Raw genomic sequence first — 42,717 nt, 5'->3', positions numbered from 1 at the left:
CCGTACGGGAACTCCGCGGACGAGCTGAGCTGGAACAGGCACAGCTGCCCGATCTGCATCCCCGGCCAGAGCTTGATCGGCCGACAAGATCCGAAGGAGACGGCCTAGTTGAGACCCTCGGCGAGGGCCTTCTCGGTGGCGGCGCGGACGGCGGCCTCGGTGTCGCCCGTGAGCGGGAAGCGGGGCGGGCGGGTGGCGCCGCCGGGGCGGCCGGCCAGGTCCATGGAGAGCTTGATGGCCTGGACGAACTCGGTCTTGGAGTCCCAGCGGAGCAGGGAGTGCAGGGACTTGTAGAGCGGCAGCGCGGTGTCGAGGTCGCCGGCGACGGCGGCCCGGTAGAGGGTGGCGCAGGACTGCGGCAGGGCGTTGGGGTAGCCGGCGATCCAGCCGACCGCGCCGGCGAGGGCGAGTTCGAGGAGGACGTCGTCGGCGCCGATCAGCAGGTCCAGGCCGGGGGCGAGCTCGGCGATCTCGTAGGCGCGGCGCACGTCCCCGCTGAACTCCTTGACGGCGACGATCGATCCGTCGGCGTGCAGGCGGGCGAGGAGCGCCGGGGTCAGGTCCACCTTGGTGTCGATGGGGTTGTTGTACGCGACGACGGGCAGTCCGGCCGCGGCCACGTCGGCGTAGTGGGCGCGGACGGCGTCCTCGTCGGCCCGGAAGGCGTTCGGGGGTAGCAGGAGGACGGATCCGGCGCCGGCCTCGGCGGCCTGGTCCGCCCAGCGGCGGGCTTCGGCGCTGCCGTAGGCGGCGACGCCGGGCATGACCCGGCGTCCGTCGCCGGCGGCCTCGACGGCGGTGCGGACGACGCGGGCCCGCTCCTCGTCGGTCAGGGTCTGGTACTCGCCGAGGGAGCCGTTGGGAACCACGCCGTCGCAGCCGTTGGCGATGAGCCAGGCGACGTGTTCGGCGTACGCGTCGTGGTCGACGCTGAGGTCCTCGCGCAGGGGGAGGGCGGTGGCGACCATGATGCCGTGCCAGGGCCGGCTGCGGGTGTCGCTGCGGGGCGCGGGGGTGGGCGCGTGGTTCATGTGGTGACTCCCTAGTGTGGTGTGTGACATTTTACTAGCGCGTACGAGGCGGCCACAAGGGCCGGGACGGTCCGGATCAGTGCCCGGCGGGCGGTGGTGGGACGCCGGGCCCCTCGGCGGGGGGCGGCACGCAGGACGCCGGTCCGGCCGGGCGGAGTTCGGCGAGCCGCCCCAGCGTGACCGGGCAGGACAGCGGGCGCCGGTCCGCGGCCGGCTCCTCCCCGGCGAGCGCGGCGACGGCCGGGCCGCACATCCGGCCCTGGCACCAGCCCATGCCCGCCCGGGTGAGCAGTTTGGCCGTACGGGCGTCCCGTGCGCCGAGGTCCCGGACGGCCTCCCGCACGAGCCCGGCCGGTACCTCCTCGCAGCGGCACACCGGGGTGTCGTCGCGCAGCCAGCCGGTCCAGCCGGCGCCGGGCCGGTGGGCGGCGCCCATGGTGTCGGCGAAGGCGCGCAGCCGGGCACGGCGGCGGGCCAGGGCGGCGGGGACCGGGCGTCCGGCGATCGTGTGGGCGGCGATCTCCCCCTCGGCCAGGGCGAGGTCGGCGCCGCCGGTGCCGCCGGTCTCCCCCGCGGACCAGACGCCGGGCACGGAGGTGTGCTGTCCCGCGTCCACGTCCAGGGCGACGGCGCCGTCGGCGCCGCGGCGGGTGGCGCACCCCAGGCCGGTGGCGAGTTCCAGCTGCGGCACCAGCCCGTGGCCCACCGCGAGCGCGTCGCAGGCGATCCGGCGGCCGGTGCCGGGCAGCGGCCGCCAGTCCCGGTCGAGGCGGGCCACGGTGACCGCCTCGACCCGGTCGGTGCCGTGGGCCTCGATGACGGCGTACCGGGTCAGGAGCCGGACGCGGTGGCGCAGCAGGGCTCCGCCGTACACGGCGCCTTCGGCGAGCTTGCGGGGGTTGCGCAGCAGCGCGCCGGCCCGCCGGGCGTACCCGGTGTACGCGGCGGCCTCCACCACCGCCGGGACCCCGGACCCGGCCGCGGCGAGGGACCCGGCCACGGCGAGCAGCAGCGGCCCGCTCCCGGCGACGACGACGCGCCGGCCCGGCAGGACCAGCCCGGACTTGAGCATGGCCTGCGCCCCGCCGGCCCCGACGACCCCCGGGAGGGTCCAGCCGGGGAAGGGCAGTTGGCGCTCGTAGGCGCCGGTGGCGATGAGGACGGCCCGCGCCCGTACGGCCGCGGCGCGCTCCTCGGGGCCGTGGCCGGCGACGGCGTGCAGGAGCCAGCCGTCGCCGTCCGGGACCACCGTCCAGACGTGGTGCTCCGCGAGGTGGCGGATCCGCCCGGCCGCCGCGTGGTCGCGCAGGGCGGCTTCCCGGGAGGCGAACGCGGCCCAGCCGTGGTGCAGGGCCTCCGGGCGGGCGGCGCCGAGGCCGGGGGCGGGATGGCGGTAGAACTGGCCGCCCGGCCGCTCCCCCGCGTCGAGGAGGGCGACGCGCAGGCCGAGCCCGGCGGCGGTGACGGCGGCGGCCAGCCCGGCGGGACCGGCGCCGACGACGGCGAGGTCGACGGGGACGGACGCGGCGTCGGCGGTGACAGCCGCGGCTGCGGTGACGGCTGCGGTGACGGCAGGCGCTCCGGGCGCTCCGGCGGGCTCAGACGGCGAGGTCGGCATGTCCGGTGCCCTCCTGGGTGGTGACGTCGTCCCCGGGGCGGGCCGGGACGAGGCAGGCACGCTGGTTGGGGCGGCCGTTGACGGTGACGAGGCAGTCGTAGCAGGCCCCGATGCCGCAGAACGCCCCGCGCGGGGCGCCGGTCCCGCGGGTGGTCCGCCAGGCGAGGATGCCGGCGGCCCACAGCACGGCGGCGATGGACTGGCCCGGCTGGGCCGGGAGTTCGCGGCCGTCGAAGCGGACGGTGTGCTCCGCGGCCGGGGCGCCGCCGACCAGTGAGCGGGGGCTGCGCATCAGGGGGTCCTCCTCGGGGGGTGCGGCGGCGCCTGGTCGAAGCGGTCGGGGCGGAACGGCCCCCAGGGGAGCGGGGGTTCGGCGCCCGTCAGGGCGGCTGCGATCAGCGCACCGGTGCCGGGGGCCAGGCCGATGCCGGCGCCCTCGTGGCCGCAGGCGTGCAGCAGGCCGGGGACGCGGGGGTCCGGGCCGATCGCCGGAAGGTGGTCGGGGAGGTAGGGGCGGAAGCCGTGGTAGGCGCGGAGCACGCGGACGTCCGCCAGTACGGGGAACAGGGCGGCCGCCTGGGCGGCGAGGCGGTGCAGTGCCTCGGTGGAGAGGGCGCGGTCGAAGCCGACGCGTTCGCGGGTGGCGCCGATCAGCACCGGGCCCGCCGGGGTGCCCTCGACCACCGCCGAGGACTGCAGGGCCGCCGAGCCGCTGGCCACGTCCGCGATGTAGTCGGCGGCGTAGACCTTGTGCCGGACCACCCGCGGCAGCGGCTCGGTCACCAGGACGAAGCCGCGGCGCGGGAGCACGGGCAGGGCGGCCCCTGCGAGGGCGGCGACGCGCCCGCCCCAGGTGCCGGCGGCGTTGACCACGGCGGGGGCGGCGAGCTCGCGCCGGGAGGTGCGGACGCCCCGTACCGCGCCCGAGGCGTCCCGCAGGACCGCGGTGACCTCCTCGCCGAGGTGGAGCTCCGCGCCGGAGGCGGCCAGCAGGCGCGCGGCGGCCTGGGCGGGCTGGACCTGGGCGTCCTGCGGGTAGTGGAACCCGCCCGCGAGGCCGGGGGCCAGGTGCGGTTCCAGTTCGCGCAGGGCGTCGGCGGCCACGTCGAGGACGGTGACCCCGGCGGCGCGCTGCCCCTCGGCGAAGGCGCGGAGCGCCGTGAGGGCCCTCTCGTCGGGGGCGACGACGAGGCCGCCCTTGGCCTCGTACTCGACGGGGGCGGGGAGCACGGCGGCGAGTTCGCGCCAGAGCCCGGCGGAGAGGAGGGCGAGGCCGAGCTCGGGGCCGGCCTCCTTGTCGGAGACCAGCAGATTGCCCTCGCCGGCGCCGGTGGTGCCGCCCGCCACGGGGCCGCGGTCGACCACGGCCACGGAGAGGCCGGCGCGGGCCGCGTAGTAGGCGCAGGCCGCTCCGACGACGCCGGCGCCGATGACGACGGCGTCCGGGGAGTGTCTCTTGAGCACGGCAGTAATATGTCACATTCTTTAGGGGCTGCCCAGACCGCCCGCCCGGCCCCGCGCCCGGAGGGACACGGGACCGGTCCGGCGCGGAGCAGCCGGTACGGAGCAGCCGCGGAGGATCAGCCGCGGAGGGGGCCCTCACAGCTGTAGGAGGACGAGCCGGCGACCTTGTTGGTCCAGATCTCGACCGGCCCGAAGGAGCAGTTCATGTCGGCGAGGTTGTTGGAGGCCGCGCCCGCCCGGTCGAGGATGAAGTAGTCGACCGTCTCGGACATGTCCTTGAAGTTCTGGTCGTCGCTGCGCCAGTTCTTCAGGTTCGCGCTGATCCGGCCCGTGCAGGTGAAGCGGCGCTTGCCGGGGTCGCCGTTCTCCACGCAGTCCGGGGTGTTGTAGGTCGCCGTGGCGAACGAGGACTTCACGGAGGCGAGCGCCGCGTCGCGCAACTGCCCGTTGGGGGTGAAGGTGGTGTTCGGCACGAAGAGCTGGTCGACCTTGGCGATCTGCGCGGTGAGGAAGCGGTCGTAGTCGCGCTGGAGGTAGGTGTCGGCGCCCGTCCGGTGGCGCCAGGCGTCGTACGCGGCGACGTCGTTGTTGCGCAGGTGGGTGTACATCTCGCGCAGCAGCGAGGGCTTCTCGGCCCACAGGAACTCGAAGAAGGTGCCCGCGTAGCTGTAGAAGCGGAAGCCGTCGCCGTCGTAGGTGGCGTTCAGCAGCTGCTCCACCGTCATCCGCGGGCCGCCGCCGGCCGTGTCGGCGATGATGCTCTTGACCAGCGACTTGCGAACGGCGATGCCGTTGTCGCGGGTGGCGCCGTCGAAGAACTCGGCCGTCCCCTCGTCCATGGCGGTCGTCCGGTCGCTCTCGTACCAGGGGCCCTCGCCGAAGAACCCGGGCACCGCGTACCGGCCGTTCAGGTAGTGCGTGTACTCGTGGCGGAAGAGTTCCTCGAGGGTGAGGGAGGAGTCCTGCGGGACGCGCCGCTGGTAGGTGTAGAAGGTGGCGCCGTTCTCGATGTAGATGCCGCCGTTGTTGGTGTCGTAGCCCGTCAGGATCGGGTGGTAGTTCTCGTAGTCGGCGCGCGAGCCGTACAGCACGATGTTCAGCGTGGTGTTGGGGTCGCCGGCCAGCGGCTGGTCGGTGCCGAGGACGCGGTGGTACTGCGCCTTGACCTGCTTGCTCGCGTAGTAGAGCTGGTCGACGGTGGCCCGGTCCAGGCCGGTGCGGACCTTGATGGCGCCGTTGTCGTAGGTGTAGGTGTACGGGAAGATCTGCCGCTCGATGTCCTCCTTGCAGACCCCGTACGGCTTGCAGACCTGGAAGTAGTTGAGCCAGGAGACGATCTTGGCCCAGGGCTGGCTGCCGTTGCCGAAGGCCGTCCTGACGGGCTCCAGCATGGCGCCCAGGTCGGCGGTGACCTGGTCCCGCAGGGCCGGGATCTCGCCGAAGCGGCCGTACTCGCCGATCGCGTCGCGCACCACCCAGGCGTTGGCGGTGCCCTTGAGGTGGACGTATCCGGCGAAGGCCCTGAAGGCGGCCCGGTAGGCGGGGTCGGCGGCGGCCGCGGACTGGAAGGCGGCGTCCTGGTTGCCCGGGTACACGCCGAGGTAGTTGACGGAGAGCGCGGCCAGCGCGGCGCCCGCCCAGCCGGCGTCGAGGTGGGTGGCCGGGTGGGCCGGGTCCATGGTGGCCAGGACCTTCTTGATCAGGCCCAGCTGGTGCTGGCGAAGGCCCGGGGCGCTGGCGGCGTACAGGGCCTCGCGCAGGGTGTTGGCGTTGCCGCGGGTGACGTCGAAGGTGCGGGCGGCGTTGCCGAAGTCGGCGATGGCCCGGCGCATCGCGTCGACGGTCGGCGCGTCCGTGACGTCGATCTCGCCGCGCGAGTAGTCGTGGTAGGCGACGGCGTGCAGGTAGGTGAACATCTCCTCCAGGTGCGAGGAGTTGGAGCCGTCGTGGGCGGCGGACAGGCTGGATATCCGCCGGGACACGGCCTGAACGTGGGCGTCGGACATGACGGGCGCCAGGCGGGCGTCCCAGGTCCAGATGAGGCCGCGCAGACAGCCGTCGGCGAGGACGGCCCGGTCGCCGAGGAAGTCGGCGAACTGCTCCGGGGTGAGGTTCGTGATCCCGTCGAGGGTGCAGGGGACGGCGACGGCGAGGCCGCTCGTCGTGGGCGCCGCCTGCGCGGTCGCCCTGCGGCTCTTCTCGGTCCGCTCGCTCGCGGCGGGCGCGGCGGTGGCGGCGCCGGGGACCTGGCCGGAGAGGGCCGTCCCGCCCGGGGCCGGGGCGGGCGCCGGGGCGGTGTCCCGGGCGTTGGCGAAGCGGTCGACCTCGTCGAACGGGTTCGCCGCCGCGGCCGCCGGAGCCCCGGAGGAGAAGGTGGCGGGCGCCGCGGTGGCGGGGGCCCCCCGGTCGGCGGCCTGGGTCACGGCCTGGCCGGCGGTGGTGAGGAGGGTGACCGCCACGGCGGCGGAGAGGAGGGACGTGCGCACAGCTCTGTGCTGGAACACCAAGAACTCCTGGTGGGGAGGGGGGTGGGGGACGTGGTGCGGTTGGTGCGTCGCGCATGTCGCACATGTCGCGAATCTCGCGGAGGACGCGAATATCGCGGATGGCGCGGTGGAACTGCCCTGCGTCACACGGCGTTTGACGGGGATTAATGTGCCGCGGTGTGAGCTGTAACATAGTAATGTGAAATTGCACTGACAAGCCCTGTGCGCCCACCAGTTCGCATCTTCTTGAGGGAGCCCCCGTGACCGACACCCCCTCCGGCGCCTCTTCCGCCGCCCCCTCCGGCCCCCGCGACCCCGCCTCCCGGCTCAACACCGGCAGCCACGACCTGCCGGTGTCCCCCGAACTGTCGCGGTTCATGGCGGGCGACTGGGCCGCCTCGTCCCTGCCCGGCTCCGCGCGCGTCGCCGCCCGCGCCGTCACCCCGGCCCGCCGTGCCCGGCTCTCGGCACGCTTCCCGGGCGAGCGGCTGATCGTCCGGGCCGGCGGCCTCACGGTCCGCTCCAACGACTGCGACCACCGCTTCCGCCCGCACAGCGCGTACGCCTGGCTGACCGGCCTCACCGGCGAGGACCAGGTGGGGCACGTCCTGGTCATGGAACCGTCGGGCCCGCACGCCCACGAGGCGGTGCTGTACCTGCGCCCGCGCTCGCCGCGGACCGGCGGGAACGAGGAGTTCTACCGCGACCGCCGCTACGGGGAGTTCTGGGTGGGCCGCCGGGCGGACCTCGCGGAGGCGGAGCGCCTGACCGGCATCCGCTGCGCCCACCTGGACAGCCTGGGGTCACCGGGCGGCCGCGACGCGGCCTGCGACACGGAACTGGCCGTCGCCCTCTCGGAGTTGCGGCTGGTGAAGGACGCCTGGGAGGTCGAGCAGCTCCAACGGGCGGTCGACCACACGACGGCGGGCTTCGAGGACGTCGTACGGGAACTGCCGCGGGCCCTGGCGCACCCGCGCGGGGAGCGGTGGATCGAGGGGGTCTTCGGCCTGCGCGCCCGTGCGGAGGGCAACGGCACGGGCTACGAAACCATCGCGGCCTCCGGCGCCCACGCCTGCGTACTGCACTGGATCCGCAACGACGGCCGGCTCGACCGGGACGAACTGCTGCTCCTGGACGCGGGCGTGGAGACGGACACCCTGTACACGGCCGACATCACCCGCACCCTCCCGCTGTCCGGCCGCTTCTCCTCCGTGCAGCGGCAGGTGTACGAAGTGGTCCTGGCCGCCCAGGAGGCGGGCATGGCGGCGCTGCGGCCGGGCGCGAGCTTCCGCGACTTCCACCGGGCCGGAATGCGGGTCATCGCGGAGGGCCTGGCGCAATGGGGCGTCCTCAAGCACGCCGAGGGCGACCTCCACCGGCGCTACACGCTGTGCAGCAGCGGCCACATGCTCGGCCTGGACGTGCACGACTGCGCGCGGGCACGGGCGGACACCTACCTGGACGGGGTCCTGGAGGAGGGCCAGGTCCTGACGGTGGAGCCGGGGCTGTACCTCCAGCCGGACGACGAGACCCTCCCGCCGGAGCTGCGCGGCATCGGCGTCCGCATCGAGGACGACCTCGTCGTCACGTCGGACGGGGCCCGCCTGATGTCGGGCGCGCTGCCGCGCACGGTGGCGGGCATCGAGGAGTGGATGGGCCGCCTCCTGGACGCCGCCCACTGAACCGGGCCGCTCGGCCGGGCCGGTCCGCCGGGCCCGGCCACTGAACCGGGCCGCCGGGCCGGTGGACGGCCGGGCCGGGCCGCCTGGCTCCCGCGCCCGCCCGCGCCTGCCGCCCACCGCCCCCGCCTGACCGTCCACCGGCCCGCGCCGTCAGGGCAGGACCGCGACCCCGTCGAGTTCGACCAGCGCCTCTTCGTCCCAGAGGCGGACCACGCCGACGAGGGCCATCGCCGGGTAGTCGCGGCCCGCCAGCCGGCGCCACACCCGGCCCAGTTCGGCCGCATGGGTCCGGTACGCCGCCACGTCCGTGGCGTACACCGTCACCCGGGCGAGGTCCGCCGGGGCCCCGCCCGCCGCGGCGAGGGCGGCCAGGAGGTTGGCGAGCGCGCACTCGAACTGTTCCGGCAGGGTCCCGCCCACGACCGTGCCGGAGGTGTCGAGCGCGGTCTGGCCGGCCAGGAACACCAGCCGCGAGCCGGTCGCCGCCACCGCGTGCGAGAAGCCCGTCGGCGGCGACAGCTCGGCCGGGTTGATCCGCTCCAGGCTCATCGCGCGACCGCCCGCGCGAACGGCTCTCCCGACGGGTCCCCGGGCGGGCCGCCTGGCCCGTCTCCCGGCAGCGGCGCCGCCCGGAGGCCGCGGTACAGCTCCTTCGCGATGATCGTGCGCTGCACCTCGCTGGCCCCCTCGTAGATCCGCGGCGCCCGCACCTCCCGGTAGAGGTGTTCCAGCAGGTGGCCCCGGCGCAGGGCGGCCGCCCCGTGCAGCTGCACCGCGTGGTCGACCACGTACTGGGCCGTCTCGGTGGCCAGCAGCTTCGCCATCGCGGCCCGGCGCGGCACGTCCGGGGAGTCCCGGTCGTGGGCGCCGGCCGCCGCGTACACCAGCAGCCGGGCCGCCTCCGTGCGGGTGGCCATCTCCGCCACCCGGTGCGCCACCGCCTGGAGGTCGCCCAGCACCCCGCCGAAGGCGGTCCGGGCCGCCGTGTGCGCGAGTGTCGCGTCGAGGGCGGCCCGGGCCATGCCCACCGCGAACGCCCCGACGCTCGGCCGGAACAGGTTCAGGGTGTCCATCGCGACCCGGAACCCCTGCCCCGGCACGCCGAGCAGGTCCTCGGGGCCGACCGGGACCCCGTCGAAGGCCAGGGAGCCGATGGGGTGCGGGGACAGCATGTCCAGGGCCTCGCCGCCGAGGCCGGGGCGGTCCGCCGGGACCAGGAACGCCGACACCCCCTTCGCGCCCGGCGCCTCACCCGTCCGGGCGAACACCGTGTAGAAGTCCGCCTCCGGGGCGTTCGAGATCCAGCACTTCTCGCCGCGCAGCCGCCAGCCCGCCCCGTCGGGCACCGCCGCCAGCGCCAGCGCCGCCGCGTCCGAACCCGCCCCGGGCTCGCTCAGCGCGAAGGCGGCCACCGCCCGGCCGGCCCGTACGTCAGCCAGCCACCGGTCCCGCTGGGCCGCGCTGCCGGACCGCAGCACCGGGTGGGCGCCGAGCCCTTGCAGGGCCAGCGCCGTCTCGGCCTCCGTACAGCCGTAGGCGAGGGATTCGCGCAGCAGGCACAGGTCCAGCGCGCCCGAGGTGAACACCCGCTCCAGCAGGCCCAGCTCCCCCAGTTCCGCCAGGAGCGGGCGGTTGACCCGTCCCGGCTCCCCCTTCGCGGCCAGCGGCGCGAGCCGCTCGGCCGCCAGGGTGCGCAACCGCGCGCACCACTCCTCCTGGTCCACCCCGAGCGCGAATCCGGTCATTCGAACATCCCCGCATCTATCGCGTCCTGTTGACTGTCGTCACCATCACGATACGCTCCTGGAGCACCTTCCAGCAGTGGCCGGGAGGGCGACCGCACGGCCGGCTCCACCTCACCCCGGACCGTCGCAAGGGGGCGAACCCGCTGTGGACCTCAACCCATCCGCGCACGCCGACACCTTCGCCCGTGACCACCTGCCCCCCGCGGGCAGCTGGCCGCACCTCGTCTTCGAGCTGCCCGAGCTGGTCTATCCGGACCGCCTGAACTGCGCGTCCGAGCTGCTCGACACCACCATCGCCCGGTTCGGCCCCGACCGCCCGGCCTTCCGCAGCGGCTCCGGGGAGGTGTGGACGTACGGCGGGCTGCGCGAGCGCGTGGACCGGCTCGCCCACGTGCTCACGGCCGACCTCGGGGTCATCCCCGGCAACCGGGTGCTCCTGCGCGGCCCCACCGGCCCCTGGCTCGCCGCCTGCTGGCTCGCGGTGGTCAAGGCGGGCGCGGTGGCGGTCACCGTGCTGCCCCAGCAGCGGGCGCAGGAGCTGGCCACGGTCTGCGCGCTGGCCCGGGTGGGGCACGCCCTGTGCCACGCCGACGTCACGGAGGACCTGACCCGGGCCGACGTGCCGGGGCTGCGGATCACCCCGTACGGGGGCGGGGGCCCGGACGACCTGCTGCGCCGCGCCGAGCGGTACGAGGGGGCGCCCTTCGCCGCCGTGGAGACCTCCGCCGACGACGTCGCCCTGATCGCGTTCACCTCCGGCACCACCGGGCGTCCCAAGGGCTGCATGCACTTCCACCGCGACGTGCTCTCGGTGGCCGACACCTTCTCCCGCAGCGTGCTGCGCCCCCGGCCGGACGACGTCTTCGCGGGCAGTCCGCCGCTCGGGTTCACCTTCGGCCTCGGCGGGCTGGTCGTCTTCCCGCTGCGCGCGGGGGCGTGCGCGCTGCTGCTGGAGGAGGCGGGGCCGCGGCACCTGCTGCCCGCGCTCGCCGAGCACCGGGTGACGGTCCTGTTCACCGCGCCGACCGCGTACCGGGCGATGCTGGACGCGCTGGGCCCGTACGACGTGGGCGCGTACGACCTGTCGGCGCTGCGCCGCTGCGTGTCGGCCGGGGAGAACCTGCCCGCCGCGACCTGGCAGGCGTGGCTGGAGCGGACCGGGCTGCGGATCATCAACGGCATCGGGGCGACCGAGCTGCTGCACATCTTCATCTCGGCCGCCGACGAGGACATCCGCCCCGGTACGACCGGCCGGGTGGTACCGGGCTGGCAGGCCCGGGTGGTGGACGGCTCCGGGCGGCCGGTCGCCGACAACGAGCCCGGGCTGCTGGCCGTACGGGGCCCGGTGGGCTGCCGCTACCTCGCCGATCCGCGGCAGGCGGACTACGTCCAGGGCGGCTGGAACCTGACCGGTGACACGTACGTGCGCGACCCGGAGGGCTACTTCCGGTACGTCGCCCGCGCCGACGACATGATCATCTCTTCGGGTTACAACATCGCCGGACCGGAGGTCGAGGAGGCCCTGCTGCGCCACCCGGACGTCGCGGAGGCGGCGGTGGTGGGCCGCCCCGACGAGCGGCGCGGCCAGATCGTGGTGGCGTACGCGGTCGCCCGCCCGGGCGCGGTGCTGTCCGAGGAGGCGCTGCGGACCTTCATGCGGGCCGAGCTGGCCCCGCACAAGTGCCCGCGGGTCTTCGTCTTCCCGCCCGCGCTGCCCCGTACGGCGACGGGCAAGCTGCAACGCTTCCGGCTGCGCGATCTAGAGTGAACCCGTGGTCGAGCAGCACACCCCGCGATCCCTGATCGTCACGTTCTACGGTGCCTACGGGCGGTCCTTCGAGGGCCCGGTCCCGGTGTCCGCGCTGATCCGCCTGCTGGGCGCGGCCGGCGTGGACGCCCCGTCGGTCCGCTCGTCGGTGTCCCGGCTGAAGCGGCGGGGCCTCCTGCTGCCCGCGCGCGCCGCGGACGGCTCGGCGGCGTACGAGCTGTCCGCGGAGGCGCGGCAGCTCCTGGACGACGGCGACCGGCGGATCTACGGCAGCCCGGCGCCCTCCGACGCATGGCTGGTGGCGGTCTTCTCCGTGCCGGAGCAGGAGCGGCACAAAAGGCACCTGCTCCGCTCGCGGCTGGCCCGGCTCGGCTTCGGGACGGTGGCGCCGGGGGTGTGGATCGCTCCCGCCGGGCTCGCGGAGGAGACGGGCCACACCCTGGACCGGCTGGGCCTGACCCCGTACGTGGAGCTGTTCCGCGGCACGCACCTCGGCTTCGCGCCGACCGCCGAGGCGGTGGCCCGCTGGTGGGACCTGGCGGGCCTGGCCAAGCAGCACGAGGAGTTCCTCGACCTGCACGAGCCGGCCCTCCGGGCCCTCCAGTCGGGCCCGGAACCGACCCCGGAGGAGGCGTACCGCGGCTACCTCCTCGCCCTGGACACCTGGCGCCACCTCCCGTACGCCGACCCCGGTCTCCCCCGCGCGCTGCTCCCGGCGGACTGGCCGGGCGACCGGGCCGCGGCCGTCTTCGCGGAGCTGCACGCGCGGCTGCGGGACTCCGGCGGGCGGTTCGCCCGGCCGTGAGGGGCGGGCCCGGCGGCGGGGACGGCGGGGACAGCGGCGGAAAAGTCCGGTGCGCGCACCGTGCCCTGCGGGTGACGATGGTTCATGACCTGGACCTTCACCTCTGACCTGACGGCCTATCTGACCGCGGCGGGCCCCGCCCTGACCGCGCGTCCCGTGCCGAACTCCCTGCTCCTGACGACCGCCGACGCGCTGGAGCGGCGCGGGCCGCACGCCTACGGCCGCGCCGACCCGCTCTTCGGCTGGTGGACCGGCGCCGACGGAACCGTCGCCGCGGGCCTGCTGTGCACCCCGCCGTACCCGCTGCTGCTCGGGGCGCTGCCGGCCGAGGCGGTGCGGGCGCTGGCGCGGGCCCTCGCCACCGAGCCGCTGCTCGCGGGGATCAGCGGGTTCAACGCCCGCCGGCCCGACGCGGACGCGCTCGCCGACGCCTGGGGGCGGGCCGCCCGCGTCGCCGAGGAGAACCGCCTCTACCGGCTGGCCGGGCTGGTCGCCCCCGATCCCGCCCCGACCGGACGGGCCCGGCCCGCCGAGGAGGCCGATCTGCCGCTGCTGCTGGAGTGGACCGCCGCGTTCAACCGGGAGGTGGGGTCCCCGGGCGTCCCCTCCGAGGCCGGCCTGCGCGACCGGATCGCGTACGGCGGCATCCTGCTCTGGGAGCGCGCGGGCGCCCCGGTCGCACTGGCCTCGTTCTCCCGCCCGATCGGCGGGAGCTCGCGGGTCGGGCCGGTCTACACGCTGCCGGAGGCCCGCGGCCGGGGCTACGCGGCCGGGGTCACCCACGCGGTGAGCGAGGCGGCGTACGCGGCCGGTGCCTCGGAGGTCCTGCTCTTCACCGACCTGGCCAACCCCACCAGCAATGGCGTGTACCTGCGGCTGGGCTACGCCCCGGTCGAGGACCGCGCGGTGGTCGTGGCGGTGTGACGGGCCCGCCCGCCCCACCGCGGCCCGCGTCGCCCGCGCCGGGTCAGCCGCGCCCGGTGGGCGGGGGCCGGCTGCCCGCGCGGTAGGGGGCGGGCCAGGGGGCCGCCGGGCCCTCGTACCCCTGCTCGGCGGCCGCGTGCAGGGTCCAGTGCGGGTCGTACAGGTGGGGGCGGCCCAGCGCGCAGAGGTCGGCCCGTCCGGCCAGGAGCAGGGAGTTCACGTCGTCCCAGGAGGAGATGGCGCCGACGGCGATGACGGGGACGCCGAGCGCGTTGCGGATCCGGTCGGCGTACGGGGTCTGGTACGAGCGCCCGTACTCGGGGCTCTCGTCCGCGACCACCTGGCCGGTCGACACGTCGACGGCGTCCGCGCCGTGGGCCGCGAAGGCGGCCGCGATCCGCACCGCGTCCTCGTCGGTGGTGCCGCCCGGGGCCCAGTCGGTGGCCGAGAGGCGGACCGTCATCGGGCGGTCCGCGGGCCAGACGGCGCGGACCGCGTCGAAGACCTCCAGGGGGAAGCGCAGCCGGTTCTCCAGGGATCCGCCGTAGGCGTCCGTGCGGTGGTTGGTCAGCGGCGAGAGGAAACCGGAGAGCAGGTAGCCGTGGGCGCAGTGCAGTTCCAGCAGGTCGAAGCCGCAGTCCGCGGCCCGGGCGGCCGCGGTCTCGAACTCGTCACGGATCGAAGCGAGTTCGGCGGTGCCCAGGGCGCGGGGGACGGCCGATACGCCGGGCCGGTAGGGCAGGGCGGAGGCGGCGGCCAGGGGCCAGTTGCCCTCCGGGAGGGGGTCGTCCATGCCCTCCCACATCACCCGGGTCGAGCCCTTGCGCCCGGAGTGGCCGAGCTGGACGCCGAGCGCGGTGCCGGGCGCTGAGGTGTGGACGAACGCGGTGATCCGCTTCCAGGCGTCGGCCTGCTCGCGCGTGTACAGCCCGGCGCAGCCGGGGGTGATCCGCCCTGCGGCGCTGACGCAGACCATCTCGGTCATCACCAGGCCGGCGCCGCCGAGCGCCCGCGCGCCCAGGTGGACCAGGTGGAAGTCGCCGGGCACGCCGTCCGTGGAGGCGTACATGTCCATCGGGGAGACGACGACCCGGTTGCGCAGGGTCAGACCGCGCAGGGCGAACGGGGTGAACATCGGCGGTGTCCGCCGGTGCCCGGCCTCTTCGTCGGGGCAGCCGAAGTCGCGTTCCACGGCACGGGTGAAGCGCTCGTCGCGCAGCCGCAGATTGTCGTGGGTGACCCGGCGGCTGCGGGTGAGGAGGTTGAAGGCGAACCGGCGGGCGGGCTGGCCGGTGTACCCGGCGACCTCCTCGAACCAGCGCGCGCTGGCCGCGGCGGCGCGCTGGGTGCTGGCCACCGCCGGCCGCCGGGCCGCCTCGTACGCCGCGAGCGCGGCGGGTACGTCCACCGCGGCGTCGGGGCCGCCGGTGGCGGCGGCGACCGCTTCGGCGACGGCCGCGGCGAGGGCGACGGCGTCCTCCACCGCGAGCTTGGTGCCGGAGCCGACGGAGAAGTGCGCGGTGTGCGCCGCGTCGCCGAGCAGGGCCGTGTTGCCGTGCGACCAGCGGGCGTTGACGACCGTACGGAAGCGGGTCCAGGCCGACCGGTTGCCGTACAGCGGCCGTCCCCGCAGGGCCTCGCTGAAGATCTTGGCGCAGCGGGCGGCCGACTCGGCCTCGTCGCACAGGTCGAAGCCCGCCGCGCGCCACACCTCCTCGCGCATCTCGACGATCGCGGTGGAGGCGCCGAGCGGGCCCTGCGGCCCGGCGGGCCGGGCCGGGGCGCCGCCGTCGGCGGACGGGCGGGCGTACGGGTAGGCGTGCAGCTGCATGACGCCGTGTTCGGTCTCCGCGATCTCGAAGCGGAAGGCATCGAGGGCGAAGTCGGCGGCGAGCCAGATGTACCGGCAGCGCCCCGTGGTCACGGCCGGCCCGAAGTGCGCGGCACCGTGCTCGCGGATCGCGCTGTGCACCCCGTCCGCCGCGACCACCAGGTCGTACGCGGCGGACAGCGCCGCCGGGTCCGGGGCCGGTGTGCGGAAGCGGAGCCGGACGCCGAGACCGGCGCAGCGCTCGTGCAGGATCTCCAGGAGCCTGCGGCGTCCGAGGGCGGCGAAGCCGTGGCCGCCGGAGGTCAGGATCCGCCCCCGGTGCACGACGTCCACATCGTCCCAGCGCACGAACTCGGCACTCAGGGCCGCGTAGACCACCGTGTCGGCCTGCTCGATGCCACCGAGGGTCTCATCGGAGAGCACCACGCCGAAGCCGAAGGCGTCCTCGGGCGCACCCCGTTCCCAGAGCTCCACGACGTGGCCCTGCCGGGCCAGCAGCGCGGCGGCGTAGAGCCCTCCCGGTCCCCCGCCGACGACGGCCACCCGCAGGGCGTGCGCGGACATCCGGCTACCTGCCCTTCCAGTCGGGCGGCCGCTTCCCGGTGAAGGCCGCGTGGAACTCCGCGTAGTCCTGTCCGTGCATGAGCAGGGCCTGGGTGCTGGCGTCCAGTTCCACGGACGCGGCGAGCGGCATGTCGAGTTCGGCGGTGAGCAGCGCCTTGGTCTGCGCGTAGGCGAGGGCGGGTCCGGCCGCCAGATGGGCGGCCAGTTCCGCGGCCCGTACGTGGGCCTTCCCCTCCTCGGTGAGCTCGCTCAGCAGGCCGATCCGCTCGGCCTCGGCGGCGCGTACGGGTTCTCCGAGCATCAGCAGCCGGGTGGCGTGGCCGAGGCCGACGACACGGGGGAGCAGGTAGGCGGCGCCCATGTCGCCGCCGGAGAGGCCGACGCGGGTGAAGAGGAACGCGAAACGGGCGGTGGGGTCGGCGACGCGGAAGTCGGCGGCGAGGGCGAGGACGGCTCCGGCGCCGGCGGCGACCCCGTGGACGGCGGCGATCACCGGGAAGGGGCATTCGCGGATGGCGCGGACCACCTGGCCGGTCATCCGGTTGAAGTCGAGGAGCTGGGCGGTGTCCATGGCGAGGGTGGCGCCGATGATCTCGTCCACGTCCCCGCCGGAGCAGAAGCCGCGGCCCTCGCCGCCGAGCACCAGGGCGCGGACGGAGCGTTCGCGGGAGAGTTCGGCGAGCAGGTCCCGGAGGTCGGCGTAGGCGCCGAAGGTGAGGGCGTTGAGCTTCGCGGGACGGTCGAAGGTGACGGTGGCCACGCCGTCCTGCCGGGTCACCCGGAGGTGGCGCCACCGTTCGGTCGCTGTCGTGGAACCGGTGAAGGGGCTCACACGGAAGACGGTATCACCGCATCGTGACCGCCGTCACGGAAGCGCGATATCGGGACGACGCGCAGGCCGGCGCCGGCGGCGCGCCGCGGGACCTCCGGCGCGCGCCGCCGGAGGTCCCGGCCGGCCCGTGACCGTGGTCCCCGGCGGTTCCGCCGGGGTGCCCTACACCCGGCCGTTTCGACTTCGTATGGTTGAAAGCGGGCCCATCTCTCCGCGGGGAGCAGGGAGCGGGCCCCCCCCCCCACCTGCCCCGACCCCACGGAACGGACGGACCCCCGTGCCCGACCCCTCCGCCTGGCGGATCGCCCTGCCCCACACGGCGGCCGCCGTCCCCCTGGCCCGCGCCCTCGTCCGCACCGCGCTGGCGGACCTCGAGGCGCCCTGCGCCGACAGCGACACGGTGGAGCTGCTGACCGCGGAGCTGGTCGCCAACGCCGTCGAGCACACCGCGGCCGGGGCCCCGATCGAGCTGGTGGTGGAGCTGCTGGCGAGCGGCTGCCAGGTCGAGGTCCACGACGGCGATCCGCGGTCGCCCGGCGACCTGGCGGCCCGTGCGGACGACGTCCATCCCGACCCCTGGCAGGAGCACGGCCGCGGCCTGCTGCTGATCCGGACGCTGAGTTCGGCCTGCGGCCACCGCCGCACCGAGCACGGCAAGGCCGTGTGGTTCACCCTGGCGGCCCGCCCCGCCCCGGTATGACCCGCGTCGCCGCCCGGGTATGACTATGCGGCGCTTCCGCCGGGCCCGGCGGAAGCGGCGGCGGGCCCGGCGAGCGTGGCGACGAGCACGGCCTTGATGGTGTGCAGCCGATTCTCCGCCTCGTCGAAGACGACGGAGTGCGCCGACTCGAACACCTCGTCCGTGACCTCCAGGGAGTCGCGCCCGTGCCGCTCCAGGACGCCCCGGCCGACCTCGGTACCCAGGTCGTGGAAGGCGGGCAGGCAGTGCAGGAACCGCACGTCCGGATTCCCGCTGGCGCGCAGCACGTCCATGGTGACGGCGTACGGGGAGAGGTCCGCGATCCGCTCGTCCCAGACCTCCTTGGGCTCCCCCATGGAGACCCACACGTCGGTGGCGACGAAGTCGGCCTGGGCGACCCCCTCGGCGACGTCCTCGGTCAGGGTGATCCGCGCCCCACTGGCAGCGGCGAGCTCCCGCGCGCGGGCGACCACGGACGCGGCGGGCCAGTAGGCCTCGGGGGCGACGATGCGGACGTCCATGCCGAGCAGGGCGCCGGTGACGAGGTAGGAGTTGCCCATGTTGAAGCGGGCGTCACCGAGGTAGGCGAAGGCGATGCGTTCCAGCGGCTTGTCGCTGTGTTCGGTCATGGTCAGGACGTCGGCCAGCATCTGGGTGGGGTGCCAGTCGTCGGTGAGTCCGTTGAACACGGGCACGCCGGAGTGGGCGGCCAGCTCCTCGACGGCCCGCTGGCTGTCGCCCCGGTACTCGATCCCGTCGAACATCCGGCCCAGCACGCGGGCCGTGTCCTTGACCGACTCCTTGTGTCCCATCTGGGAGCCGGAGGGATCCAGGTAGGTGGTGTGGGCACCCTGGTCGGCCGCGGCGACCTCGAAGGCGCAACGGGTGCGCGTGGAGGTCTTCTCGAAGATCAGGGCGATGTTCCTGCCCTGGAGCAGGCGCTCCTCGCGGCCGGCCCTCTTGGCCGCCTTCAGCGTGGCGGCGAGCTCGATCAGGCCGCGGAACTCGGCGGCGGTGAAGTCGAGCTCCTTGAGGAAACTGCGGCCGACGAGGTCGGTGGCCATGGGGTCGCTCCAGCGTCACGGTGACAGGTAATGTTGGAAGTCTATACGATCCTCCGTATTGATATACAGACCTGGGGTGGCTCTCAGACCGCGTCCCGCTCGACCGGACAGCTCATGCAGCGCGGACCGCCCCGGCCCCGCCCCAGCTCGCTGCCCGGGATCTCGATCACCTCGATGCCCTGCTTGCGCAGATGGGTGTTGGTGGTCACGTTCCGCTCGTACGCGACCACCACCCCCGGCTCCACGGCCAGCACGTTGCACCCGTCGTCCCACTGCTCCCGCTGCGCGGAGTGCACGTCCTGGGTGGCGGTCAGCACCCGGATGGAGTCCAGGCCGAGGGCCGCCGCGATGGCCCGGTGCATGTGCTCCGGCGGGTGGTCGGTCACCTTCAGCTCGTGCGCCTCGGCGCCCGGCTCGATCGTGTAGGAGCGCAGCATGCCCAGCCCGCCGTACTGAGTGAACGTATCTCCGTCGACCATCGTCATCACCGTGTCCAGGTGCATGAAGGCCCGCCGCTTCGGCATGTCGAGGGCCACGATCGTGGTCGCCGAGCCCGCGGCGAACAGGCCGCGCGCCAGCATCTCCACGGCCTGCGGGGTGGTCCGCTCGCTCATCCCGATCAGCACCGCGCCGCTGCCGATGACGAGCACGTCCCCGCCCTCGATGGTCGAGGGGTAGTCCGCCTGCCCCTGCGACCAGTAGTGGAAGGCGCCGGAGGAGGTGAAGAGGGGGTGGTGCCGGTAGATCGCCTCGAAGTGCACCGTCTCGCGCTGCCGGGCCGGCCAGCGCATCGCGTTGATCGACACCCCGTCGTAGATCCAGGCCGAGGTGTCCCGGGTGAAGAGGTGGTTGGGCAGCGGCCCCAGCAGGAAGTCGTCCGGCTCCATGGCGTGGAAGCGCACCGACACCGGCTCGGCGTGCCGCTCCAGGAACTCCCGCTTGGTCATCCCGCCGACCAGGGCCTGCGTCAGCTCGGCCGAGCCGAGCCCGTCGAAGGCGGCGCGCAGGTGGCCGGTGGCGAGCGGCCCGTACTCCTTCTCGTCGAAGACCCGGTCCAGGACGAGGTGCCTCGCCTCCGGGATCTCCAGCGCCTCCGTCAGCAGGTCGCCGAAGAGGTGCACCTCGACGCCCCGGTCGCGCAGCACGTCGGCGAACCCGTCGTGCTCCTGGCGGGCCCGGCGCACCCACAGCACGTCGTCGAAGAGGAGCGCGTCCTTGTTGCCCGGTGTGAGCCGCTTCAGCTCCAGGTCCGGCCGGTGGAGGATGACGCGGCGCAGCCGCCCGGTCTCGGAGTCGACATGGAATCCCATGCGGTACACGTTCCCAGACCGGGCGGCGTTCTCACGTGGCGTCGGCCACGGCGTCTCAGCGCAGGCCGAGAAGCGCGGCCGGAGCGCCGGTCAACTCCGGTGCGACGAGGCCCAGTTTGGGGGCCGTCAGGTTCGGCAGCCCGAAGTTGGACCCGTCCGGCATCGTCAGCGGGGAGCCGACGACCGCGCCCGGGGTGCGGGCACTCAGGGTGGTGGCCGGCGCGCCGACGGATCCCTCGCCGTCGGTCTCCGGCGTGCCCAGCAGGTTCGGCACCGGCGAGGCGACGAGGGTGTCGCCCAGCTCGGCGCCGATCGGGACGGTCGGGAGCAGGGGGGTCGGGAGCATGTCCCCCGTGTGGTGGCGGGGGACGTCGGGCGCTCCGACGACCGGGACCGGAACCCCGGTCGCCACGCGCGGGGCGTCCACGCCGAGGGACGTCTCGACTGCTTCCAACGGGACACCGACCGGGACCGAGTCGGCCACGGCCGGGGTGGCCGCGCCGGCCGCGGCCAGACAGGTCATGAGCGCCGCAATGCTTCCGCGCGCGGTCATCTTCATAGGTGACGTTCCGTCCTTCCAGGTTCGCGGACATTCCGCTGCCCTGGATGAACGATCCCGCCGGTGGCATTCCCGGAGTTCTCCGCGAAAGTTCCCCCATACGACCTAATTCGCGGCCGTACGGGGGTCCTTGCTTTACGGCACGTGCCTCACGGCGCGGCGCCCCCTCCGCGGTGGTCCCGGGCGGCGCGGTCAGAGCCGGGGGTCGACGGGCTCCGACTCCAGCGCGAGCACCGCGAAGACCGCCTCGTGGACCCGCCACAGCGGCTCCCGCGCGGCCAGCCGGTCCAGCGCCTCCAGCCCCAGCGCGTACTCGCGCAGGGCGAGCGAGCGCTTGTGGCCGAGGGACCGCTCGCGCAGCCGCTCCAGGTGGCCGGGGCGGGTGTACTCCGGGCCGTAGATGATCCGCAGGTACTCGCGGCCGCGCACCTTGACGCCGGGCTGCACCAGTCGGCCCCTGCCGTCCCGGGCGTACGCCTGGAGCGGCTTGACGACCATGCCCTCGCCCCCGGCGGCCGTCAGCTCCAGCCACCAGTCGGTGCCGGCCCGTACCGAGTCCTCGTCGCCGGTGTCCACCAGGATGCGGGCGGTGCGGCGCAGCAGCCCGGTGCCGGACGCCTCGTCCGCGGCGACGAGCCGGTCCAGCCAGAACAGCTGCTCGTCGTGGGGCACGGCCGCGAGCGAGCGCCCGGCGGCCGCCAGCAGCTGGAACGGCGCGAACCGTACGCCCTCCAGCCCGTCGGTGGGCCAGCAGTAGCGCCGGTAGGCGTCGGTGAAGGCGGCCGCGTCGGCCGCCCGGTCCCGCTGGCGCACCAGCAGCGCCCCGGTGTCGACGCCCCGGGCGGCCGCGGCCTCCAGTGCGCCGATCGCCCCGGGGAAGACCGAGCGCGAGGCCGCGCCGACGGCGGCGTACTGGTGGCGCAGCAGGCCGGCGGACTTCAGGGACCAGGGCAGGAGTTCCCCGTCGAGGAGCAGCCAGTCGCCCGTGCCGGAGGCGCCGGCGGCCCCGGTCAGCTCCTCCCAGAGTCCGGCCTCCGTGATCGCCGTACGGAGCCGGCCGAGGACCTCCTCGGTGACCAGCGGGTCGTTGAAGAAGGGCCGCCCGGTACGGGTGTAGACGGATCCGGTCGGCCCGTCCACGCCGAAGCACTCGCGGGCCGCGGCGGCGTCCCGGCAGACCAGGACGGTGGCCCGGGAGCCCATGTGCTTCTCCTCGCACACCACCTGGACGACGCCGTCCTTGCGGTACTGCGCGAACGCCTCGGCCGGGTGCTCCAGGTAGCCGTCCTCGCGGGAGGTCGCCGTCGGCGCCATGGTCGGCGGCAGGTACGGCACCAGCCGGGGGTCCACCGCGAAGCGGCTCATGACCTCCAGGGCGGCGGCCGCGTTCTCCTCGCGGACGGTGACGTTGCCCAGGTGCCGGGTCTCCACGATCCGGCGTCCGTGGACGTCGGCCAGGTCCAGCGGCCTCCCGTCGTGCCCGCCCGGCGCCTCGGCGGCGAGCGGCCTGACCGGCGCGTACCAGACCTTCTCGGCCGGTACGTCCACGAGTTCGCGCTCGGGCCAGCGCAGGGCGGTCATCCGCCCGCCGAACACGGCGCCGGTGTCGAGGCAGAGGGTGTTGTTGATCCATGCGGTGTCCGGGACCGGGGTGTGGCCGTAGACGACGGCGGCCTTGCCGCGGTAGTCCTCGGCCCACGGGTAGCGCACGGGCAGGCCGAACTCGTCGGTCTCGCCGGTGGTCTCCCCGTACAGGGCGTGCGAGCGGACCCGGCCGGAGGTGCGGCCGTGGTACTTCTCGGGCAGGCCGGCGTGGCAGACGACCAGCCTGCCGCCGTCGAGCACGTAGTGGCTGACGAGACCGCGGATGAAGTCGCGCACCTGCGCGACGAACTCCTCGGACTCGCCTTCGAGCTGCTCGATCGTCTCGGCCAGGCCGTGGGTCCGCTGGACCGTGGAGCCCTTGAGGTGACGGCCGAGCTTGTTCTCGTGGTTCCCCGGCACGCACAGCGCGTTGCCGGAGGCGACCATGCCCATGACGCGCCGCAGGACGCCCGGGCTGTCGGGTCCGCGGTCGACGAGGTCGCCGACGAAGACGGCCGTGCGGCCCCCGGGGTGCACGCCGTCCTCGTAGCCGAGCTTGGCGAGCAGGGTCTCCAGCTCGGAGGAGCAGCCGTGGATGTCGCCGACGATGTCGAAGGGACCGCTGAGGTGGGTGAGGTCGTTGAACCGCTTCTCCAGGACGACCTCGGCGCGCTCGGCCTCCTCGGCGGTGCGCAGCACGTGCACCTTGCGGAAGCCCTCGCGTTCCAGGCCGCGCAGCGAGCGGCGCAGGTCCCGGCGGTGGCGCTGGATGACGGCGCGGGGCAGGCCGGCCCGGTCGGGGCGGGCCGCGTTGCGCTCGGCGCAGACCTGCTCGGGCAGGTCGAGGACGATGGCGATGGGCAGCACGTCGTGCGCGCGGGCGAGCTGGACCAGCTGCCGGCGGGCGTCGGCCTGGACGCTGGTGGCGTCCACGACGGTGAGGCGGCCGGCGGCGAGGCGTTTGCCGGCGATGTAGTGCAGGACCTCGAAGGCGTCCTTGCTGGCGCTCTGGTCGTTCTCGTCGTCCGCGACGAGGCCCCGGCAATAGTCGGAGGAGATGACCTCGGTGGCCTTGAAGTGCTTGCGGGCGAAGGTGGACTTGCCCGATCCGGTGGCCCCGATCAGGACGACGAGGGACAGGTCGGTGACGGGAAGGACGCGGTGCCGGTCGGTCTCCGCGGCGGTGGCCGGGGTGGGGGTGGGGGTGGTCATGCCGCCTCGCCCTCCTTCGGGGTGTCGGTGGTCTCGGCGGTGCCGGCACCCGGGGTGGGGCCGGTGGCGGTGGCGGTGGCGGTGGTGGCGGTCCGGGTGAAGACGCCCATCTGGGTAGGCGGCCCCACCTCGGGGTCGTCGTCACCGACGGGGACGAACTCGACCCCGTACCCGTGCCGGGCCGCGACGTCGTGCGCCCAGGCCCGGAACTCCTCCCGGGTCCACTCGAAGCGGTGGTCGCCGTGCCGGACGTGCCCGGCGGGCAGGGTCTCCCAGCGGACGTTGTACTCGACGTTCGGGGTGGTCACCAGGACCGTGCGCGGGCGGGCCGAGCCGAAGACGGCGTACTCCAGGGCGGGCAGCCGGGGCAGGTCCAGGTGCTCGATGACCTCGCTGAGCACGGCCGCGTCGTAGCCGGCCAGCCGCTTGTCGGTGTACGCGAGCGACCCCTGGACCAGCCGGACGCGGGAGCTCTGCCGCTCCCCCATCCGCTCCAGCCGCAGCCGCTTCGCGGCGAGGTGCAGCGCCCGCATGGACACGTCGACCCCGACGATCTCGGTGTACGCCGGGTCCTTGAGCAGGGCCTGGACCAGCTGCCCCTGTCCGCAGCCGAGGTCCAGTACCCGCCGGGCGCCGGCGCCGCGCAGCGCGGCGAGGAGCGCCTCGCGGCGCAGCACGGCGAGCGGTACGGGCCGCTCCTCGGTGTCCCGGTCCTCGTCGACGGCGTTGTCGAGTTCCTCGACCTCGCTGCCCTCGGACTCGGCGAGCCGGACCAGCTCCAGGCGGTCGAGGGCGTCACGGGTCAGGCCCTTGTGGCGGGCCAGGTAGCGCGAGCTGATCAGGCCGTTCTCGGGGTGGGAGGCGAGCCAGCCCTCCCCGGCGCGCAGCAGCTTGTCGACCTCGTCCGGGGAGATCCAGTAGTGCTTGGAGTCGTCCAGTACGGGCAGCAGCACGTAGAGCTGCCGCAGGGCGTCCGCGAGCCTGAACTCCCCCTCCAGCACGAGCCGTACGTAGCGGGATTCCCCCCATTCGGGGAACCGCTCGTCGAGCGGGAGGGGCTCCGCCCGTACGAGGTCCCAGCCGAGGGGTCCGAACAGCCGGTGCACGAGTTCGGTTCCGCCGCGCGCGGGCAGCACCGGGATCTCGACCCGCAGCGGACGTGCCTGCTCCGGCAGGTCCGGGCGGGCGGTGCACTGGCCGGCCAGCGCGCTGCGGAACACCCCGCTGAGCGCGACGGCGAGCAGCGAGGACGCGGCGTACGGGCGGTCGTTGACGTACTGCGCCAGAGCGGCGTCGGGCGCCGCCCCGCCCCGGCCCCTGCCCTGGCCGCGCCGCACGAGCGCGACGGGATCCACCTCCAGCAGCAGGGCCGCCGTGCACCGCTCGGCCGTGGCCTCGGGGTAGAACACGTGGGCGGTGCCGTGGGAGGTGGAGAACGACTGCGCCTTGCCGGGATGCTTGTGCAGCAGGTAGCCCAGGTCGGTGGCGGGGCGTTCAGGGGAACCGGTGGTGGAGATCGTCAGGAACACACGACCGAGTATCGACCGCGCCCCCAACCGCTGACCAGGGATTTATCCGTCCTGCGCAACTCCCCGCCGCCTCCGGCGACCCTTCGGTATCCCCTCAGGCGCCGCGCGGGCCGCGGGTCAGCTCCGCGATCCCGGCGGGGCCGACGCGGCAGCAGCCGCCGACGAGGCGGGCCCCCGCGCGGTACCAGGCGGCGGTGGGCCAGGGGGCGTGGGCGGCCGGCGGGTGCCAGGTGCCGGCGGCCGCGTCCCAGACGGAGCCGTCGTTGGGGTAGGCCAGCAGCGGCTTGGCGGTGACGGACGCCGCCGTTTCGAGCGCGGGCAGGACGTCCGCCGGGTCGCAGCAGTTGACGCCGAGCGCGATGACCTGCGGCGCCGACGCGGCGAGCGCGAGAGCCTCGGACAGGGGTGCGCCGGAGCGGGTGCGGCCGTCGGCAACCGTGTAGCTCAGCCAGGCCGGCGCCCCGGTCTCGGCGAGGACCGTCAGCAGGGCCTCGGCCTCGTCGGGGTCGGGCACGGTCTCCAGGGCCAGGACGTCGGGGCCCGCGGCGAGCAGGGCCTCGACGCGGGGCCGGTGGAAGGCGGCGAGCTGCCGCACGGTCAGGCCGTACCGCCCGCGGTACTCGGAGCCGTCCGCGAGCACCGCCCCGTACGGGCCGACCGAGGCGGCCACCCACACCTCGTGGACCGCGGCTTCGGCCGCGCGGGCGGCGAGGGCGACGCTGCGGTGCAGCAGCGCGGTGGTCGCCCGCGGGTCGTGGCCGCGGGCGGCGAAGGTCTCGTAGCCGACCTGGTAGCTCGCGGTGGTCAGCACCTGCGCGCCGGCCCGCGCGTACGCGGTGTGGGCGGCCGCGACCTGCTCCGGCTCCTCGGTGAGGACCCGGGCCGTCCACAGGCCGCCGGACAGGTCGCAGCCCTGGTCGGCGAGCTGGTTGCTCAGCCCGCCGTCCAGGAACACCGTCCGCCGACGGGCCAGGGCTCCGGCGAGCGGGCCGGACGCGCGCGTCATCGGTGCGGACCCCCGTCAGCCCAGCTGGGACAGGACCTGGGCCGAGATCAGCTCCAGGTGGTCCAGGTCGTCGAGGTCGAGGACCTGGAGGTAGACGCGGGAGGAGCCGGTTTCCGCGTAGGCCCCGATCTTCGCCACGACCTCTGCGGGGGAACCGGCCAGGCCGTTGGCCCGGAGGTCCTCCACATCGCGGCCGATGGCGGCGGCCCGGCGGGCCACCTCGGCGTCGTCCTTGCCCACGCACACGACGAGGGCGTTGGAGTAGACGAGGTCGCCGGGCTTGCGGCCGGCCTGCTCGGCGGCCTCCCGGACCCGGCCGAACTGCCGCTCGCTGTCGGCGATCGAGGCGAACGGCATGTTGAACTCGTCGGCGTACCGTGCGGCGAGCCGCGGGGTGCGCTTGGCGCCGTGGCCGCCGATGAGGACGGGCACCTTGGCCTGGGCGGGCTTGGGAAGCGCCGGCGACTTCTCGATCTGGTAGTGGCGGCCCGCGTAGTCGAAGGTGGAGCCGGGCTCGGTGGCCCACAGGCCGGTGACGATGGCCAGCTGCTCCTCCAGCCGGGCCATCCGCTCCGCCGGGAAGGGGATGCCGTACGCCTTGTGCTCGTCCTCGAACCAGCCCGCGCCCAGGCCCAGTTCGACGCGGCCACCGGACATCTGGTCGACCTGGGCCACCTGGATGGCGAGCACGCCGGGCAGCCGGAAGGTGCCGGCCGTCATGAGCGTGCCCAGCCGGATCCGTTTGGTCTCGCGGGCCAGGCCCGCGAGGGTGATCCAGGCGTCGGTGGGGCCGGGAAGACCGTCCGCCGAACCCATGCGCAGGTAGTGGTCGGAGCGGAAGAACGCGTCGAAGCCCAGTTCCTCGGTGGCCTTGGCGACGCTCAGGAGGGTGTCGTAGCTCGCACCCTGCTGGGGCTCGGTGAAAATGCGAAGATCCATGCTCCCCATCCTGCCCTCCCCGCCCCGGCCGGGTGAATCCGCGTCAACCGGACGGCCCACCGCCGACCCGCCAGTGACCGGCCCGGACGAGGATCGTTGCTCGGACGGAGCCGGACCGCCCGGCCCGCGCGCCGGCGGCTTCACGCCGGTGCGTCCACCGCCCCCTTCCGCCTCGGAAGGGCCAGGGCGAGGAGGCCGCCATGTCCCACGAGGCCGTGCCGGAGAACCCCCGACACACGGGACAGACCGCACACGCCGGACCGGCCGGACCGGCCGGACCGGCCGCGCACGACGAGGCGGGAGGCCAGGAGTCCCCGGCAGCCGCCCGGAGCGGGGCACCGAAGGGCCTGCTCCAGCAGATGGAAGAGCTGATGGCCGCGCTGAACGCCGATCTCACGCGGCTCGACGCCGACCTCCAGTCCTCCGCGGACCGCGTCCCGGAGAGCCAGAACACCTCCCCCCGGTCGTACTGACCGCGCGGGTCCCGTCGCACGCGACGGGACCCGGCTCCCGTACACCGCCGTCGGCACCGCCACCGGCGCCCGGCGGCCGCGGCGACGCCACCGTTGCGGCCGCCCGGCGGCCTCAGACCACGCCGGAGGCGGAGCCCCGCTCCCGGACCGTCATCCGGCGCAGGATCGCCCGGACCCGGTCGCTCGACTCGTCGGCCGCGTCGATCGACTCGATGCACTGCCAGTACAGGGTCTCGTCGTCCGTCCCGCAGGCCACCCCGACCAGGGCTATGCCCACTTCACCCAGCAGCGCCTGGAGCCCCAGCAGCGCCTGCCGGACATCCGCCACCCCGGCCAGCTGCGCCGCCCTCGGCGGAGGCTCCGGGGCGCTGCCCTCACCGCGCAGGGCGGCCCGGTCGAGCACCCCGCAGCCTCTGCTTCCCGCCTCGCCCAGTCCCCGTGCCTCCGCTCTCATCTCCGGCGGTCCGGTGACCGCCAGATAGCCTCCTATGCCCTGCGCGAGCGCCTGTGCCTGCCAGGCCTCGCCCACGATGTCCCACGCAGCCCCGCTCTGTGCCAGCGCGTGCCGGCCGGCCGCGATGAGCCGTACCGCATCCATATGCCGTCCCCCGTCCGCACGACATCCCGCCGTTCTCATCACTACCCAGAGTGATGGCAATGGGCCAGTAAAGCTAGGGGTATTCGGAAAATGTGGACACAACCGTGATTGTGAACGAAGCCATCACTCCGAAGAGTGACCATGGGGGGCCTGCGGACCCGCCACCGGGAAGCGCAGCCCGTTCCTGTCGATCTTCGCGGCGAGCGCATCGAGCACATCCACCCCGAGGACCTCACAGAACTGCAGGAGGTACGCGAGCACGTCGGCCACCTCATCGGCCACCCGGTGCGCGCTCTCCGGCTCCTCCATGACCCTCTCCGACTGTTCCGGCGTCAGCCACTGGAAGATCTCGACGAGTTCGGACGCCTCCACGCTCAGCGCCACGGCCAGGTTCTTGGGCGTGTGGTACGGAGCCCAGCCCCGGGCGTCCGCGAACGCTGCGAGCCGCCGCTGGAGCAGGTACAGCCGTTCGTCCTCGCGCGGCTCGGGCGCGTCCGTGTCGTTCATGCGGTCAGGTCTACCACCACGACGTCCGCGAGCCCACGGGCGGCGGCCGCGGTCCTCTCCCCCACCACGGCGGTCAGCCGGATGTGGCCGCGGCCGCAGGACAGCAGGGCCAGGCGCAGCAGTTCGTCGCCCTGGCGCCGGTCCAGGCCGCGGTCGAGGCCGTCGGCCAGCACCGTCAGGACCTGCCGCGCGGAGGGCAGTTCGGCGGCGGGGTCCACCGCCAGCACTCCCGGTCCGGTCAACAGGACGAGCGCCAGGGCGAGGAACCGGAGCTCGCCCGAGCCGAGCCGGGACAGCTCGGTCGCGGGCCGGCCCGGCCCCCGGTCGAGTACGGCGGCGAGGAGGCCGTCCGGCCGGGCCCGTACGTCCAGGCCGACGACGGGTCCCGCGCAGCCGGTGCGGGCCGCCGCCGTCAGCAGCGCGTGACGGGTGCCGCACTCGTGGCGGGTCCGGCGCAGTACGTCGGCCAGGTTGGCGCAGTCCTCCGACAGCCGCCCCTCCCCCGGTGCGACGGGGGCGCGCATCCGCTGCGGCCGGGGGTCGCACGGGAACACCGAGCGCAGGGCCACCACCACCTGTTCGGCGGCGGCGAGCACCTGCCGCTGGCCGGCGGTGGCGCCGGCGACGCGCAGCGGGAGCAGGGCGGTGCCGAGCCGGTCGTCGGGGAGCGGGGCGCGGGTGACGCCGATGGCGCCGCCGGTGAGCCAGGCCGCCTGCACGGAGCGGCGGCCGGGGTCGCGCAGGGCGGTGCCGAGCAGGATCTGCCCGTTCTGCGAGAGCCGTTCACCGACGATCCGCAGCGTCGGCTCCGCCTGGACGGCGAGATCGAGCCGGACCGGCCCGGCGGGCCCGTCCACCGTGCAGCCGATGCGGAATCCGCGGCGGCGCTCGGCGTCGGGAACGGCCCGGTCGGGGACGCGGGCGGCCGGGTCCGGGAAGACCTCCTCCAGGGTGGCACCGGAGGCCAGGTCAGCCAGGGCCGTGTAGGCCGCCAGGACCTGGGACTTGCCGCTGCCGCTCGGCCCGGCGAAGAGGGTGACCGGCCCGAGCGGGAAGGCGGCCGCCCGGTGCGAGCCGAAGGCGGAGAGCCGCAGCTCGGTGAGCACGGGACGGTGCCGGGCGCCCGCGGCCCGCCCGGCGCCCCCCGCCCCGGCCTGCGCGGGGACGACCGGATCGGCGTCGGGGTCCCGTCCCGCGCGGGCCCGCCCGGCGGGGGCGGCGCCCGCGGGAGGCGCAACGGGCCCGAGCCCCGGGGCGGATGCGTCGGGCAGGGCGGCGCCGGCGGGCGCGGCGGGCGCGGCTCCCGCGTCGGCTAACGCGACGGCGAGCGCGGCGGGGGCGGGGCGGGAGCCCGGTTCCCCGTACGGTGCGGCGGTGGGGGTGGCGGGGGCGGCAGGCGTGGCGGTGGCGTCCATGCGCCGGACGGTACGGGCCGCCGGACCCCCCGAGGGCCCGGCGAACCGTTCCGTCGCGGCGGTCTTCCTACGATCGGGGGACGGCGGCGGCCGCGATCCCCTCGACCTCGGTTCCGACGGGGGCCAGCAGGAAGACGTTCCGGTCGACCCGGTGCATCCCGCTGCCCAGCCCGAAGACCACGCCGCTGCTGAAGTCCAGGATCCGCTTGGCCACTTCGCTGTCGGCGCCGGTGAGGTCGAGCAGCACCGGGATCTGCGCGATCAGGTACTCGGCCACCTCGCGCGCGTCCGCGAAGATCTGGACCCGGATCACCACGAAGCGGCGCTGCTCGGCCGCGGAGGCCCCGGGCGCCGTGGGGATCGTGCGGTGGTCCACCCGCGAGGGCCATTCGTTGCGACTGCGCAGGGGGACCACCTGCGCGAGCCCCTCCCACTGTTCGTCGGTGACGTCGTACCTGCTCACCGGACCGCCTCGGCCCTGCGCTTCATGTGCATCCCCCCATCCTCTCGCGTTTCACTCGTTCAGCCCAACAGCGACACGAACCGGGCGGGTACCCCACCCGGTTCCTCATAGGTTAGGTTAGGCATACCTAACCCACTCGGGACGATGGAGAAGATCCGCATGCGCATGTCCGGTGCCCCTGCCAACCCGGCCGCCCAGCTCGCGCCCGCCGCCCGGCCCACCGACGCCGAGCGGGTCCGGTCGATCCTGACCGCCGCACACTCCATGACCGTGGTCGCCGACGGCCTCCAGACCGAGGTCCGTCACCTCGACGGCACGGACGTCCTGGGCCGGCTGCACCTGCACCCCGCGGCGCCCGCGGCGGGCAACCCGACGGCCGCCCCGCACGACGAGCGGCCCGCGATCCGGCTGGAGTTCACCGACATCGCGCCCACCCCCGTACGCGACCGGGTGCGCGCCCGGGTCACCGTCCTCGGCCGGCTGCTCACCCCGTACGCGGAGGCGAGCACCGGGGACAGCACCTGCGTGGAGTACGGCCAGGCCATCCTGGAGACCGCCGACGGCTTCTCCTACATCAACCTCGAAGAACTCGACGAGGCCGGCCCCGACCCCCTCGCCCCGTACGAGGCCGGCATGCTCACGCACCTCCTCGACGACCACCCCGACCTCGTCACCCTGCTCCTGCGCCTGGTCGAGCCGCTGCCCAGCGCAGCCGTCCTGCGCGCGCTGCCGGTGGCCATGGACCGGTACGGGATCACGCTGCGGCTGGAGGAGCGACGCCGCCACCACGACGTACGGCTGGCCTTCCCCTCCCCGCTGGACCACGTCGAGCAGTCGGGCGCGCAGATCCAGGCCCTCTTCAGCGCGGCCCGGCGGCGCTCGCACCGCAACACCCTGCCCGCCTGATCCACCGCGGTCCTCGGCGCGTCGGTGACGTGACCGGTCAGACGGTTTCCCGGGCGTGGCGGTTGGCCGGGCGCGGCAGCCCGTAGTTCTCCCGCAGGGTGCGGCCGGTGTACTCGGTGCGGAAGAGCCCGCGGCGCTGGAGGATCGGCACGACCTGGTCGACGAAGTCGGTCAGACCGGTGGGCAGCACGGGGGCCATGATGTTGAAGCCGTCGGCGGCTCCCCGGGTGAACCACCGCTCCAGCTGGTCGGCGATCTGCTCGGGGGTTCCGGCGAAGACGCGGTGGCCGCGGCCCGCGCCGAGGCGGGCGATCAGCTCGCGCAGGGTGAGGCCGTCGCGCCGGGCCAGTTCGGCGACCAGGGTGAACCGGCTCTTGTTGCCGTTGATGTCCCGCTCTTCGGGCAGCTCGGGCAGCGGGCCGTCGAGCGGGAGGTCCGACAGGTCGGTGCCGAGCATGCCGGAGAGCTGGGCGAGGCCGTACTCGGGCACCTGCAGGTCGGTGAGCTGCTGCTCGAGGGCCTTCGCCTCGGCCTCGGTGGACCCGATGACGGGGGCGATGCCGGGCAGGACGAGCAGGTCGCTCTCGGCGCGGCCGTAGCGGGCGAGGCGGGACTTGAGGTCCTTGTAGAAGGTCTGGCCGTCGGCGAGGGTCTGCTGCGCGGTGAAGACGGCCTCGGCGTGCCGGGCGGCGAACTCCTTGCCGTCCTCGGAGGAACCGGCCTGGACCAGCAGCGGGTGCCCCTGCGGGGAGCGCGGAACGTTGAGCGGGCCGGCGACGCCGAAGTACTCGCCGCGGTGGGCGGCGGGGTGGAGCTTGTCGGTGTCGGCGTAGATCCCGCCCTCCTTGTCGAGGACGATCGCGTCGTCCTCCCAGCTGTCCCAGAGCTTGGTGGCGACGTCGAGGAACTCGCGGGCGCGGTCGTAGCGCAGACGGTGCTCCAGGTGCTCGTCCTGGTTGAAGTTGCGGGCCTCGTCGACGGTGCCGGAGGTGACGATGTTCCAGCCGGCCCGGCCGTTGCTGATGTGGTCGAGGGAGGCGAACTTCCGGGCGGTGTGGAAGGGCTCGTTGAAGGTGGTGGAGACGGTCGCGATGAGCCCGATGTGTTCGGTGACGGCGGCGATGGCGGAGAGCAGGGTCAGCGGCTCGAACCCGCCGAGGGCGTTGTAGCGGGCCTTGCCCCACAGGGCGAGGCCGTCGGCGAAGAAGATCGAGTCGAGGCGGCCGCGCTCGGCGGTACGGGCCAGTTCCTGGAAGTAGCGCAGGTCGGTGACGCGTTCGGGGGTGCTGTCGGGATGGCGCCAGGCGGCATCGTGGTGGCCGGCGTTCATGAGGAAGGCGTTGAGGTGAAGGGTCCGGGGTGCGGTCATGGCGGGTCCTCGTGTTCGGGGGCGGGGCCCGCGGTGCGTGCGGCTCCGCGGGTGGTGAGGGAGGGGCTGAGGCACGGGTCTCAGGACGGGACGCGCCAGACGCTGAGGCGGCGTTCGATCGTGACGAGCAGCTGGTTGAAGGCCACGCCGATGGCGGAGATGGTGACGATGCCCGCGTACATCTGGGGGATCGCGAAGTTGAACTGCGAGGCGTTGATCAGGTAGCCGAGGCCCGCCTTGGCGCCGATCATCTCGGCGGCCACGAGGACGAGAATGGACACGGCCCCGGCGAGGCGGATGCCGGTGAAGACGGCCGGCACGGAGGCCGGGAGGATCACCTTCTGGAAGAGCCTCGGGGTGGAGAGGTCCATGGAACGGGCCAGTTTGACGAGGGTCGGATCGGCGTTGGACACCGCGCTGATGGTGTTGAGCAGAATCGGCCACACGCAGGCGTAGACGACGATCGACACCTTGGACGTCTCGCCGATGCCGAGCAGGAGCACGAAGACCGGCAGCAGGGCGAGGGCCGCGGTGTTGCGGAACACCTCCAGCAGCGGGCCAAGGAGCGCGGCGACCGGACGGTACCAGCCGATGAGCAGTCCGAGCGGAACCGCGACGGCGACCGCGATGCCGAAGCCGCCGAAGGAGCGGAGGAGGCTGGCCGACACGTGCGTGCCGAGCTGGCCGTTGCCCAGCAGCTCCCACCAGGCCACGGCGACTTCGCTGACCGGCGGGAGGAAGGTGGCGTCCACCAGGCCCAGCCGGGGCGCCGTCTCCCATACGGCGAGGAGGGCGAGCAGGGCCGCCGACCGCAGGGCGGCGGCGCGCAGCCACCGCCCGAGGGCCTGCGCGGGGCGCGGGGCCCTGCCCGTCGGTGCGGTACGGGCGGGCGGGGCCGCCGCCGCCTTCGCCGCCGACCCCTCCGTCGTCGCCGTGCTCGCCGCGACCGCGGGGCCGGCCGTCGGCGCGGCCCTCACCGGCTACGACAAGGCGGGCCTGCCCGTCCTGACCGTCACCGACGGGGACACCACCCACCTCAGCCGCGTCTACACCTGCCTGCGCCCGAACGACGCCTACCAGATGCGGCCCGTCGCCGAGTACCTCACCGGCCGCGACCGCGGCACCACCCTCCTCGTCGACGACGGCACGACGTACGGCTGGCAGACCACCCGCTTCCTCAGCGAGGCACTGCGCGCGGGCAAGAACCTCGTGACCCCGGCGACGGTCGCCGCCGACGCGGACCACACCGCGGTGGCCCGGGACGCCGTACGCGCCGCCGCGGGCGCCGTCCTGTACGGCGGCGGCCCCACCGGCGCGGCCCGCCTGGCCCGGGCCCTCACCGCGGCCGGATACCGGGGCCGGACCGTCGCCACCCGGGCCGTCCACGACCTCCGGTTCCTCCAGGAGGCGGGGGAGAGCGCCGAGGGCTGGCTGCTGGTGTCCACCGCGGTCGACCCCTCGTCGGCCGCCGCCCCGCCCGCCGCCCGCGCCTTCGACACGGCCTTCCGCGCCCGCCACGACCGGCCCGCGCCGCTCCACGCGGCCGAGGCATACGACGCCGTCCACCTGCTGGCGCGCTGCGCGCGGGACCTGGGCCGCGCCCAGGTGGGCCGCGGCGACCTGGTGCCCACCCTGCGCGCGACGACCCACGAGGGAGTCTCCAAGCGCTACGCCTTCGAACAGGCCAATGGCACCTACACCGGCGACGGGCTGTTCTGCTACGAGGTCGCCTCGGCCCGCTTCCGCCTCCTCGGCACCCGCTCCACGGCCTGGCCCGGCTGAATCCGGCCGATGCGGCGGGAGCCCGGCCCGTGGGATCCACTCCCCGTCCGTCCCGTCCGTCCCGTCCGTCCCTTCCGTCACGGGACGGCGGGGGTGCGCGGCCGTGCCCTCCCCCGAACGGGCACGGCCGCGCGGCGGGCCCCGGGGGGCAGGGCCGATGCCGGCCGGTGAACCGGCGCTGGCGAATCTACGGGCGCGCGGCATCCGCCCGCGCCCATCCACGGGTTGAAACCCGGCTACCCCCTCGGGGAGCGACCCTGTACAACCAGGGGTGTACACAAGGGGGCTGACGTGCGGTTGTCCACACATCCGGGGCCGGACCGGTGCCGGTCCGGCGCCGGCTCCGCGCCGCGCCGCCGTTTCCCGCTCGCCGTCCCCGCCACCACCGGCTGCCGCGTCGCCGCGTACGTCACCCTCGGCCACCACCGCGCCGGCCGGCACCGGGGGCCCGCCGGCCCGCACCGCGACCACCGCGGCGAACAGCGCAGGTCAGGGGTTGATCGGAATGCGTGAAGGGGCGACGATCTACCACGGCACGGTGATCGCCGGGCCCGCCCCCGAGAGGGGATTCGACGTCAGGCTGCGGATCGCCGTACCCCGGCCGGAAGGGAGTGGAGCGGATGCCGTCCGTGCTCGTCGTCGATGACCAGTTCCTGATCCGGTCCGGACTCGCCGCCCTGCTGACCGCCGCCGTCGGCTACGAGGTCGTCGGCCAGGCCGCCGACGGCGAGGAGGCCGTCCGCCTCGCGGAGCGGACCCGCCCCGATGTCGTCCTCATGGACGTCCGGATGCCCGGCACCGACGGCATCGCCGCCACCGAACGGATCCTGGCCGGACCGGAGCCCGGGCGGCCGAAGGTGCTGATCCTCACCACCTTCGACTCCGACGAGTACGTCTTCCGCGCGCTGCGCGCCGGCGCCAGCGGTTTCCTCCTCAAGGACACCCCGCCCGAGCGGCTGCTCGCCGCGATCTCCACCGTGCACGCCGGCGAGATGCTGTTCAGCCCCCGGGCGCTGCGCGGGCTGATCGACACGTACGCCGCCCCGGTCACCCGCGCCCCGCACGCCGGTCTGGACACGCTGACCCCGCGCGAGCGCGAGGTGCTCGGCCTGGTCGGCACCGGGCTGTCCAACGCCGACATCGCCGGCCGGCTCGCCCTCAGCGCCGCCACCGTCAAAACGCACGTGCACCGCTGCATGAGCAAACTGGGGCTGTCCAGCCGCGCCCAGGCCGTGGTCACGGCGTACGAGTCCGGCCTCGCCGCCCGCCGGCCCTGACCGGGAAGGCACCGGCCTCTTCCGGATGCGGCCGGTGCCCGCCCGCGCCAGAGTGGTGCCATGGGAATCGATGACTACGGCGGCGGCCCCGGGGCCCAGCAGACCGGTGTCCTCGTCGTGACGACGAACGACGTCCCCGGATACCGGGTCGAGCAGGTCATCGGAGAGGTCTTCGGCCTCACGGTCCGCTCCCGCCACCTGGGCAGCCAGATCGGCGCGGGGCTGAAGTCCATGATCGGCGGAGAGCTCAAGGGCCTCACCAAGACCCTGGTGGAGACCCGCAACCAGGCCATGGACCGCCTCATCGAGCAGGCCAAGGCGCGCGGCGCGAACGCGGTCCTGATGATGCGCTTCGATGTCACCGAGGCGGCCGACATCGGTACCGAGGTGTGTGCCTACGGCACGGCCGTGGTCCTCGTCCCCGCCTCCGCCTGAGCGTCCTCCCCGTGCGGTCCGTGCGGTCCGTGCGGTCCCGCGTCGTGGAACCGGCCGTCTTCTACCGCCCGTAGGGGGTGGAGCGGCAGACTGGTGGCCGTGACCCTCATGGACAAAGGCTCCCACCTGCCGATCGCGTCGACCGGGGTCCGGGCCGTGCTCGCCTGGACGGCCGGGCCCGGGGTTCCGGACGTGGACGCGTCCGCGCTGTTGCTGACCGGGGCCGGCCGCGTCCGCTCCGACGCCGACTTCGTCTTCTACAACCAGCCCCGGCACGCCTCAGGGGCCGTACGCCACCTCGGCAAGCGGCCCGGCGCCGACACCGTCGCCGTCGACCTGGCCGAGGTGGAACCGGGGGTCGAACGGGTCCTGCTCTGCGCGTCGGCGGACGGCGGCAGCTTCGGGCAGGTGCCGGGGCTCCACCTGGTCCTCCTCGACGCGGCCTCCGGCGTGGAACTGGCCCGCTTCGACATGCGGGCGGGGCCGGAGACCGCGTTCGTCAGCGGCGAGCTCTACCGGCGGTCCGGGACCTGGCGGTTCCGGGCGGTCGGCCAGGGGTACGCGAGCGGGCTGGCCGGCCTGGCGACGGACTTCGGCATCACCGTGGACGAGCCGCAGCGGGCGGCCGCTCCACGGACGGCCCCCCGCGGCGCCGCGACCGCGCCCGCCGCGTCTCCTCCTGCGGTGCCCGCTCCGCCCTCCGCTCCTCGGCCCGAGCCCGCCGAGCCGGCCGTACGGTTCACCCAGGGGGAGGAGCGGCTGCCCGCCGAGGTGCGCGAGCGCCTGTCGCTGCGCAAGCGTCAGGTCGCGGTCAGCCTGAGCAAGCGGGGGGTCACCGGCCTGTCCGCCCGGGTCGTGCTCGTCCTCGACGCGTCCGGCTCCATGGCCGGCCTCTACCACCGCGGCACCGTCGCGGGCGTCGCCGAACGGATGGCCGCCGTCGCCGCCCAGCTCGACGACGACGGCGAGATGCAGGCATGGACGTTCGCCTCCCACCCCGCGCGGCTGCCCGACCTGACCATCGGCGCGCTGCCCGAATGGCTGCGCCTGCACGTGCGCGGCGGCGAGTTCAGCCTGTTCGGACGCCGGAAGCCGCCCAAGGGCCTGCTCCCCGGTCAGATCGACATGCGCGCCGTCGGCATCGGAAACGAGGAGCAGAAGGTCATCGCGGAGGTCCGCGCCTTCGTCCGGGACCACCCCGCGCCCGAACCGACGCTGGTTCTCTTCTTCTCCGACGGCGGCGTCTACCGCAACGACGCGATCGAACGGGAACTGCGCGGGGCCGTCGAGGAGCCGCTCTTCTGGCAGTTCATCGGCCTGGGCCGGGCCGACTACGGGGTACTGGAGCGCTTCGACACCCTGCCCGGCCGCCGCGTCGACAACGTCGGCTTCTTCGCCGTCGACGACATCGAGACCGTCTCCGACCCCGAGCTGTACGACCGGCTCCTCTCGGAGTTCCCGTCCTGGATCCAGGACGCCCGCCGGGCCGGCATCCTGCGCTGACGCCGCCCGCACCCCGCACCGACGACGACCGACCGGGAGGAACGAACGTGCCGACGGAGGAACGAACGTGCCGATGAACGAGCCGGAACAGCCGTCCGCGGCCCAGGTGTTCGACGCCTTGGCCCTGCGTTACGAGGAGGCATTCGGACAGGACCCCGCGCAGCTGGAGGCCCTCGACTGGCTCGCCGCCCGGCTGCCGCGCGGCGCCCGGGTGCTGGACGTGGGCAGCGGCACCGGCCGGCCCACCGCCGAGACGCTCGCCGCGGCGGGCTGCGCGGTGACGGGCATCGACGTCTCGGCGGCGATGGTGGCCCTGGCCCGGGGCCGGGTGCCGCGGGCCTGGTTCGAGCAGGCCGACGTACGCACGTACGCGCCCGATGGGGACGGCTTCGACGCCGTCTGCTCCTTCTTCCCGCTGCTGATGATGGATCAGCCCGAGGTGGCGGCCTCCCTGGAGCGGATGGCGTCGTGGGTCCGGCCCGGCGGGTACCTCGTCCTGGCGACGGTGCCCGGTGACATCCGCGGCCTCGGCATCGAGTTCATGGGCCACCGGGTCACCGTCAGCAGCCTGTCCGCCGAGGACCACCTGACCCGGCTCGCCGCCCAGGGGCTGGAGGTGCTCCACCACCGCACGGTCCTGTTCCACCCCGACGGCGGCCTGGCCGACCCGGAGGAACACCTGTTCTGCTACGCGCGGCGCCCCGCCGTGAACGTCAGCGGACCGGGCCCGGCGCCCGTGCCGGCCGACGGCCCCGGAACCTGACGCAAGCCGTGCCCGCCCGGCGGCTGAACGGGCGGACGAACAGGCGGCTGAACAGGCGACTGGGCGGGTGGACGAACGAGCGGCTGGATCACGCCGGGCGGTCCGGCGCCGCACGGGGCGCGGCGGGCACCGGACCGCCGCGTTCGGGCCGGAGGCCCGCCGCGAGTCCGGCGACGACGACGGCCAGCCCCAGCCAGACCGCCGGGCCGGGGACCCCGCCGCCCGTGAGGGCTCCCGCGCCGGCCGCGGCGAGCGGTGCGATTCCGGCCAGCAGCCCCGCCCGGCCGGAGCCCACGGCGGCCACGGTGCGGTACCAGAGCAGGAACGCCACCGCCGTCACCATGACGGCCAGGTATCCCGCGGCCGCCCACTGGCCCGCGCCGAGCGAGCCCAGGTCGGCCGGCCGCTCGAAGAGCAGCGTGAGCCCCGCCAGCATCGCCGCCCCCAGCCACACCGCGTGCACCGAGACCCCCCACGCACCGTGCCGCCGCAGCACCGGTACGGCGAGCAGGGTGAAGCCGGCCTCGCAGCCCAGCGCGAGCGCCGCCCAGGCCACCCCGGCGGCGTCGGTCCGGCCCGTCCCCTCGACCAGCACGGCCCCGGCGACGACGACGAGGGCGGCCAGCAGCACCCGGCGGCTGGGCCGCCGTCCCTCCAGGAACGGACCGATCACCCCGAGCAGCACCGGTACGGAGGCCACCGCGACCGCGATGACGGCCGGTTCGGCGTGCGCGACCCCGCGGACGACGGCCACGTTGAACAGCACCAGGCCGGTCGCCGCGATCCCGGCCAGCCACAGCCACTCACGGCCGCGCGGGCGCAGGACCGGCACCCGCGCGGCCCGGGCCAGGGCGAGCAGCAGCAGCGCGGCCGCCGCGTACCGGACGGCCTGCACGGCGAAGAGCGGGGCGTCGACGAGGGCCCGGGAGACGGTGACGCTGCTGCCGACCAGTGCCATGCCGGCGATACCGGGAGCCAGATCCCGAAGGGCGCCGGAAGCGGTGGTGGTGGTTGGTTCGGTGGACGGTGCGGTGGGTGGCGCGCTGGACGGCGCCCTGGATGTCCTCATGCGATCCAGACTGGTCCCACAATGGACCGGTGAGCAGGTCCAAAGAACACGCGTCACAGGGGTCCACAACGACGGAGCCCGATGGGCGGGCGGCCGCCGGGGGCTCCGACTTCCTCCAGCTCGACCTGACCGGCGCGCCGGCCGGCGGCCGGACCGAGTGGCTGGCCGCCCGGCTCCGCGCCGCCATCGCCGACGGCACGCTGCCCGTCGGCTCCCGCCTCCCGGCCAGCCGCGTCCTCGCCGCCGAGCTCCGCGTCTCCCGGGGGCTCGTCACCGAGGCGTACCAGCGGCTGGCGGAGACCGGCCAGGTCTCCGGCCGGGGCCGCGGCGGCACGGTCGTCGTCGCCGCCCCGCCCGCCGCCGCCCCGCGCGCAGTGGCCGGCCCGTCCGCCGTCCCGGTCCCCGGCGGGACGGTGGGAGCCGCCCGCGGCGGGCTCGTCGAAGCCCTCCGCGCGGTGCCCGGCCGGATCGACCTCTCGCCCGGCGTGCCCGACCTGGCCGCCTTTCCCCGTACGGCCTGGCTCCAGGCGGAGCGACGGGTGCTCGCCGGACTCACCCCGGCCGACTTCGGCTACGGCGACCCCCGGGGCGCGCCGGCGCTCCGGGCGGCCGTGGCGGGCTGGCTGGCCCGCAACCGGGGCATCCGCGCCGCCCCGGACGAGGTGGTGATCGTCGCCGGGGTCGCCCAGGCGCTGGCGCTGCTGGCACAGGTCCTGCGGGAGGACGGCGCGGGGCGCGTCGCGGTGGAGGACCCCGGCTCGCTGGGGGCCCGCCGGCAGCTGGAGCACTGGGGGCTGGAGCCGGTCCCCGTACCGGTGGACGCCGCCGGGCTGGACGTGTCCCGGCTGCGCGCGAGCGGGGCCGCCGCCGTTCTGCTGACCCCGGCGCACCAGTTCCCCACCGGGGTCGTCCTCGACGGTGAGCGGCGCCGGGACCTGCTCGGCTGGGCGGCCGCCGGAGGACTGGTCATCGAGGACGACTACGACGCCGAGCACCGCTACGACCGGGCCCCCGTGTCCGCCCTGCGCGCCCTCATGCCCGAGGGCGTCTGCTACGCCGGGAGCGTGTCCAAGCTGCTCGCCCCGGCGCTGCGCCTCGGCTGGCTGCTGGTGCCGCCCCGGATGCGGGACGCGGTCACGGAGGCCAAGCGCTACGCGGACCTCGGCAATCCGGTCCTCGCCCAGCTGGTGCTGGCCCGGCTGATGGAGTCGGGCGAGCTGGAACGCCACCTCCGGTTCGTCCGGCGCCGTCACCGGCGCCGCCGGGACGCGATGCTCCGGGCGCTCGCCGAGCGGCTGCCCGGGGCCCGCGTGCACGGTGCGGCGGCCGGCCTGCACCTGATGGTCACGTTCGACGGGGACCGCTTCGAGGACACCGCCCTCGCGTCGGCCGCCCTCGCGCTCGGCGTCAAGACCCACCCGCTGTCCTGGCACCGGATGCGCCCGGGGCCACCCGGCCTGATCCTCGGTTACGCGGCGGGGCCGGCGGGCGAGATCGAGGAGGGCATCGCCACCCTGGCGACGGCCCTGGACGGGCTGGGCGGAGCGGGCGGGCCGGCCGGAGCGGGCTGAGGGGGCTGAGGGGGCGGACCGGGCAGCCAAAGCGGGACGGGCCGGGCCGGGGGAGCGGGACGCGGGCCACCCGGGAAAGCCCCGACCAACCCCCTGACCTGGTCCGATGCCCCTTGACGGGAGGGCGCGCCCCCTCTACGGTCCGAGTCCGGCCGGTTCCGCTCCGGGGCCCCGATTCGCCCCGTTCCTCCTCTCCCCGGGAAGTCATGCGCCACTACACCGACGTCCTCGGCAAGTACGCCGTCTTTCGCGGCCGGGCCCCGCGCCGCGAGTTCTGGACGTTCTTGCCGTTCAACGCCTTGATCATCGCGGGGTGCGTTCACCTCGGCGACCTCCTCGGCGATGACCGCCCCGCGTCCCTCTACGCTCTCGCCGTCCTGCTGCCGACCCTCGGCGTGACGGTACGACGACTGCACGACACCGGCCGCTCGGGCTGGTGGACCCTGGCGGTCGTCGTCCCGCTGATCGGCTGGGTCTGGCTCCTCGTCATGCTGGCCGTTCCGACCTCGGGCGACGAGTCGTACGGGCCCCGGCCGGCCGCGGCCGGTCCCGTTCCGGCGCGCTGACCCCCGGGCGCGCGACGTCCGCCGGCCGGCCCGTTCGCGGGGTGGTTTCCGATCGCCGGAAAATACTTCGGCGACGGCGGCAACCGAAGGGCTGGTCGCGCGTCGTGCGGGGTGAAGGACGTGATCCGGCGTCCTCGACCGACCGTGGAGAACCACCGTGAAGAACCTGAAGCGCGTCCCCCAGTCCGTCCGCCGAGCGGTGGCCGTCACCGCTGCCGCCGCCGTTCCCAGCGCGGCCCCCAGCGCCCCCTCCGGTACCCCCGAGCTCGCCGAGACCGGCTCCTCCGCCACCACCGCCGCCCTGGGCGCCGGGGCGGCCGGCCTGATCGTCGTCGGCGCCGGAGCCCTGTACGTCGTACGGCGCCGCGCCAACGCCTAGGAACCACATGCTCCACCTCGTTCCGACCGCCGGCCCCGCCGCTCCCGTCATCGACCGGGCGCGGCGGGGCCTGTGGTCGTTCCTGCGCCGCGACCGCTCCTCCCCTCCCGCCGGGCCCGCGCCCGCGTACCCGTACGCCCGGCCGGACGCCCACCACCTCGCCCACGGGGACGGCGCCCCGCCCACGGTCAGCGCGCTCTACCACGCCCACCGGCTGGGCATGGTGCGGCTGGCGGTGCTGCTCGTCGACGACCTCGCCACCGCCGAGGACGTGGTCCAGGACGCCTTCACGGCCCTGTACCGCCGCCACGGGGACCACATCACCGAGGTGGACAACGCCCTCGGCTACCTGCGCACCGCCGTGGTCAACACCTCCCGCTCCGTGCTCCGCCGCAGGCGGACCGTGCGGGCCTGGACACCGCCCGCCGCGGCCGACGTACCGTCGGCGGAGGCGCACGTCGTGCTCGGCGAGGCACACCGCGAGGTGCTCGCCGCGCTCGGCAGGCTGACCCCGCGCCGCCGGCAGGTGCTGGTGCTGCGGTACTGGGCGGACCTCAGCGAAGCGGAGATCGCGGCCACCCTCGGCATCAGCCGTGGGGCCGTCAAATCGAACGCGAGCCGCGGGCTGGACGCGCTGGAACGGATCCTGGAGGGACGGGTATGACGCCCACGACGCACGACGGCGAGCATCCCGCCGAACGGCGGCTCCGGCAGGCCCTGGAGGCACGAGCCGCCGGGATCACCGTGCGCGAACTCCGCCCGGCCGATCCGCCGGGGCCGGGCCTGCGGCGGTCCCCGGCGGCCCGGCTGCGCGGGTTCACGCTGCCCCTGACCGGTCTCGCCGCGGCGGCTGCGGCCCTGGTGGGCTACCTGGTGCTCACCCCGGAACCGGCCCCGCCGCGGCCGGCCCCGCCCGCCGGCCACCAGCAGGGTCAGGCCGAGCACGACGAGCAGGAGCTTCTCGGGGTCGTCGCTGGAGACGAACCGG

At 74.9% G+C, this 42,717-nt stretch carries 39 protein-coding genes and 2 pseudogenes; 17 read left to right on the top strand and 24 right to left on the bottom strand.

All coding sequences use genetic code 11. The annotated features are described in order from the left end of the window. The 6 genes and pseudogenes from ABT106_RS14645 to ABT106_RS14620 all read right to left on the bottom strand — a co-directional run. Positions 1-80: pseudogene (locus ABT106_RS14645) on the bottom strand (dCTP deaminase); the annotation flags it as partial. A gap of 24 nt (positions 81-104) precedes the next feature. Next, on the bottom strand, positions 105-1,031 hold the full coding sequence (locus ABT106_RS14640) for a dihydrodipicolinate synthase family protein (RefSeq protein ID WP_351276589.1): 927 nt from the start codon (positions 1,029-1,031) through the stop codon (positions 105-107). A gap of 76 nt (positions 1,032-1,107) precedes the next feature. Beyond that, positions 1,108-2,649, bottom strand: a complete 1,542-nt coding sequence (locus ABT106_RS14635) for an FAD/NAD(P)-dependent oxidoreductase (protein ID WP_351276587.1) — start codon at positions 2,647-2,649, stop codon at positions 1,108-1,110. Next, complete coding sequence (locus ABT106_RS14630; protein ID WP_351276585.1) at positions 2,630-2,941, bottom strand: (2Fe-2S)-binding protein; 312 nt, start codon at positions 2,939-2,941, stop codon at positions 2,630-2,632. Before ABT106_RS14630 ends, ABT106_RS14635 begins: the two co-directional genes overlap by 20 nt. Continuing rightward, complete coding sequence (locus tag ABT106_RS14625; protein WP_351276583.1) at positions 2,941-4,113, bottom strand: NAD(P)/FAD-dependent oxidoreductase; 1,173 nt, start codon at positions 4,111-4,113, stop codon at positions 2,941-2,943. The genes ABT106_RS14630 and ABT106_RS14625 overlap by 1 nt, the downstream gene beginning before the upstream one ends. A gap of 116 nt (positions 4,114-4,229) precedes the next feature. Then, complete coding sequence (locus tag ABT106_RS14620) at positions 4,230-6,617, bottom strand: collagenase (protein WP_351276581.1); 2,388 nt, start codon at positions 6,615-6,617, stop codon at positions 4,230-4,232. Between the two features lie 242 nt (positions 6,618-6,859). Here ABT106_RS14620 and ABT106_RS14615 point away from each other — a divergent pair, with 242 nt between their 5' ends. Beyond that, entirely contained in the window at positions 6,860-8,281 is a 1,422-nt protein-coding gene (locus ABT106_RS14615) for an aminopeptidase P family protein (RefSeq protein WP_351276579.1), read from the top strand. Between the two features lie 150 nt (positions 8,282-8,431). On the opposite strand, the gene ABT106_RS14610 is transcribed toward ABT106_RS14615, so the two are convergent. Together ABT106_RS14610 and ABT106_RS14605 are read right to left on the bottom strand one after the other, a co-directional pair. Further along, positions 8,432-8,830: a RidA family protein gene (locus tag ABT106_RS14610; protein ID WP_351276577.1), complete on the bottom strand. Its 399-nt coding sequence runs from the start codon at positions 8,828-8,830 to the stop codon at positions 8,432-8,434. Then, positions 8,827-10,026, bottom strand: a complete 1,200-nt coding sequence (locus ABT106_RS14605) for an acyl-CoA dehydrogenase family protein (protein ID WP_351276575.1) — start codon at positions 10,024-10,026, stop codon at positions 8,827-8,829. The genes ABT106_RS14610 and ABT106_RS14605 overlap by 4 nt, the downstream gene beginning before the upstream one ends. A gap of 145 nt (positions 10,027-10,171) precedes the next feature. Here ABT106_RS14605 and ABT106_RS14600 point away from each other — a divergent pair, with 145 nt between their 5' ends. The 3 genes from ABT106_RS14600 to ABT106_RS14590 all read left to right on the top strand — a co-directional run bounded on the left by ABT106_RS14600 (position 10,172) and on the right by ABT106_RS14590 (position 13,523). Then, complete coding sequence (locus ABT106_RS14600; protein ID WP_351276573.1) at positions 10,172-11,794, top strand: AMP-binding protein; 1,623 nt, start codon at positions 10,172-10,174, stop codon at positions 11,792-11,794. Positions 11,795-11,798: 4 nt separating this feature from the next. Continuing rightward, positions 11,799-12,599: a PaaX family transcriptional regulator gene (locus ABT106_RS14595; protein ID WP_351276571.1), complete on the top strand. Its 801-nt coding sequence runs from the start codon at positions 11,799-11,801 to the stop codon at positions 12,597-12,599. Positions 12,600-12,683: 84 nt separating this feature from the next. Next, entirely contained in the window at positions 12,684-13,523 is an 840-nt protein-coding gene (locus tag ABT106_RS14590; RefSeq protein WP_351276569.1) for a GNAT family N-acetyltransferase, read from the top strand. Positions 13,524-13,566: 43 nt separating this feature from the next. On the opposite strand, the gene ABT106_RS14585 is transcribed toward ABT106_RS14590, so the two are convergent. Both ABT106_RS14585 and ABT106_RS14580 read right to left on the bottom strand, forming a co-directional pair. Further along, on the bottom strand, positions 13,567-15,918 hold the full coding sequence (locus ABT106_RS14585; RefSeq protein WP_351276567.1) for a bifunctional salicylyl-CoA 5-hydroxylase/oxidoreductase: 2,352 nt from the start codon (positions 15,916-15,918) through the stop codon (positions 13,567-13,569). 4 nt (positions 15,919-15,922) lie between these two features. After that, complete coding sequence (locus ABT106_RS14580) at positions 15,923-16,750, bottom strand: enoyl-CoA hydratase family protein (RefSeq protein ID WP_351276565.1); 828 nt, start codon at positions 16,748-16,750, stop codon at positions 15,923-15,925. A 187-nt stretch (positions 16,751-16,937) separates the two neighbouring features. Between ABT106_RS14580 and ABT106_RS14575 the strand changes: the two genes are divergently transcribed. Beyond that, positions 16,938-17,450: an ATP-binding protein gene (locus ABT106_RS14575; RefSeq protein ID WP_502979366.1), complete on the top strand. Its 513-nt coding sequence runs from the start codon at positions 16,938-16,940 to the stop codon at positions 17,448-17,450. Between the two features lie 23 nt (positions 17,451-17,473). On the opposite strand, the gene argF is transcribed toward ABT106_RS14575, so the two are convergent. From argF to ABT106_RS14540, 7 genes are all read right to left on the bottom strand, one after another. Continuing rightward, complete coding sequence (gene argF / locus ABT106_RS14570) at positions 17,474-18,514, bottom strand: ornithine carbamoyltransferase (protein ID WP_351276561.1); 1,041 nt, start codon at positions 18,512-18,514, stop codon at positions 17,474-17,476. An 83-nt stretch (positions 18,515-18,597) separates the two neighbouring features. Next, positions 18,598-19,824 (bottom strand): arginine deiminase, encoded by a 1,227-nt coding sequence (locus tag ABT106_RS14565; RefSeq protein ID WP_351276559.1) that lies wholly within the window; start codon positions 19,822-19,824, stop codon positions 18,598-18,600. Between the two features lie 55 nt (positions 19,825-19,879). Continuing rightward, on the bottom strand, positions 19,880-20,383 hold the full coding sequence (locus ABT106_RS14560; protein WP_351276557.1) for a hypothetical protein: 504 nt from the start codon (positions 20,381-20,383) through the stop codon (positions 19,880-19,882). A 192-nt stretch (positions 20,384-20,575) separates the two neighbouring features. Beyond that, entirely contained in the window at positions 20,576-23,179 is a 2,604-nt protein-coding gene (locus ABT106_RS14555; protein WP_351276555.1) for a polynucleotide kinase-phosphatase, read from the bottom strand. Next, a complete protein-coding gene (locus ABT106_RS14550; RefSeq protein WP_351276553.1) occupies positions 23,176-24,708 on the bottom strand; it encodes a 3' terminal RNA ribose 2'-O-methyltransferase Hen1 in 1,533 nt (510 codons plus the stop codon). Before ABT106_RS14550 ends, ABT106_RS14555 begins: the two co-directional genes overlap by 4 nt. Positions 24,709-24,802: 94 nt before the next feature. Further along, positions 24,803-25,714, bottom strand: coding sequence for a homocysteine S-methyltransferase (gene mmuM / locus ABT106_RS14545; protein WP_351276551.1), 912 nt, complete (start codon positions 25,712-25,714; stop codon positions 24,803-24,805). Between the two features lie 15 nt (positions 25,715-25,729). Beyond that, a complete protein-coding gene (locus tag ABT106_RS14540) occupies positions 25,730-26,653 on the bottom strand; it encodes an LLM class F420-dependent oxidoreductase (RefSeq protein ID WP_351276549.1) in 924 nt (307 codons plus the stop codon). 200 nt (positions 26,654-26,853) lie between these two features. Here ABT106_RS14540 and ABT106_RS14535 point away from each other — a divergent pair, with 200 nt between their 5' ends. After that, positions 26,854-27,126: a hypothetical protein gene (locus ABT106_RS14535; protein ID WP_351276597.1), complete on the top strand. Its 273-nt coding sequence runs from the start codon at positions 26,854-26,856 to the stop codon at positions 27,124-27,126. A 112-nt stretch (positions 27,127-27,238) separates the two neighbouring features. Here the strand turns inward: ABT106_RS14535 and ABT106_RS14530 are convergent, their stop codons facing one another. The 4 genes from ABT106_RS14530 to ABT106_RS14515 all read right to left on the bottom strand — a co-directional run bounded on the left by ABT106_RS14530 (position 27,239) and on the right by ABT106_RS14515 (position 30,109). Continuing rightward, complete coding sequence (locus ABT106_RS14530; protein WP_267724295.1) at positions 27,239-27,724, bottom strand: DUF6099 family protein; 486 nt, start codon at positions 27,722-27,724, stop codon at positions 27,239-27,241. A gap of 123 nt (positions 27,725-27,847) precedes the next feature. Then, entirely contained in the window at positions 27,848-28,231 is a 384-nt protein-coding gene (locus ABT106_RS14525) for a nucleotide pyrophosphohydrolase (protein WP_351276547.1), read from the bottom strand. Beyond that, a complete protein-coding gene (locus tag ABT106_RS14520; protein WP_351276545.1) occupies positions 28,228-29,646 on the bottom strand; it encodes an AAA family ATPase in 1,419 nt (472 codons plus the stop codon). Before ABT106_RS14520 ends, ABT106_RS14525 begins: the two co-directional genes overlap by 4 nt. 67 nt (positions 29,647-29,713) lie before the next feature. Further along, complete coding sequence (locus tag ABT106_RS14515; RefSeq protein ID WP_030012729.1) at positions 29,714-30,109, bottom strand: cell division protein SepF; 396 nt, start codon at positions 30,107-30,109, stop codon at positions 29,714-29,716. Between the two features lie 159 nt (positions 30,110-30,268). Here ABT106_RS14515 and ABT106_RS14510 point away from each other — a divergent pair, with 159 nt between their 5' ends. Next, the gene (locus ABT106_RS14510; RefSeq protein WP_351276595.1) at positions 30,269-31,015 is read left to right on the top strand and encodes a DUF2470 domain-containing protein; all 747 of its coding nucleotides are present in this window, start codon (positions 30,269-30,271) and stop codon (positions 31,013-31,015) included. Positions 31,016-31,052: 37 nt separating this feature from the next. Here the strand turns inward: ABT106_RS14510 and ABT106_RS14505 are convergent, their stop codons facing one another. Both ABT106_RS14505 and ABT106_RS14500 read right to left on the bottom strand, forming a co-directional pair. After that, on the bottom strand, positions 31,053-32,384 hold the full coding sequence (locus tag ABT106_RS14505; RefSeq protein ID WP_351276543.1) for an LLM class flavin-dependent oxidoreductase: 1,332 nt from the start codon (positions 32,382-32,384) through the stop codon (positions 31,053-31,055). Positions 32,385-32,464: 80 nt separating this feature from the next. Further along, on the bottom strand, positions 32,465-33,361 hold the full coding sequence (locus tag ABT106_RS14500) for an ABC transporter permease (RefSeq protein ID WP_502979365.1): 897 nt from the start codon (positions 33,359-33,361) through the stop codon (positions 32,465-32,467). On the opposite strand from ABT106_RS14500, the gene ABT106_RS14495 reads away from it, so the two are divergent. From ABT106_RS14495 to ABT106_RS14475, 5 genes are all read left to right on the top strand, one after another. Continuing rightward, a complete protein-coding gene (locus ABT106_RS14495) occupies positions 33,318-34,166 on the top strand; it encodes an ABC transporter substrate-binding protein (protein WP_351276541.1) in 849 nt (282 codons plus the stop codon). The two genes, ABT106_RS14500 and ABT106_RS14495, sit on opposite strands and share 44 nt — an antisense overlap. A 620-nt stretch (positions 34,167-34,786) precedes the next feature. After that, entirely contained in the window at positions 34,787-35,443 is a 657-nt protein-coding gene (locus ABT106_RS14490; protein WP_351276539.1) for a response regulator, read from the top strand. 60 nt (positions 35,444-35,503) lie between these two features. Then, positions 35,504-35,878 (top strand): YbjQ family protein, encoded by a 375-nt coding sequence (locus ABT106_RS14485; protein ID WP_351276537.1) that lies wholly within the window; start codon positions 35,504-35,506, stop codon positions 35,876-35,878. 108 nt (positions 35,879-35,986) lie between these two features. Then, positions 35,987-37,381 (top strand): VWA domain-containing protein, encoded by a 1,395-nt coding sequence (locus tag ABT106_RS14480; RefSeq protein ID WP_351276591.1) that lies wholly within the window; start codon positions 35,987-35,989, stop codon positions 37,379-37,381. Positions 37,382-37,454: 73 nt separating this feature from the next. Continuing rightward, the gene (locus ABT106_RS14475) at positions 37,455-38,144 is read left to right on the top strand and encodes a class I SAM-dependent methyltransferase (protein ID WP_351276535.1); all 690 of its coding nucleotides are present in this window, start codon (positions 37,455-37,457) and stop codon (positions 38,142-38,144) included. Positions 38,145-38,232: 88 nt separating this feature from the next. Here the strand turns inward: ABT106_RS14475 and ABT106_RS14470 are convergent, their stop codons facing one another. Then, complete coding sequence (locus ABT106_RS14470; RefSeq protein ID WP_351276533.1) at positions 38,233-39,102, bottom strand: EamA family transporter; 870 nt, start codon at positions 39,100-39,102, stop codon at positions 38,233-38,235. Positions 39,103-39,242: 140 nt separating this feature from the next. Between ABT106_RS14470 and pdxR the strand changes: the two genes are divergently transcribed. The 5 genes and pseudogenes from pdxR to ABT106_RS14445 form a co-directional block, all read left to right on the top strand. Further along, positions 39,243-40,784 carry a MocR-like pyridoxine biosynthesis transcription factor PdxR gene (pdxR, locus tag ABT106_RS14465; RefSeq protein WP_351276531.1) on the top strand — a complete coding sequence of 514 codons (1,542 nt, stop codon included), beginning with the start codon at positions 39,243-39,245 and terminating at the stop codon, positions 40,782-40,784. A 206-nt stretch (positions 40,785-40,990) separates the two neighbouring features. Continuing rightward, entirely contained in the window at positions 40,991-41,350 is a 360-nt protein-coding gene (locus ABT106_RS14460; RefSeq protein ID WP_351276529.1) for a DUF805 domain-containing protein, read from the top strand. Positions 41,351-41,507: 157 nt separating this feature from the next. After that, positions 41,508-41,729 (top strand): LAETG motif-containing sortase-dependent surface protein, encoded by a 222-nt coding sequence (locus ABT106_RS14455; RefSeq protein ID WP_351276527.1) that lies wholly within the window; start codon positions 41,508-41,510, stop codon positions 41,727-41,729. Positions 41,730-41,736: 7 nt separating this feature from the next. Beyond that, the gene (locus tag ABT106_RS14450) at positions 41,737-42,393 is read left to right on the top strand and encodes an RNA polymerase sigma factor (protein ID WP_351276525.1); all 657 of its coding nucleotides are present in this window, start codon (positions 41,737-41,739) and stop codon (positions 42,391-42,393) included. After that, positions 42,390-42,717: pseudogene (locus ABT106_RS14445) on the top strand (hypothetical protein); the annotation flags it as partial. The gene ABT106_RS14450 and the pseudogene ABT106_RS14445, both read left to right, overlap by 4 nt.

This window comes from Streptomyces sp. NPDC002044 (assembly GCF_040296725.1).
Lineage (GTDB): Bacteria > Actinomycetota > Actinomycetes > Streptomycetales > Streptomycetaceae > Streptomyces > Streptomyces antarcticus.
This window is presented reverse-complemented; position numbering and strand designations above follow the sequence as displayed.

What these genes read in the sequence shown, in the direction of transcription:
- ABT106_RS14505 (WP_351276543.1), bottom strand. Translation starts at nt 32,384, where the DNA reads ATGACCGCACCCCGGACCCTTCACCTCAACGCCTTCCTCATGAACGCC.
- ABT106_RS14525 (WP_351276547.1), bottom strand. Translation starts at nt 28,231, where the DNA reads ATGAACGACACGGACGCGCCCGAGCCGCGCGAGGACGAACGGCTGTAC.
- ABT106_RS14510 (WP_351276595.1), top strand. Translation starts at nt 30,269, where the DNA reads ATGCGCATGTCCGGTGCCCCTGCCAACCCGGCCGCCCAGCTCGCGCCC.
- ABT106_RS14450 (WP_351276525.1), top strand. Translation starts at nt 41,737, where the DNA reads ATGCTCCACCTCGTTCCGACCGCCGGCCCCGCCGCTCCCGTCATCGAC.
- ABT106_RS14530 (WP_267724295.1), bottom strand. Translation starts at nt 27,724, where the DNA reads ATGGATGCGGTACGGCTCATCGCGGCCGGCCGGCACGCGCTGGCACAG.
- argF (WP_351276561.1), bottom strand. Translation starts at nt 18,514, where the DNA reads ATGGCCACCGACCTCGTCGGCCGCAGTTTCCTCAAGGAGCTCGACTTC.
- ABT106_RS14540 (WP_351276549.1), bottom strand. Translation starts at nt 26,653, where the DNA reads ATGGATCTTCGCATTTTCACCGAGCCCCAGCAGGGTGCGAGCTACGAC.
- ABT106_RS14535 (WP_351276597.1), top strand. Translation starts at nt 26,854, where the DNA reads ATGTCCCACGAGGCCGTGCCGGAGAACCCCCGACACACGGGACAGACC.
- ABT106_RS14475 (WP_351276535.1), top strand. Translation starts at nt 37,455, where the DNA reads ATGAACGAGCCGGAACAGCCGTCCGCGGCCCAGGTGTTCGACGCCTTG.
- ABT106_RS14470 (WP_351276533.1), bottom strand. Translation starts at nt 39,102, where the DNA reads ATGGCACTGGTCGGCAGCAGCGTCACCGTCTCCCGGGCCCTCGTCGAC.
- ABT106_RS14610 (WP_351276577.1), bottom strand. Translation starts at nt 8,830, where the DNA reads ATGAGCCTGGAGCGGATCAACCCGGCCGAGCTGTCGCCGCCGACGGGC.
- ABT106_RS14585 (WP_351276567.1), bottom strand. Translation starts at nt 15,918, where the DNA reads ATGTCCGCGCACGCCCTGCGGGTGGCCGTCGTCGGCGGGGGACCGGGA.
- ABT106_RS14460 (WP_351276529.1), top strand. Translation starts at nt 40,991, where the DNA reads ATGCGCCACTACACCGACGTCCTCGGCAAGTACGCCGTCTTTCGCGGC.
- ABT106_RS14640 (WP_351276589.1), bottom strand. Translation starts at nt 1,031, where the DNA reads ATGAACCACGCGCCCACCCCCGCGCCCCGCAGCGACACCCGCAGCCGG.
- ABT106_RS14555 (WP_351276555.1), bottom strand. Translation starts at nt 23,179, where the DNA reads ATGACCACCCCCACCCCCACCCCGGCCACCGCCGCGGAGACCGACCGG.
- ABT106_RS14590 (WP_351276569.1), top strand. Translation starts at nt 12,684, where the DNA reads ATGACCTGGACCTTCACCTCTGACCTGACGGCCTATCTGACCGCGGCG.
- ABT106_RS14490 (WP_351276539.1), top strand. Translation starts at nt 34,787, where the DNA reads ATGCCGTCCGTGCTCGTCGTCGATGACCAGTTCCTGATCCGGTCCGGA.
- mmuM (WP_351276551.1), bottom strand. Translation starts at nt 25,714, where the DNA reads ATGACGCGCGCGTCCGGCCCGCTCGCCGGAGCCCTGGCCCGTCGGCGG.
- ABT106_RS14480 (WP_351276591.1), top strand. Translation starts at nt 35,987, where the DNA reads ATGGACAAAGGCTCCCACCTGCCGATCGCGTCGACCGGGGTCCGGGCC.
- ABT106_RS14575 (WP_502979366.1), top strand. Translation starts at nt 16,938, where the DNA reads ATGGTTGAAAGCGGGCCCATCTCTCCGCGGGGAGCAGGGAGCGGGCCC.
- ABT106_RS14520 (WP_351276545.1), bottom strand. Translation starts at nt 29,646, where the DNA reads ATGGACGCCACCGCCACGCCTGCCGCCCCCGCCACCCCCACCGCCGCA.
- ABT106_RS14565 (WP_351276559.1), bottom strand. Translation starts at nt 19,824, where the DNA reads ATGGGATTCCATGTCGACTCCGAGACCGGGCGGCTGCGCCGCGTCATC.
- ABT106_RS14635 (WP_351276587.1), bottom strand. Translation starts at nt 2,649, where the DNA reads ATGCCGACCTCGCCGTCTGAGCCCGCCGGAGCGCCCGGAGCGCCTGCC.
- ABT106_RS14485 (WP_351276537.1), top strand. Translation starts at nt 35,504, where the DNA reads ATGGGAATCGATGACTACGGCGGCGGCCCCGGGGCCCAGCAGACCGGT.
- ABT106_RS14605 (WP_351276575.1), bottom strand. Translation starts at nt 10,026, where the DNA reads ATGACCGGATTCGCGCTCGGGGTGGACCAGGAGGAGTGGTGCGCGCGG.
- ABT106_RS14560 (WP_351276557.1), bottom strand. Translation starts at nt 20,383, where the DNA reads ATGAAGATGACCGCGCGCGGAAGCATTGCGGCGCTCATGACCTGTCTG.
- ABT106_RS14630 (WP_351276585.1), bottom strand. Translation starts at nt 2,941, where the DNA reads ATGCGCAGCCCCCGCTCACTGGTCGGCGGCGCCCCGGCCGCGGAGCAC.